This is a genomic window from Nocardia sp. NPDC051570 (assembly GCF_044454005.1).
GTDB lineage: Bacteria > Actinomycetota > Actinomycetes > Mycobacteriales > Mycobacteriaceae > Nocardia.
In genome coordinates this window covers 1-54,011 of record NZ_JBITDI010000014.1, presented here as the reverse complement: position 1 = coordinate 54,011, position 54,011 = coordinate 1, and the positions used below count along the sequence as shown (strand labels likewise).

Here is a 54,011-nt window from a genome sequence, read left to right as displayed (position 1 = left end):
TGCCACCCCGGACTGAGCGCGGGCAGATCGACGGCCTCGCGCAACAGCCCGATATCGCGATCCGGCAGGTAGAGCAGCGCGTCGATCGCGGCAATGGTCAGCCGATGCCTGCCGACGCGGGTCCGGACGATCTCATCACCCGCCTGGACCAGACCTTCGGTGATGACCCGCAGATAGAACCCGGGCCGATGATGCGCGACCAGCAGCGCGGGCATCCGCGGTTCGTTCAGCCGCATGCCGACCCGGAAACACGTGACACGCGGCTGGGTCACCTCGAACTCGGCGTGACCGATCCGATACCGGTCACCGATATGCACCTCGTCGTCGGACAGACCGTCGACGGTGAAGTTCTCACCGAACTGGCCGAATTCGAGATCGTCCCGGCCGAGTTCGTGGCGCCAGAACTCATAGGACTGGCGCTGATAGACGAGCACCGCGCGGATCTCCCCGCCGTGCCCGCCGAGATCGCCCTGTCCATCGCCGTCGATATTGAGCCGACGGACCATCCGGGGACCGTCGACGGGTCGTTTGACGATCCCGGTGTGCACGGTGCGCCCGTGCCAGGCCACATCGGCGGGCAGGCCGACGTTGAGCGACAACAGCCGTGCCATGGCCCTCGTCTCCTTCAGTTCTCGGGGGTCGCGCGGAGGCGCTGATAGTGGCGGCGGGCCTTCATTCTGTTGCCGCACACCGCCATCGAGCACCAGCGGGCGCTGTTGGATTTGGTGTGGTCGATCAGGTACAGGCGGCATTCGGAGTTGGCGCAGGGGCGCAGTCGCCCCGGATGTGATGTGCGCAGCGCGTCCCAGGTGAGTACGGCTCGCGCCGCGGCGGATCGGCCCTCGGGCAATTCGAGAATCCAGGAGACGCCCCCGCTCTCGAACCCGGCCCGATAGCGCACGCCCTCGGTGAACCGCGCGAGCGCGGCCGGACCCGCGCCCGTGCCGACGACATCCTGCAGTGCCGAGCGCGCGGCGAGTACGGCATGCCATTCGTCGTCGGAGACGGGCTGGCCGTGTTCGGCGAGCCACCGCCGACCGGCCGCGGCGTCGGCGAGCTGGTCCAGGGGGGTTCCGTCGACGACCGGGGTCGTATTCAGCAGGTCCAGCAGCAACGTCTCATCGGTCTCGATCACCATCTCACCTAACCTCCGATCTCTACTTGACCGGTTATAGCACGCATGCTTCACTATAACCATCTAAATGGTAATAGGAGGTTAGAAAGATGGTTGCCGTTCATCACCGCTACGCCACCGTGCAGGGCCGTCGGATCTTCTACCGCGAGGCGGGCCCGGCCGATGCCCCCACAATTGTTCTGCTGCACGGCTTTCCGACCAGTTCGTTCATGTTCCGCAACCTGATTCCCGCGCTCGGCGACCGCTATCACGTGATCGCCCCGGACCATCTGGGCTTCGGCTACTCCGACGCGCCCGCGGCCGACGAATTCGACTACACCTTCGGCGCTCTCACCGCCCTGACCGCAGGGCTGCTCGAGCAACTGGGCGTGCCGCGGTACGCGCTCTACGTCCAGGATTACGGCGCCCCGATCGGCTGGCGGCTCGCGCTGGCGGATCCGGCGGCGGTCACCGCGATCATCACCCAGAACGGCAACGGCTACGACGCCGGATTCATCCCCGGCTTCTGGCAGACGGTCTGGGACTACCAGCAAGCGCAGACCCCCGAGACCGAGGCCGCGATCCGTACCGCGCTGACGGCCGACGCCACGAAATGGCAGTACCTGACCGGAGTTTCGGACGAGAGCCTGGTGAGCCCCGACATCTGGCGCCACGATGTCGCGCTGCTGTCGCGGCCGGGTAACGACACCATCCAGCTCGCGCTGTTCCGCGACTACGCCACCAACCCGAAACTGTATCCGGCACTGCACGATTACCTGCGCGATCGACAGCCGCCGGTGCTGGCGGTATGGGGTCAGGCCGATCCCATCTTCGGTCCCGACGGCGCCCGCGCCTTCGCCGACGATGTGCCGGATGCCGAGATCCACCTGCTCGACGGCGGCCACTTCCTGCTGGAAAGCGCCGGTGACCAAGTCGCCGAACTGATCCGCGACTTCCTCGGCCGCGTGCTCGTCAGGCACTGAGGGCGGGCGGGGAGTTTCCGCGTCTGCCTGGGCAAACTCGTCGCGCTCGCGGAGCGATCGAGCAGCGCGGGGTGAGCCTCGGCCCCCGGATGCTCTTACAGTGGATGGGGATGCTTTACGAGGACCGACACCCGTCCACCGTCACGGACTACGACGATGCGCGGCGGCGGACCCGTCTGGCCGAGACCCGGTTCGGCCACGGCTGGCAGACGCTGCGGCGCACTCGTCTGACGCTGCTGCGGCTGGCCATCGTCCCGCTCATCGTGGCGACCCTGTTCGCCCAGTACTGGGCCGGGGATATCGCCCCCGAACAGGCCCGGCTGGCTCGCACCGAACCGGCCGCGCTCCCGGTCGCACCCGCCGCCACCCCGCAATCGCGTAATACCGCGGTCTTCGACATGGTCGGCCTGGGCGGGCTCGACGCCACCGATACCGCCCGCGCCCTGCCGTCGCTGGCCCAGCTCGGCTCCGTATGGGCGATCCGCTACGACAACACCGGTATCGACACCAAGGTGATCAGCGACCTCATCGTCCGGGTCACCGATGCCGCCCACATCGATAACATCGTCCTGGTCGGCCACAGCATGGGCGGGGTGATCGCGCTCGAGATCGGCAAGCATATCCACATCGGCAGCCCGAAGACGCTGCAGGCGGTGATCCTGGACTGCACCCCGGTCAGCCTCGACGCCGTCCGTTCCGAAAGCCGCGATCAGGGTGAGGAACTGCTGCGCTGGATCGGCTGGATGCCCGGCGCCCGGGAGAGCCGCATGCTGCGCCTGATCGCCGAGACCTACACCCGCCGTGACCAATTCGTGGACTTCGGCAGCGTGCCGCCCGGTATTCGCGCGGGCCGGTTGCGGCAGACGCTGACGGATGTGCTGGGGCAGAAGATCTTCAATACCGATGTCGCCAGCAACGGCCTGATCGAGGCGCAGTTCAAGGCGATCGTGGCGGGCGGCGCGGTCGACGATCTGCGAGCGCTGGCCAGGCCCGCCGACGGTAAGCCGCGGCCCGCGATCGCGTTCATCCGCCCGCACAACCCCGATCGCGATCCGATCGTCGACGATGTCTACACCCATCAGGTGCTGATCGATCGGGTCGGCGGCATCGACGGCACGCTGCTGGTGGTGCTGACCCGCACCACCGGACATGCCAATCCGATGCAGCAGCCCCGCGAGTACAACACCGTCATCGCCCAGCAGATCGTGCCGTTCATCCGCCAGCTCACCGCTGCGCAACTGGCCGCGGCGCGTTAGCGCGCCGTATCGTCGCTCTGCGGTCGAATCGCCGAGGGTGGCAGCAGATTCCAGTGTTCGAGCTGCGCGCGGATCTGCTCGGCGGCATCGATGTTGAGCGGCCCGCTGCACCACAGCGCGTACGGCAGGTTCAGGAAGCGCCCCTCGGTGACCGCGCGCAACCGGTTGATGCCCGGTTTGGCGCGCAGTAGCTCCACCTTCTGCTCGAAGGTCTGCTTGGGGTAGTCGACGAAGACGATGGCGTCCGGATCCGCGGCGGCCACGCGCTCCCAGGACACCGCGGTCCAGGTGTCGGCGACGTCGTCGAGGACGTTGCGCGCGCCCGCGGCCTCCAGAATCGCCTGCGGCGCACCGAATTTGCCGCTGGAGAAGACGGTATCGCTCGCGCTGTCGAAGACGAAGACGTTCGGGGTACGCGCGGCACGCGGGGCGTGGCGCACTGCGTCGAGGCGGCGATCCAGATCCGCGGTGAGTGTGGTGGCGCGATCGGTATGACCGGTGATCGCACCCAGATTGGTCAGATCCTCGCGCAGCGCGTCCCACGGCGCCTCGATGCCCCGGGCGTGCTCACCCGCATGCCGGCGGCAGCTCTCGGTCAGGGTGTAGGCGGCGATCCCGTTCTTGCGCAACGAATCCGGCGTGAGATCCGCCGCCTCGTCCCAGCCGTAGCTCCACCCGGCGACCATCACATCCGGCCGCTGCGCCAGCACCGTCTCCCGCGCGGGGTATTCCGGCGCGACCTGTTTCAGCTTGTCGACCGAATCTCCGTAGTGCCGCCGGAGCGTCTCGGCGTCGCGCTGCAGACTCGACACCGCCACGACCGAATCCTGTGCTCCCAATGCCAGCGCCATCGAGATCATGTTCCCGTCATTGACGAACATCCGCCGAGCGGGCGAAGGGAACTTCACCTCCTGCCCACAGTTGCGCACCGTCAGATTCCCCTCGGTCACAGTCGAACTCCCGCACCCCACCGCAACCAACCCCACGGTCAACACCCCGAAAACCGAACAAAGTCGCCGCATCATCGCCCTCATCTCCAATCCCGTTCCACCTGATCCATATCCGCCACTCGGACTCACCCGGCCTCCACTGCCCGCGCCGAACCGAGGAGTAGATGCCGCTCGCCCGTCTCCGGGTGCTGGACGCGGGCGGCGCGGACGCCGAAGGCCTCGGCCAGGATGTCGGGGTGCAGGGCAGTCTCGGGTGGGGCGAGAGCGTCGGCGGTTCCGTTGTGCACCAGCAGGATCCGGTCGCAGTAGCGGTCGGCCAGGGCCAGGTCGTGCAGGGCCATGACGACCGTGCGGTCGAGGGATCGGGCCAGTTCCAGCAGTGCGAGGCGGTGGGTGACGTCGAGATGGTTGGTGGGCTCGTCCAGGAGCAGTAGCGGAGTGTTCTGGATCAGGGCACGGGCCAGCAGTACCCGCTGCCTTTCGCCGCCGGACATCCGATGGACGGGACGGTCGGCGAAGCCGTCGAGATCGACCGCGCGCAGGGCCTTATCGATCGACTGTCGCTCGCGTGGGCTGCCCGGGCCCCACGGCGGCAGATAGGGCGTCAGTCCCAGCGCGACCACCTCACCGGCCCGCAGATCCGCGGGCGGCGCTTCGTCCTGTGCCACCAGCGCCACCAGCCGGGCCCGCGCACGCGCGGAAAGGCCGTGCAGTTCAACGCCGTTCACCAGCACCTGCCCGGCCAGCGGCCGGGACAATCCGGCCAGGGTGCGTAGCAGTGTCGTCTTACCGCTGCCGTTGGGGCCCACGATGCCGATCGTCTCCCCGGCCCGGATCGAGGCGTGCACCTCGCGCAGCACCATCCGCCGCCCGCGGCCGCAGGACAGGCCCGCCACCTCGACAGAGGCTGGGAGGGTGTGCGTCTCGTCGGTCATGCTGTGTCCGTTCGCGCATGCCCGAGGGGCCCTACGTGGTTACGCGGGCTGCCTCCTCCGGACCCTGACTCGGTCATGCGGCCCCGAACCGATAGCTGCGCCGCCCCAGCAGCAGCAGGAATACCGGCGCGCCGATCAGACCCGTGAGCACGCCGACCGGAATTTCGGTGGGCCGCACCAGAATGCGCGCCGCCGCATCGGCCACCACCAGGAACAGCGCCCCGCTCAGCGCGCACACCGGCAGCAGTGTTCGATGCGGCGAACCGACCAGCAGCCGCGCGGCATGCGGCACCACCAGGCCGACGAAACCGATTCCGCCCGACACCGCGACCAGCACTCCGACCAATATCGCCAGCCCCATGAACAATCCGATCCGCACCGCCCGCACCGGAACCCCGACCGAGGCGGCGGTATCGGCCCCGACATGCAGCGCGTCCAGCCATCCGCTCACCGAGAACAGTGCCACCGCGGCGATGCCGACCACCGTCGCGGGCAGCGCGATCCGCGTCCAATCCGCACCCGCCAGGCTCCCCAGTAACCAGAACAGAACCCGTTGCGCCGCAGCCGGATCCGCGCTGCGGAAGATCAGATAGCTGCTCAGCGCCGCGAACGCCGAACCGAGTACCGTGCCGGTCAACACCAGCCGCAACGGGGTGAGCCCGCCTTGGGCCAGCGCGATCACGAATACCGCCGCCGTCGCCGCGAACGCTCCGGCCAGCGCGCCGCCCGACAGTGCCCACACCCCGGCGCCGGCGAGGAATCCGGAGGTGATCACCGCGGCCGCGCCCACCCCCGCACCCGAGGACACGCCCAGCAGATACGGATCGGCCAGCGGATTGCGCACCAGTGTCTGCATGGCCGCTCCGGCCAGCGCCAGACCCGCCCCGACCACCGCGGCCAGGACCGTGCGCGGCACCCGCAGCTGCCATACGATCGTGTCGATACCCGGATCGGCGGCGGCCGCGCCGGTCAGATGGCCGCGCAGCACCTCGAAAACCGTTGCCGTCGGCAGATTTTCGGCGCCGAAGCCGGTGGCCGCCACCATGGCGCCCGCCAGCAGCACCCCGAGCAGGGGCGCCACGATCGATATCCGGGCACGGATCATCGCCGGTACTCCACAGGCATTCGCGACCTTCTCCAGAGTTGCGCCCGGCGAGGGAGGTCTGACTTCCGCGGCCGGGGCCGCGGTCACAGTGGCGCGACCGCTCCGGAATCGCACCGGATTCCCGCACCCGCCGGGCAGGACGCCCGAACTCTACCGCCCGGTTTGTCCGGTCAGCGCACCCGGTCGCCCAGCAGGTGCCGCACGCCGCCCAGGAACAGCTGCAGGCCGAAGTCGAAACGCTCCGTGGCGCTGATGTTCTCGTACAGCGGCGAGGATTCGTCCGGCAGCGCGCCCGCGGAGTCCATCTGCATGCGCGACTGCTCGTCCACGGTCTCGCCCAGCACGTAGTAGAGCAGGGTGTAGGCGCCGAGGTCGGCCTCCTCGCGGGTCATGCCGCCGCGAATCAGCGCGCTGGCCACCCGTTCCCGGCCCTTACTGGTGGTCAGGCGCGAGGCGTAGGTCGCCGAGACCAGCTCGGCTCCATCGCGATAGGCCAGCAGGCAGGAGCGCAGCCGATGCATCAGCTCGTCGATCTGCTCGGCCCAATCCTGCGCCCGGACCGGTTCGTCCATCGGCGCGAGTATGCGGTCGCCGACCGCGCCCAGCAGTGCCTGCTTATTGGGGAAATGCCAGTACAGCGCGCCCGGCTGCACCTTCAGCGAGGTCGCGAGCCGGCGCATGGTCAGATCGGCCAGCCCGTACTGGTCGAGGATGGCGATGGCCCCGTCGACCACGTCCGCGCGATGCAGCTGCACGTAAACCTCGTTCCTCGGTTCCCGCCATGGGGATATCTGGTTCCCGTCACGGGGACATCTGGTTTCGCCATGGGGACATCTTTGACTCACTTCCACCCGCTACCCTAGCCTGAACACCGTTCAAGTTGCACGGCCACCCGGCCGAACGAAGGGATTTGCGCGCATGACTCAGGCACCGGTTCGGACCGAAGTCGACAGCGACATTCTCGCCATCGCCCGCGAGCAGGTGCTCGACCGCGGCGTCGGGCTCACTCAGGAGCAGACCCTCGCGGTGCTGCGCCTCGAGGATGAGCGGCTCGAGGAGCTCTTGGCGCTGGCGCACGACGTCCGCATGAAGTGGTGCGGTCCGGAGGTCGAGGTCGAGGGCATCATCTCGCTGAAGACCGGTGGCTGCCCGGAGGATTGCCACTTCTGCTCGCAGTCGGGCCTGTTCCAGTCGCCGGTGCGCGCGGCCTGGCTCGATATCCCGAGCCTGGTCGAGGCGGCCAAGCAGACCGCCAAGACCGGGGCCACCGAATTCTGCATCGTCGCGGCCGTGCGCGGTCCGGACGCGCGGTTGATGGCTCAGGTCGCCGCAGGCGTGGAGGCCATCCGCAACGAGGTCGACATCCAGGTCGCCTGTTCGCTGGGCATGTTGAACCAGGAGCAGGTCGACCAGCTGGCCGCCATGGGCGTGCACCGCTACAACCACAATCTCGAGACCTCCAAATCGCACTTCCCGAACGTGGTCACCACCCACACCTGGGAGGAGCGCTGGGACACCCTGCGCATGGTTCGCGAGGCCGGGATGGAGGTGTGCTGCGGCGGCATCCTCGGCATGGGCGAATCGCTCGAACAGCGCGCCGAATTCGCCGCGCAGCTGGCCGAATTGGAGCCCGACGAGGTTCCGCTGAACTTCCTCAACCCGCGCCCGGGCACGCCGTTCGGCGATCTGGAGGTGCTGCCCGCGGCCGATGCGCTGCGCGCCGTCGCCGCCTTCCGCCTCGCGCTGCCGCGCACCATCCTGCGTTTCGCGGGCGGGCGCGAGATCACCCTCGGCGATCTCGGCGCCAAACAGGGCATCCTCGGCGGCATCAATGCCGTCATCGTGGGTAATTACCTGACCACGCTGGGCCGCCCGGCCGAACAGGATCTGGATTTGCTGACCGATCTGAAGATGCCGATCAAGGCGTTGAACGAAACCCTGTGAACCGCGGGTGCCCGAGGGGCGAGGCCGGTTCGGGTAGGGTCGGACTTCGGCCGAGGGCATGGTCACGCCGGGGACGAGTACTGCATCGAGGTGGTCGTGGACATTCAACAGCGCTACAACCCGTTCACCGGTAAGCCGGTCGTCGCCGGGCTCGCCGACGCCGTTCCGGCGGCGGCCGCGCTGGGGCTCGAACCCCCGCGGTTCTGTGAACACTGCGGTCGGCGGATGATCGTGCAGGTGAATCCCGACGGATGGTGGGCGAAATGCTCCCGGCACGGGATGATTGATTCCACGAGCCTGGAACATCGCTGATGGCACACACTTTCACCGCCGTACGATCCGGCGTGGGGCGCACCGAGGTGCTCGCCGCGGGCTGGTTCGCGGGCGCCGTGCTGCTGGTGAGCGCGTTCGGCGGTGTGGTGTGGGCGCTACTCGCCCCCACCGAGAAGGTGGCGGTGCTCGAACCCGGGCGCGGTGCGGCGCTGACGGGGGAGAGCGCGCACCGATTCGATTCCCTCGCCATATTCATGTGTACCGGGGCGGTCGTCGGCCTGATCTCGGCGCTGTCGATGTGGCGACTGCGGCGGTTCCGCGGCCCGATCATGCAGGGCGCGTTGCTGTTCGCCTCGCTGGCCGGGGCGTGGCTGATGTCCTGGTGCGGCGAATTCCTGGCGCGGCGAATGCATCCGCGGCCGGCCAAACCGGCCGTGCACACCATCGTCGAATTCGCCCCGAACATCACCGGCTGGACCGCACTGCTGATCCAACCGCTGGTGGCCTCCCTGGTCGTCCTGGTCCTGGCCGCCCTGTCCACCGCCGAGGACCTGGGCACCGCCCCCGCCCCCGGAAACCCCGGTGCCACCAGGCCTTACGCCTCGGACGTCAGCTACGGCCCGTACGGCACCCCGATCGCCGACGCCACCCCGGCCACCCCCGGCCGTACCGTCCCCTTCCAGGACGCCGACTCCCACTGACGGGTCACCCGGTCCCGTTTCCGCGACACCGACTCCCATTGATGGGTCACCCCGCGTCCTGTTCCGGGACACCGGCTCCCGTTGGCAGGGCACCCCGTGGAGTTCCGAACCGGAATAGCGTCACCGTCAAAGAGCAAGTAGCGCTTGAGGGCTGGTGAGAAGCCCTGTCAGTTGCCTGAGCCCCGTCCGGCTGCCGGACGGGGCTCAGTCGTTGTGTGGGTTGGTCGGTGTGCCTGGTGGCGGGCGGTTTTGGCCGTGCTTGACCTCGAGTGTGCTTGAAGTTGAACACTGAGCTCATGACAGAACAGAACCAAGTCCTCATCCTTGGCCGCATGCCTGCGGTGCTGCACAACGTCTTGTCGCGGTTGCGTGAGCGAGGTGTCCGGGCAGTCGGCTCTAGCGAGCCGGACGGCGCGGCGAGCGCCTTCGACGCCCGCGACTATCAGCTGATCGTCTTCGGCTCTGGCGTGGTCGGCCCGGTCAGTCAACGGCTGCGGCGGGAGTTCGGGCTGCGCAATCCCTCGGTGCGGTTCTTGGACGCTTTCGGGCCGATCGCCGCCGGCCAGGTTGCGGCGGCGCTGTCCGACCGTGGCGCTCTTATCGACGATGTGCGGGTGGTGGATGAGGAATCCGGCTGGCGCGTCCGGGCGACGGCGCTCGCCTCGTGCACCGTACGGATCGACTTGTACCACCTCACCGAGTCGGAAGAACTGATCGTGGAGGCGCTTGCTGAGTTGCCGGTCACGACTGGGCCCGTCGAATGGCGGGGTGAGTCCGAGCACGGCGCCAAGGGCCGCATGCTCGTGGTGAGCGCCGGACGGGAGGGCGAGGACCCTGAGTTCCATACCCACCGACTCACTCAGGCAGCCGCCTCCTGACGGTCGCACTGCGGAATACGCAGGAGGTCTCGGGGGCATCCCAAATCAATTGATAACGCCGCCCCCGATCCAAGTGCCCTGAAATCGGCATTGCCGGACGTCCTGCGCCGCAGTCGATCTCGCTGCGCAGACTGCCGCACGGTGCCAGATCGCGCTGGCACCAGGGATCCTATCCAGAAGTGCGATTATGGCGTCCACGTGACCTGCGATCGCGTCTGTCACCAGGCGAACGCATGTTCCGCGGCCGCTCCGGACGTTCTGCGCCGCATTCGGTCTCGCTGAATGAACGCCCGACCAGCGGCAGCTCCTGACGTTCCACCGACTTCAACGGGCCAGCTCGGCGAGTAGGTCGACGGTACGGTTTTGTTCGTCGGTGGTTCCGTAGGGCGCGGCCATGAATTCGGTGACACCGGCATCGCGGAATCGAGTGAGCGCCTGTGCCACGCCGGTTTCGGTGCCGACGATCGCGACGTCCTGCGGTCCGGCCGCTCCTTCCCGGTCGAGGGTCGCGCGGTATTCAGGAACCTGTGCGGCCAGCGCGAACTGTTCGGCGATCCGGGCGCGGACGTCGTCGGCTGTATCGGTGACGCAGACGGGCAGGCCGGCGACGACCCGCGGGGCCTGTCTTCCGGCGTCGGCTGCTGCCTCGGTGATAGCCGGAACGATGTGCTCGCCAAGGGCTTTCGGTCCCGTCATCCAGGTCACGGTCCCATCGGCGAGTTCTCCCGCCAACCGCACCATCCGGGGACCCATCGCGGCGACGAGCACCGACGGCGCCGACACGCCGCCGGGGATCGTCACCGCGCCCACAGCGGTGAGTGTCTCCCCGTGGTGATGGACGCTTTCCCCGCGCAACAGTGGGCCCAGCACCGTCAGATACTCGCGCATGCGCCGCACGGGCCGATCGGTGGGCAATCCGAACATCCCCGACACCATCACGCCAACACCCGCACCCACGCCCAGCGTGAGCCGTCCTGCCACCGCGGCCTGCACGGTTAGCGCCTGTGTGGCCAGCACCATCGGGTGTCGCTGGGGAACGGGAACCACGGCCGTGCCCACAGCGATATCGGGGACGGCGGCACCGGCCCCCGCGATGGTGGTCAATGCATCCCAACCCAGAGCCTGACTCGACCATGCCGTGGCGAATCCGGCATCGGCGGCCGCCCGCACCTGGTCGACGACCGCTTCCAGCGTTGCGGGACCGCGCACGTCACCGACCGCCAAACCGATCTGCATTCTTCGTCTCCCCGTTTCCAGCGCCATCACAGTAAGTGGGGTGTCCACCCCACTTGTAGTTCGATACGATACGGGGGACCTACCCCACTTAGCAAGAAGGTGTCGGACTGATGGGAGAAAAGTCCAGCTCGCCAGGTCAGCGGCGAGCCGATGCGCGACGCAACCGCGACCGGTTGGTAGCCGCGGCGGGTGACGTGATCGCCGAGGCTGGCGCCGAGGCGTCCCTGGAAGAGATCGCCCGCCGCGCCGGGGTCGGATCGGCCACCCTGCATCGACATTTCGCCAGCCGCGCGGAATTGCTGGAAGCCGTGCTCCACGATCGCGTGCAGGCATTGTGCGCGCGGGCAGAAGACCTGCTTACGGTGTCGAGCGCGGGGGCAGCCATGGTGACCTGGCTACGCGATGTGGTAAGGCACGCAGCCACCGCGCGGGGGCTCGGGCCAGCCCTGACAGGGTACAAATCTGATCCAGAGTTCGCGCCCCACAACATGATCCGGGAAGCAGCGCAGCAGCTCCTTGCTCGCGCCCATCGAGAAGGCTCGGTCGCCCCGAGCGTCACCGTCGACGATGTCCTGCAACTCGCCAACGGCATATCTCTGACCACCGAATCCCTCCCCGACCCGGCGCAACGCGCCGACGTACTGCTAGCTCTCGTCGCCCACGGACTCCTGCGCTGCGCCAACAACAACTAACGGGCGTTGCCTGCGCTGGGATCACCGCACACGGAAATCGGCTGGTTACCGTGCACTTGAGTTTGGTAGAGCTAGCCAAGTGGTGTGGCCAAAGGGTCGGCCTCAAGTGGGTGTCGGCGCAGCTCGAATCGGTGCTCCGCACGCAGAGGTTATTCGGCTTCGGAATGTGAGTCGAATGTGAGCAGGGCGTTTGACGTGCAGATATTGCATGTCAAGGTAGTGGCGTTCCGATTCAATGTGTAGTCGGACCTGTTCTTCGGCGGGATTCAGGGTGAGTTGAAGCGGAGCCGTTCGACTGGCTGTCCGGTGATTTCGGCGATGAGCTCAAAGTCCTTATCGGCGTGGAGGACTACGAGTTTTGCCTGCTCTGCGGTCGCTGCGATCAACAGGTCGGGAATCGACGGTGCGCGGTGGTGGCCGTGGTCTGCGAGAGCACGCAGTACCTCGACCGCTCGATCCTCGGCGGCCGGTGTCATGTATTCCACCGGCATCCGGGCCAGTGGTGGGAGATCGAGGAGTTCGGCGAGGTCTGTCGTGGATCTTGCGGAGTAGCCGGCCTCCAGCAAGGTGACCGTGGCTATGCGCACGAGGCCGCGCTCGATTCGCTCGGCCCATTCATGCGCGTCGGAGGATAGGCCGAGCCGAACCAAGGCCGATTTATCGATCAACCAAGGGCGACTGCTCACGACCATGCTTGACCCATGACGTCGGGGTTGTTCAGATCTTGTGCGAGCTCGCCGAGGCGACTGAGATCGCGAGTCGTGACAGCGACCGCCGGCCGGAAGTCGCTACTGAGCCAGCGCCGAAGAAACTCGCTCCGAGACACGCCCAAGTCTCGGGCACGCCGATCGATCTCCTCGATCGCCGCCTCGGGAACATCCCGGATCAGGATATCTGTCATCTCTTCCACCTCCTGATATCAACGATATCATTGGTCTGTGTGGAGGAATAGTGGTTCCTAGTAGCTGACGTATCAGGCCTCGGCCGGGCGTCGGGCCAGGGCATGGACGGTGCCGTCGGTGGTGAGGGCGAACAGCCAGTCGCCGGTCACCGACATCGCCGAGGCCACCGCGCCGCCGAGATCGTACTGGTGCAACAGTTTTCCGGTGCCGCGGTCCAGCGCCACGACCCGGCCGTCCCAGGTGCCCGCGTAGATCATGGTTTCGGTGGTCAGCGCGTGCATCGCGGGTGCGTTCGGTGCGGCCGTGCAGCCCGCCGCCACGCGCGCGGGGTCGTCGAGCGGGCCCGTGCCGGGCAGATAGCCGACGGCGGTCTCCCACAGCGGTTTTGCCGGATCGCTCGCCAGGGTGTCGAAGGCGCGGACCATGCCGTCGATCGAGGCGACGTAGATCAGCTGCCCCCGGACCGCGGGGCTGGTGATCGGGGGCGGCCCGGGTTCGCAGGCGCTGCCGGGGATGTCGGCGTGCCAGAGGGCGTGGCCGTCGCGCGGGTCGTGGCCGGTGACGCCGCCGGCGGTCATGGTGATCAGTTGCCGGGCTCCCTCGGTGAGCGCGGGGGAGGAGTGGCTGTACAGGCCGCCCTTGGTGTCGACGGAGAATCGCTGGGTGCAGGTGGTCAGGTCCATGGCGAGGAGGGTCTGGCTCGATCCGGAATGGAGGTAGGCCGTGGTCGAATTCGCCTCGCGCACCGCGGTTCCATGGAATTCGCCCCAGCCCGCGGGTGCGGTGAAGCCGCCGGGTCGCTGGCTACCGGTCGCGGCGTCGCGGCATACGATTCGGTCGTACTGCTGATAGACCGCGACCGCATGGTCGGACCCCGGGAGATCGAAGACGCTGACCGGTCCGCCCGCCCGGCCGTAGCGGCGCACGGTGGCGCCGGTGCGGTGCTCGTCGTCGATCGTCTCCCACACCACCGCACCGGTATCCGCGGCGAGCGCGTAGACCCGGCCGACACCGGTGGTGAGATACACCCGGCCGTCGTGCACGGTGGGGAAGGATTCGGCGTCGCCGTCCACATAGGTCCGCCACAGCTCCCGGCCGGTATCGCGCTGATAGGCCAGCACCTGGTTGTACGGGGAGGCGTAGGCCTGCGAGGTCACGATCACGGTATCCCCGGCCACGGCCGCGCCGTCGAGGCCGAAATGCTCACCGGTATTGGCCGACCATCGCTGATCCAGCACCGCGCCCGGATCCGACGCCGCGGTGGATCCGCCGGATTCGTCGCCGCCCTGGCGTGGCCACTCCCCGCCGCGCGCCGGGGGTGGCATCCGATCCTGTTGTGCCACACGGAAAGTGCCCTGCGTGACGGGCCAGGTCTCACCGGCCGCGCCGGTCGTCGACGCCTCGATGCGATATGTCCCGGGTCGCAGCCCCGGGATACTGCCGTGTGCGGTGGCCCAGTTGGCCTGCGGCGCGGGGCAGGGTTCGGCGCGTCCGCCGGGTGGGGTGTAGCAGTTCACCCGGTCGGGCCGGGCGGTGGTGACACCGAAGCGCAGCTGTGCGCCCCACACCTCGAGGCCTCGCTCGTCGCGGATCCGGACCCGGGCATCGGCCGGGGTGCGTCCGGCGTCCTCGGCGTAGAGGTCCACCGGAATCGGGATGTCGCCGCGATGGACGCTGTCCGGGGCGGGGCTGACCAGGGCCGCGCGGTCGCGCACGAAGAATTGCCGGTGTGTGCCGGAGACATAACCGGTGTCCTCGTTCGCCGGTGTCATCGGGTTGTCGGTGATCGCGGCGAAGTCCATGAGCTTGTAACCCGGTCGCGCGCCGTCGATTCCGTAGGTCGCGCCCATGTTGTTCACCTCCACCGAGCGCGGGAACGCGCCGCGGCGGAATTCGGTCTGCTGATCGTGGCCCGCGGCGAACATCCGCGTATCGTATTTGGCCAGCTCGTCGACGATCGGTTGAATGGCCTGTCCCGCACCGTATTTGGTGAACAGTGAGCGGTGGGCGAAGACGAATACCTGTCTGCCCTTGGCGTGGCGGCTCAGATCCGTTCGGAGCCAGTCCAATTGGGGAGCCAGCCCGGAGGTGTCGTAGTTGTCCTCGAGCACCACGATATGGCGGCCGTTGCGGTCGAAGCTGTACCACTCCGGGCCCATATTGCGCCGATAGATCTCCATATTCGCGGAATAGCCTCGCGCACTGCCGGTTCCGCCCGCATCGTGATTACCCATGACCGGATAGAACGGACGGCCGAGGCGGCCCTTGGCCAGCCCGGTGCGCAGGATGTCGTAGCTGCCCTGGCGGCGCTCGGGCGCGGTGTAGTCGGTGACGGTGAGGTCGCCGGTCGCGATGGCGACGGTGGCCTGCCGGTCGCGCGCCATCGCCTCGACCTGCCCGGTCCACTGGGCCTGCGTGGCCGCCGCGGAGGTATCGCTGCGGTTGTCGGTTTCGCTGTCGGACAGCATGAGCCACGTCTCGCGCGGATCGGCCGCATGGGAGTCGGGAACCAGGGCGAAGTCGATCCCGTCCTGCCGGGCCATGCCGTCGGCCAGCTTGCGGAAGTACCGCGGCACGAAGTCCTCGCGCAACACCGGGGTGTACCCGTCCGGCGACACGATCTGGATCAGATCGGTCTCACGGCGACTCGGATCGATGCGCAGCCGATACCCGCCGTCCTTTCCCGTTGTCGCCCAGACGGATCCGTCCGTGACGGACACGCCGGCCAACCCCTGCTCGCCGACATCGCGCACGCCGTTGCCGTTGCGATCGGCGAACACCGTGCCCCGCGCCTCGACCGACGCCTCCGCGGCCTGCGCGGGCGCGGCACCCCCGGCCATCAGCAATCCGATAAACAGGCAAATCAGACATCTCCACACGAGACGAAAACTATGGGACTTCCGCCCATCTCGACCCCGCCCACCGCCACAGTTCGCCTGCCGTACCACCGATGTTCGCCGAACCCCCTGCCCCGGCGCCCTCCCGTTTCCGGAGTGGTTGCCATTCCCCATGTTCGACGCCGGGATCTTGTCCGAATGGGTGCCGAAATGTGTTCGCGCGGGTCGTAACCTGAGGTCAGGCGAGGTTCGGGGGTGCGCATGGGCTTCATCGGGGACGGTCCGGTGGTCGAGGAGATCGACGCCGTGTGGTGGCTCGTATGCGAGCCGATCGTCTATCTGGGCAAGCGGCAGTGGTTCGTGATCCCGGCCGGGTTCCGCACGGACTTCGCTTCCGTCCCCAGGGTTCTGGTGTGGTTGATTCCCCGCTACGGCGCCTATACCCGCGCGGCGATCCTGCACGACTATCTGTGCCGCACCGCGGTGGTGAGCCCCAAGGATGCCGACGGGCTGTTCCGGCGCGTGCTGCGCGAATGCGGCGTCTCCCTGCCACAGCGCTGGATGATGTGGACCGGCGTGCGGGCCGCGTCCCGGCTGGCGGGCGCGACGCCGCTGGATGTGGGGCGCTTCCTGCTCGTGGCGGCGCTGTCGGTGCTGTTTCTGGCGGTGCCGGTCGTGGTGGTCCAGCTGTGGCTGCTGCTGTTCTGGCTGGTGGAGTCGGCGTTCTGGCTCGGCGGCCGGATCGCCGGGGGAGTGCGTATCCCGCTGCCCAGGCCGAAGGCCACCATGACCGAGTGAATCGGTTGCGGCGCAGCGCTATTCGGGTTTGTGCGCGGCCTCGTACCGCTGCTCCAGCGTCTGCTCGCGGTGGCGCTCGCGCAGCTTCCACACGATCAGGGCCGCGATCACGAGCACGACCACGACGATCGCCGCCGTACGGCCCACGGTCTTGGCCACCGCCTCATAGGACTGGCCCGCCACGAAGCCGAGCACGACGAAGGTGATGCCCCAGACGATGCCGCCGGTGGCGTTGTAGGCCAGGAACTTCGGATACGGCATCCGCGCGGTGCCCGCCAGCGCGGGCATCACGGCGCGGAAGAAGGCGGTCCAGCGACCCAGGAACACCGCCCAGCCGCCGCGGCGGGCCAGGAAGTCCTGCGCTTTGTCCAGACGGCCGCGATGGCGATCCAGAATCGACGCGCCCAGCAGCCGCGTGCCGAGATGCTTGCCGACCTCGTACCCCACGCTGTCGCCGACGATGGCCGCGGCGACCACCAACAGGATCATCGCCCACAGCACCACATGATGCTGACTCGCCGCCACGCCGCCGAGCACCGCGGCCGTCTCGCCGGGAATGATGAAGCCGATGAAGATCGCGTCCTCGGCGAACACCAGCAGGGTGACGATCACGTACACCCACACCGGGGAGATATCGAGGATTCGATGCATCAGCGAGTCCATGTCGGCCACCGTACCCGGTCCGGCGGAGGTGAAACTCACTGGCAGCGCCGCTCGTCGGCGATTACCGTGGACGATTGACCAGGAGAGGAGGTTCGGCGATGACCGGAACGACGCAGCGGCCCGCCCCCGAGACGACGCAGCCTACCGAACGCGCCGGCCTCACGGCATGGCGCCGCCGCCACGAGCTACGCAGATCCGCTGCGGCCCAACCGGTTGCGAGTAACCGGGCCTACCGCCGGACGGTCAAACATCGCAAACGCGACGGATGCTGAGCGGTTACTCGGCGACCCTGGTCCGATCGCACCACTCGAATACCGGCAGCCGCCCCTGCTCGGTCTCGGCATGCCGCGGCGTGGCCTTGAAATGCTCGTAGCCGCCGCGAAAGGGGACCTTCAGCTCGATACCCGGCGGCGTGATCGCGACGATACGCTCGGGCAGTGCGTCCGGGCCGCCCTCGAGATAAGCCTTCACACCTGTCATGCCCCGAAGTATGCGCGCGGCCCTGACGGCTTCGACGCGGAATCGATTCGGGCGCTGGAGTTCTCGCGGCGTTGTCCGGCTCGGGCGTGTCGTTGATCGGCGGCCCGCTGAGCGAGGGTATACAACGGAGCGATGACACCCGAACTGATCGAGCGGGCCCGTGCCCTGCTCAGCGCTGCCCCGGTTGTGGACGGCCACAACGACCTGCCGTGGTCGATGCGTAAGCTCGCCCGCTACGACCTGGACGCCGTCGATCTGGCCGCCGATCAGACCGGCCGGTTGCACACCGATCTGGATCGGCTGCGGGCCGGTGGGGTCGGCGCGCAGTTCTGGTCGGTGTACGTGCCCAGCAGCCTGGCCGGGGATCGCGCGGTCAGCGCGACGCTCGAGCAGATCGACTTCGTGCGAATGCTGGTCGAGCGCTTCCCCGATCAGCTGCGGGCGGCCTACACGGCCGACGATATGGAGACGGCCCGCGCGGCCGGCCGGATCGCCTCGCTACTGGGCGCCGAGGGCGGGCACAGCATCGACTGTTCGCTCGCGACGCTGCGCGCGCTGTATCGGCTCGGCGTGCGCTATATGACGCTCACCCACAACGACAATGTGCCATGGGCGGATTCGGCGACCGATGAACCGAAGGCCGGTGGGCTCACCGCATTCGGCGACGAGGTGGTGCGGGAGATGAACCGGCTCGGCATGATGGTCGACCTGTCCCACGTCTCGCCCGACACGATGCGTGCGGCGATCGCGATATCCGAAGCGCCCGTGATCTTTTCGCATTCCTCGGCGCGTGCCCTGTGCGACCATCCGCGCAACATCCCCGACGACGTACTGGCCCAGCTGCCCGTCAACGGCGGCGTCGCCATGGTGACCTTCGTCCCGAAATTCGTTCTCCCCGAGGCGATTTCCTGGACCGCCGCGGCGGATGAGAATATGGTCACGCACGGCTTCCATCCGCTGGACACCAGTCCTGCGGGCCTGGCCTGCCAGCGCGCCTTCGAGGCCGCCGATCCGCGTCCCGAACCCACGGTCGCGACCATCGCCGACCATCTCGACCATATGCGCGAGATCGCGGGCATCGACCATATCGGCATCGGCGGCGATTTCGACGGCACCGCCTTCGTCACCTCGGGCCTGGACGACGTCTCGGGTTATCCGAACCTCGTCGCCGAACTGCTGGGCCGCGGCTGGTCGGATTCCGATATCGCACAACTCACCTGGCATAACGCGGTCCGCGTGCTGCGGGCCGTCGAGGACGTCGCCCGCGATCTCCAGGCCACCCGCAGTCCCTCGATCGCCACCATCGATCAGCTCGACGGCAACGGCTGATCAGAGCAGCCGCAGATACGGTCTGTCCGGATCGCGTCGCCCGTCGTCGGCCGGGATCGACCGCGGCCGCTGCCCGCCGTTGGTGGTCGTCCGGGATTCACGCTCGATCTCTTCGTCGTCCTCATGAATCTCGGCGGCCACCGCGCGGACCTCGGTCATCTGCCGGGCCGTGTAGTTCCCCGCCGCCTGCACGGCGTGTTCGTCCATGCCGAAGGTCAGCGCCTCGGCGGCGGCGACCAGCATGTACGTGATGATCTCCTCGCGCTCGGCAGAATTCGCGCCCACGCCCGGTAGCTGCCCATACCAATGACGGACACGGCCGAGCGCCTCCAGCCCCGACTCCTCGTCGAACCGTTCCCCCGTCACCGGCATACCTTCCAGTCGGGCCACTCAGTCGCACAACGGCTTCCAGCGCTTGTTCCTCAATACCAGAGCGCACCGATCCACCGATGCCGTTGTCGCAAAGTGCCCGACCGTATGTCGTAAACGCGGCCCTTACCGCCGAGTCAGACGCCATGCGAGGGAGCCGCGCACTGGTCACCGCGGCGCTCGCGTGAACCGACCAGATCAGCCAGATCGGCAGGACGAACGCGGCGGCACACAGCAGCAACAGGAACGTGCCGAGACTCGGCAGGCAATCTTGATGTGCGCGGACGCATTCGCTGAGGCCTGCTTCGGCAAGGAAGAGGCGCATGACTACTCAGTCGGTTCGCCAGCCGTGGCGGTTCATGCGTTCGAAGTAGGCGTCATCGGCAGCCTGGATTTCTTCCTCGGTCCTGGAGCGATGATGTTCGGGCTCCGGCCCGGTGGATGCCTCTCGTGCCTGTCGAAGTTGTTCGCGGATGCGTGGGTCCGCTGTGTCGATCAGCCGTTCGGCTTTGGCCTTCGCGTCGGCGCGGGCCTTTTGGTGGCAGTCGATGAGGGCCTGGCTGAGTTGGCCGCTGGACCATCGCATCGCGGCGGGTGCGATCTGCAAATCGGTGATATCGCCGCTGGCGTCGATCTCGACGATCACGCCGCGCACCTCGCCGCGGCCGCGGAGGGTGGCTGAGGCCTTGATGAGTCGCTGGTTGTCGCGGCGGATCTCGGTGAGGTCGTGCTGAAGCTGCTGCTCCCATGCCTGCATGTCTGTCATCACTCCGCGACCCCCACGTCCAGCAACATCCGCCAGGTGCTCGATGCAGTCATGACTTCGCGAGAAGCCGCTGGAAGTCGAATACCAGCAGCAAGTCGTATCCGCCGATTGCCTGAAGACGCTCGAAGATGCCCTGAGCGGTTTCCTTCTCGCGCTCCTTGTCTGCATCAAGGTCCCTGACCGTGACAAGCGCCGAGTACTGCTCGAAAGGCATTTCCGGCACGCCTTCGAACTCGTGGGCCATCTCGAGCTCGATCACCGAGTGTCCCAGATCCCCTCGATAAGACGGAGCATCGTTTATCGACGAAATGTGCCTAAGCGTAGCACCGGCGGCAGCGCTGATATCATGAACAAGGGCCTGCTCAGACTTGTCGGTGTTTACAAATATTTCGTGATAAGCGGTCATGACTCACTCCCTAAGGCCACCGGATCTCCCATCCGTCACCGACGATTCGAATGCTTGTCATTCTTCCAGCAGGGTTGGCGCCGAGGAAGCGATTCACGCCTCGTTGCGCCTCGTCCTGGGTCAGGCCACTACCGCGTCCATCGATAATAGCTGTGTCGGCCTGCCCTTTCGCGCTGTTCAAAGCATTTCTAACGTTGGTATTGGTAGCGCCCGGGCTCATTGTCTTGAATTCGGTGGGGTGTCCATCGACTTCAGCATCGGGTGTGCGCTGAGCGTTGGACTCCTTGACGGCTTTGACTTCCTTACCCTCCTCTGCGAGGAGATCAGCGATCTTTCGCTCCTCAGGGCTGAACTGCTTTGCTGATTCGTCTATATTTCCGCGCTTGACCGGCGGCTTCCCCGATGGCCCCTTCTCGCCCTTGTCCGCCCGAGAAAGCTTGGTCCTGGCCTCGGCTACCCATTTCCGGATGCGTTCCCACAGCGGCTTTATCCGCTCGACCAGTGGTTTGATGGCGTCGGTGACGATCTTCGCTGCTTTGGCCGCGAGTTCGGCAATGATGGTCGCGATCCGGCGGGCTTTGGTCGCGATCCGGGCGGCCAAGGCACTGTTGCCGATCCATTCCGACAGGCTCCCGGTGAACGGGATCAGGATCGCGAAAGCGGCTTCCCCGGCGGCGGTTTCGATGGCGAGCTCGCGGAGTTCGTGGAGGATCTGGCTGTGTGCCTCGTCGAGGTGGTGGGCGTAGTTGCCGCATGCGTCGCCGAGAGTTTGGCAGACATCGGCCAGCGCGGTCAGATCGGCTTGCCGGTCGGTGCAGGTTTGGACCGCGACGTCGATCTCGGGGGACTGCTGATTGCGGAGCAGCTCGACCGCTTGCGGGGTTTGCCCGGCGATGGTGCGGTAGTCCCCGGCGGTGGTGTACCAGGCTGCGGCAGCGGCATTGAGCTGGTCCTGGTGCCCGTCCGGCCAGGCCATCCCGACGGCGTCTTTGATGATCGACCACCCGAATGGTTCGGGGATCCCGTTCCCGGCCGCTGACGGTACGGTCTCGGGTGGGCAGGGGTCGGGCAGCAGCTGCGGTGGGGGCGGTGGTGGTGAATCCTTCAGGTGGGCGGTGGTTTCGGCGACCTGATGGTTGTAGGCGCTGACCAGGATGATGTCGCGGACCTGCCCGCACGAGGTGGTCAGTTTCGACGAGGTCGAGACGGCCAGTTGGGCGGCTTCGTTGTACGAGCTCGCCCACTGCGCACCGACGCTGTCGTCACCAGCCATACCCGCATAATTGGTCAGCACGGTTACCAACCCGGAATGCGTCGTCAGCGTATCGGTGGCCATCTGACCGAAAACCTCGCCCGCGGAATGATATTCGTCGCCGCGACAAACGATCAGCGGCACCGTCGGCGCGGTCATCGCGGCCACATGGCGTGGTTCGTGGGCCCGACCGCGTGATACGCCGCACGGGCGCGGTCGAGGGCTTGGCGGAGCTCGCCGAGCGCGGTGTTCATCTCCGCCGCACCAGTAGCCCACTCTGCGGAGGCGCTGGCGTGCGCGTGGGCCGCGTCACCAACCCAAGTGATGTGCAAATCGGCGATCCGCTTGCGGATCTCGCCGAGCCGGTCCTCGATGCGCTTCTCCAGACCGGCGGCCTTGTCGATCAGAGCTTGCATGCCATCCAGGTCGACGCGGTAGTTGCTGGTGTCCACCTACCCGACCCCCAGCCCGGCGCCGCCGATCCCGTCCGCGTTGCCTCGGTCGGTGCTCACAGCCGCGTTCGCAATGTGATGCAGAGCGGCAGCGTCGTGTTCCAGCCCGGCGATGACCTGGCGGGCCCCCTGTTCCCATTCGGTCCACGCCTCGTGGTGAGTACCGGCTGCGCCACCCTGCCAGTCGCCGCCGATGAACGCGTGGACCTCGCGCATCAGCTTGTCCAGCTCGTCGGTGAATTCCCGTGCCGAGGTCTCCAGCCACCCCGCAGTGTCGTGGACCTCGGCCGGATCCATTTCCGCCCGGTCCGCCATCTCGCCCCCTCGACTCTCATGCCCGAGCGATCGCCCCTCGCACTATATGACGCACCCGATGCCGAGGTGGTTCCATCGTGAAGCAGGAGGACACACACCAGTCACTCGAGCCGCCACCTACGGGTGTGATTCAGTGCTGTCGTGAGCCTGACCGTGCACGTCTTTACTCGTCGGGACGGCGAGGCGTCGTTCCTCGATGCGCCTGAGGGGTGGATGGACCTTGCCGGGTTCGAGCGCTGGCGCACCGAAGTATGGGGTAATGCGGCCGTCCGCGAGCTGGGCGCGCGGTTCTTCCCGGTCCTGGCCGAGGATAATCTGTGGGTCGAGCCGGACGAGATACTGGAGTTCGCGGGTGAATGCGCCAGGCTCAGCCACAATCTCAGCGCGATCGCGCCGTTCCCGCACCCGCCGTGGCCCGATGCGACACATCTGACGGTGATCGATGCGGTCGCAGCCAGCCTGGCCACTATTCAGATCGCGGCAGGGCGCGCTCTTGGCGTCGGCGGTGGCGTCGTCATCTGGTGATCAGCACCAACGGCACCCCGCGAGCGTCACAGCAGCGGCGGAAATCATCACGGCGGCAAGTGGTCTCATCTACAGATCTGCCGGGCGGAGGAACCCGTAGGCGCGCTCGACCTTGGCCACGTGGACCGCGAAGGAGGCATACCAGTGCTCGCGCCCATGCGCACGGGTCAGCGCGTGCTCCGCGTGACCCCGCCAGGCCGCGATCGACTCCTCGTCGCTCCAGTACGACACCGTGATCCCCAGACCGTCCGTGCCGCGAGCCGAATCGACGCCGAGGAAACCCGGCTGGTCGGCAGCCAGTTTCAGCATCCGCTCGGCCCTGTCCCCATACCCCTCGTCACCAGCGGTCCGCACGGAAGTGAACACCACCGCGTAATAGGGCGGGGCGGGCAGCGATGCGGGCACAAGATCAGCCACGAGGTCCTCCAACAGGCAACGACGGGAGCGTCGCCTCAAACGATCTCGCACACCCACCTGAACCCACAACCCTATTTCCCGTTACTGACTGACGCGGATCCGCGCGAATTCTGCTCGTCGTCGACGCCTGTGCCGCGTGGGGTGATCGTCTCTCGATAGCCTGCGAACCGTGCCGTTTCCGGATGAATACTCGGACGGGGTGGTGGTGCGGCCATACCAGCCGCAGTGGCCGGTCGAATTCGCGCGGCTGGCTGAGCTTCTCGGAGAGCTACTCGGGTCTACCGCGAGAAGGATTGATCACATCGGGTCGACTGCTGTGCCCGGTTTGGCGGCCAAGAACTGCAACGATGTCCAAGTGCGAGTGGACGACCTCGTCGAGGACCGCCTGATCCCGCGCTTCGAAGCGGCCGGTTTCCGGCACCGCTCCGAATCATGGAATCGCGTCGAAGTGTCCAGTGGCAAACCGATCCCGCCACCGCGGAATTGCTCGCCGCGTTCGCGCGTGATCGCCGCGGCATTCTGCATCGAATCCTGGAACAGGCGCAGGCCCGCGGCGAGTTGGCCGTCGAGACCGACCGGGAACTGGTGATCGACCAGGTCTACGGCGTTCTCTGGTACCGCTTGACCGTCGCCCGCACCCCGTTGGACGCTGAAACCGCTGCGCGCCTGGCGAACTCGTTGCTGAAACACTGACTCCAGCGATGACGCCGGAGGCGATCGGTCAGCCACGAGCCAAAGCGGTGTCGTAACGCAGGAATTCGGCGTGACGGCGTAGATAGCGGACGGCGATGTCGGCGCCGCCCCGGCGTTCGGGGTCCAGGCAGTCGGCTCTGGTGGCGATGTTGTCGGCGGTGGCCTCGGCGTGTCCGGTGAGGATCTACAGGACATGGGCGGCGACCCAGTCCTCGGCGGGAGCGGTCAGTTGCTGCTGGATTTGCTGAATTCTTGGATCAGCACGGGATATTGCTCCGCACCGTGTCCGGCGGCGATCGAGCGGTCGGCCATTGCCTTGATCAACTTCGGGAGTTCGGCGTTGACGCCCAACGCCTCGCTCTGCTCGATCAGGTGTGCCATTGCCCGTGCGTCGGTTTCCAGGGCCGATACCTCGGCTGGGAAGGAGCCGCTGTCGATTTGCTCGGCGTACCCGGGCAGCCATTCGGCTACGCCGGTAGCGATCTGCTGCGCGAACGGCGCGAATGTTGTGGCGTCGACACCGGCCGTTCTGAGCATGGCAGTGCCTTGGAGCCAGGCGTTGAGGATGCTCCACATCATGGCTAGGCCGGCCATGTCGTACAGGGACGCCAGCCCGTGGTCTGCACCGAGGTAGGTGATGGTGCCGAGTGCTTCGAGCGTTGAACTGTGTGCCTCGAAGTCTGATTGCGGCCCGCTGTGCAGAATCACTGCCTCGGCGGTACCGATCGCTGACGGGATGGCCATGATTGCGCCGTCCAGGTAGTGGGCGCCGCGCTGCTCGGCCCATTGGGCGGCTTCGCGGGCCTGGGCCGAGTCGCCCGAGGTCAGGTTGATCAACGTCGTGCTGTTGAGCTCGATATCGCTGGTGCCGAGCAGATCTCGCACGGCCTGGTAGTCGGTGAGGCAGATGATCGTCAGGGAACTTGCCGCGAGCGCGTCGGCAACCGTTGGCGCTAGTTGTGCACCCTCGGCCACCAACTTCTCGGCCTTGGAGGTCGTGCGGTTCCACACGGTTGTGGGGTGCCCGGCTTTCAGGAACGCGCCGGCAAGTGCCTGGCCCATCAGTCCGAGTCCGATGACTGTCACAGGTGTTTCGTGGTTTTCCATGGAAGCATCATCAACGTTGATACCGGTATGAAGGTCAAGGGAGATTTCGATGCTGATCGGGGAATTGAGTCGGCGGGCGGGCGTCAACGCTCATCAGTTGCGCTACTACGAAGCTCAGGGGCTGCTGGAGGCAGACCGCGGTGCGAACGGTTATCGCGAGTACGACGAGAACGCGGTGCTGCGAGTGATGCAGATCCGGCACCTGCTTGGTGCCGGTCTGTCTTCCGAGGACATCGCGTACCTGCTGCCCTGCGCGGTCGGCGAGGACCCGAAGCTGCCCGGATGCCCAGAGTTACTGGCCGCCATGCGATCTCGGCTGCAGCGATTGGACGACCAGATCGACAGGCTCGCTCAATCCCGCGACGCTCTTGCCGTCTATATCGATGCGGCCGAGCGAACGGGCAGCGAGACCTATCCACTCTTTGACAATGCTGACCTGAAGCCGGTCCCCGCCTGAGCAACTGGGTGCTGGCTGGGAACCGAGAAAAGGTCGATGGCTGTAGCGCGTTTGGAGTGAAATGTTGGCACAAGGGAACAGTGCGCCGGATATCAGCCCGGCGGGCGCAGGGCGGCGAATTCGTCGGTGACTCGGATGCCGTCGTCGGTGTAGCGGTAGACGGCGGCGGGACGGCCGCCGGTTTTGCCGGGGGCGGCGGTGGCGCCGGTGGGGGTGATCACCTTGCGGCGGGACAGGACTCGTTGGAGGTTGGTGGCGTCTACGTCGTATCCTAGTGCGGCGCAGTAGATTTCGCGCAGAGTGGAGATGGTGAAGCGGGCGGGGGCCAGGGCGAAGGCGATATTGGTGTAGGAGAGTTTGGCGGCCAGGCGGGCTCGGGCGTGATGGACTACCGTGCCGTGGTCGAAGGACATATGCGGCAGCGTGGAGACCGGATGCCAGCGGGTGTCCGGGGGGAGTTGCGGGTCGGCGGTCAGGGGGACCAGGCCCAGATAGGCCGAGGCGATGCGGCGCGGGGCGGGTACGCGGTGCGGATCGCTGAACACCGACAGCTGTTCGAGGTGCCACAGCTCGCGCACGTCCACCTTCTCGGCGAGCTGACGCCGGGCCGAGGCATCGAGATCCTCATCGTCGCGTAGGCGGCCGCCGGGCAGTGACCAGGTCCCGGTTTGCGGTTCCATTGCCCGCTCCCATGCCAGCACCGCCAGTTCGGTGTGCCAGCCGGGTGCCGGGCGTCCCGAGTTCGGGTCCACCGGCCCGCTGACGCTCTGACCTGCGGTGATGATGTCCGGAAAGCGACGAACCTGGAACACGGCGGTGAGCGATTCGTGAATGGTGCTACTATGGGGCACGTTTTCGATTGTAAGTCGAAAACCGTGTGGATGCGAATCGGCGCGGATGCCGAGCGCATGAGGAAGGAGCCTGCCATGGCGACGATGATGCTTGCCGGGCACGTAGTGGACGGTCCCTCGGGGTTCACGGGTGTCGAGGCGACCCCGGAGTGGGCGCGCGAGATCAAGCGGCTGGCGCGTGAGCGCAATGCGACGATTCTGGCGCACAACTACCAGCTGCCCGAGATCCAGGATGTCGCCGATCACGTCGGCGACTCGCTGGCGCTGTCGCGGATCGCCGCGCAGGCACCCGAGGACACGATCGTGTTCTGCGGTGTGCATTTCATGGCCGAGACGGCGAAGATCCTCAGCCCGGCCAAGACGGTGCTGATTCCGGATCAGCGCGCGGGCTGCTCGCTGGCCGATTCGATCAGCGCCGAGGAATTGCGGGCGTGGAAGGATGAGCATCCCGACGCCCTGGTGGTGTCGTATGTGAACACCACCGCCGCGGTGAAGGCGCTCACCGACATCTGCTGCACCTCGTCGAACGCGGTGGACGTGGTCGCCTCGATCGATCCCGATCGGGAGGTGCTGTTCCTGCCGGATCAGTTCCTGGGCGCGCACGTCAAGCGGGTCACCGGCCGGGAGAACATCCACATCTGGGCCGGTGAATGCCATGTGCACGCGGGCATCAACGGCGAGGAGCTGACCGAGCAGGCGCGCAGCCACCCCGATGCCGAGCTGTTCGTGCATCCCGAATGTGGTTGCGCCACATCGGCTCTGTACCTGGCGGGGGAGGGCGCGTTCCCGGCCGACCGGGTGCATATCCTGTCGACCGGCGGCATGATCGACGCCGCCAAGGCCGCGAAGTCGAATCAGGTGCTGGTCGCGACCGAGATCGGCATGCTGCATCAGCTGCGAAAGGCCGCGCCGGGCATCGACTTCCAGGCCGTCAACGACCGCGCCTCGTGCAAGTACATGAAGATGATCACCCCGGCCGCGCTGCTGCGCTGCCTGGTCGAGGGGCGCGACGAGGTGCACGTGGACCCGGAAACCGCCGCGGCGGGCCGTAAGTCGGTGCAGCGCATGATCGAGATCGGCAATCCCGGCGGCGGAGAATGATCACGCCCACCTGGGAGGCCGAGGCCGATCTGGTGGTGATCGGCGGGGGCGTCGCGGGACTGACCGCGGCGCGCACCGCCTCGCTGCGCGGGCTTCGGGTGCTCACCCTGAGCAAGGGCGGTCCGACCGACACCTCCACCCAGTACGCGCAGGGCGGTATCGCCGTCGTTGCCCCGCAGGGCGATTCGGTGGATTCGCATGTGCACGACACCGTGGTCGCCGGGGCGGGACTGTGCGATCCGGAGGCGGTGCGCTCGATCGTGGCGGGCGGCGGCGCCGCGGTGGCGGCGCTGACCGATCTGGGCGCGGTCTTCGATCTCGGCCGGGACGGCCAGATTTCGCGCACCCGCGAGGGCGGGCACAGCACCCGGCGCATCATCCACGCCGGTGGCGACGCGACCGGGGCCGAGGTGCAGCGGGCGCTGAACGCGGCCGGGCTGCCGGTGCTGTTCGGCGCGGCCGTGGTCGACATCGTGACCGGGCCCGGCGGCGTGCGCGGTGTGATCGCCTTGTCGGACAAGGGCTTCGGCGTGGTGCACGCCCCGGCGGTACTGCTGGCGACCGGTGGGCTGGGGCAGCTGTACGCGTGCAGCACCAATCCCTCCGGCGCTACGGCCGACGGTGTCGCGCTGGCGCTGCGGGCCGGGGCGATCGTCGCGGATCTCGAGTTCGTGCAGTTCCATCCGACGGTGCTGTTCACCCCCGGCGGTCTGGGGCGACGCCCGCTGATCAGCGAGGCCGTGCGCGGCGAGGGTGCGATCCTGGTCGACCACGAGGGACGTTCGGTGACCGCCGGGGTGCATCCGCGCGGCGATCTGGCGCCCCGCGATGTGGTTTCGCGGGCCATCGCCGCACGCATGCAGGCGGCCGGGACCGATCACGTCTATCTCGACGCCCGCGCGATCGACGGCTTCCCCCAACGGTTTCCGACCATCACCGCCTCCTGCCTGGCCGCCGGGATAGATCCGCGCGGCGATCTCATCCCCGTCGCCCCCGCGGCGCATTACCAATGCGGCGGCGTCGTCACCGATACCTCCGGCCGCACCACGGTTCCCGGCCTCTACGCCGCGGGCGAGGTCGCCCGCACGGGCCTGCACGGCGCGAACCGACTGGCCTCCAACAGCCTGCTCGAGGGCCTGGTCGTCGGCGAACGCGCCGGCGCCGCCGCCGCCGAACGCGTCGACGTGCGCGCCCACATCACCGACGTAGGCTCCCTGTCCTTCCCTCGCACGGACCGAAAGGCCCTGCAGGCCTTGATGACCGACCACGCCTCGGTCGTCCGCGACGGCGACGGCCTGCGCGCGGCCGTCCTGCGCCTGCTCCAACTTGTGCGCACCGACCCCGCGAATCCCTCGGTCCCCCAAACCATCCCCGACCTCGAGGACACGGCCCTGACCCTGACGGCCCGCGCCCTCCTGATAGCAGCCGCCGCCCGCACCGAAAGCCGCGGCAGCCACGCCCGTTCCGACCACCCCACCCCCCGCCCCGACTTCCACCGCGCCCTCCCCCTCCGCCTGGGCCCCGACGCCCGCCCCCAATTGGCCCCCGAGGGCACCGAAACCCCCGGCAACTGGTCGACTTTGGCCGTCCCCAGGGCCTCATGACCCCGCCGTGCATCGCGCTGCGCTGCACGGCGGGGACGGCGGGGCAGCGCGCGGCGGGGACGGCGGGGCAGCGCGCGGCAGGGACAGTAGGGCAGTGCGCGGCAGGACTGGAGCGGCAGGACGCGTCCGTTCTGCCTCGGCCCTCGTCGCGGAGGCCTTCCTTGTTCCCCGTGACGTCGGCGGTCCCTTTGTTCCCCGCCGCCCAGCGCGGAGCGATGGGCGGCGGGGATGGGTGGACAGCAGTATCGAATCGAGTAGGAGTGCAATGATGTTGGATGCTGGGCTGGATCGCGATGATGTGGTGCGGCTGATTCGGGTCGCGTTGGATGAGGATTTGCGGTATGGGCCCGATGTCACCACGGTGGCGACGGTGGCCGAGGGGGCCGTGGTCAAGGCGGAGATGGTTTCGCGGCAGGTGGGGACCGTGGCCGGGATCGATATCGGGCTGTTGGTGCTCGATGAGGTGATCGGGGTGGGGAATTACGAAGTGACGGGGCGGGTTTCGGAGGGGGCGCGGGTGGGGCCGGGGGATGCGGTGCTCAGTGTCGTGGCTCCTACTCGGGGGCTGTTGGTCGCCGAGCGGACCATGTTGAATCTGGTGACGCATCTGTCGGGGATCGCGACCACGACCGCGGCGTGGGTGGAGGCGGTCGAGGGGACGCGCTGCCGGATTCGGGACAGTCGGAAGACGCTGCCGGGGCTGCGGGCGTTGCAGAAGTACGCGGTGCGCACCGGTGGTGGCGTCAATCATCGAATGGGTCTCGGCGATGCGGCGCTGATCAAGGACAATCACGTGGTGGCCGCGGGGTCGGTGGTCGCGGCGCTGCGGGCGGTGCGCGAACTGGCCCCGGATATCGCCTGTGAGGTCGAGGTCGACAGCCTCGATCAGCTCGATGCGGTGCTGGCCGAGGGCGTGGAACTGGTGCTGCTGGACAACTTTCCGCTCTGGGCCACCCAGGCCGCGGTGCAGCGCCGCGATGCCCGCGCGCCGCGGACCGAACTCGAATCCTCCGGCGGCCTGTCGCTCGACGTCGCCACCGAATACGCCCGCACCGGCGTGGACTACCTGTCCGTGGGCGCACTCACCCATTCGGTGCGCGCGCTGGATCTGGGCCTGGATCTCTAGGCCCTCAGGCGGTGAGCTCCCGTTCGAGGGGCGTGCGGAACCGGGGAATCGCACGCACCTCGCCGAACCAGTCGCGCACCCGGGCGGCCTCCGCCTCGATGGCCGCCGTCGCCTCGCGGCCCACGTCTTCGGTAGGCCGCCAGACGATCTCGCCGTCCTTGCGCTGACCCCAGCCGCCGACGATCCGGCCGTCCCACCACACCGTCGGGCCGATATTGCCGAAGGTGTCGAACAGCGCCGGCCCGTGCGGCCCGAGGAACCACTCGCGCGACTGCCAGCCCATCGGGGTCGGATCCAGCGCGGGTAACAGCGCCGCCCAGGGTTCGGGGGCGGGCACCGCCTCGAGATCGTCGGCCAGCGCGATGCCGGTGGCGCCGTCGAGATCGACCTCGGCGATATCCAACAGTGCCAAGGCCTTTCGCACCTCACCCAGGGGCCAGCCGGTCCACCACTTGAGATCGGCGATCGGCGCGGGCCCGAAGGTATACAGCCAGCGCCGGGCCAGTTCCGCGCGCGCCTGCGCGATCGGCAGCACGGGAATCCCTGCGGGCAGCCAGGATTCGATCGGCTCCCAGACGTACTGGCTGCTGGTCCACGTGCCGTTCGGCCGCCCGCGCACGATCGCGCCTTCGCAGCCGAGGGTGATCAGCACCCAGGTGGTGATGTTGGTGGGTTTGGAATACGACTTGCCGGGTGCGGTATCGACCCGAGTGCGCAGCCGCGGCACCGCCGCACCCAGCTGCGCCCCGGTGGCCCTGCCGCGCTCGAGCAGCACGCGATGCGTCTCGGCCTCGACATCGGCGAGCCACGCGCCCACCTCACCCTCGACGACCTCGGCCAGGTACCGCGCGTAGGTCCGGCGCTGCTTATCGGCCAGGGCATCGGCCACCGAGACCTGCAGCGCGGGCGCCAGATCCACCGGGACCACGAACATCGTCCGCCGCATCGCCAGCATGCGCAGCAGCGTCCGATCCTCGTACAGCGCCTTTTCCACGTGTGCGGGCTCGAGTCCGGCACCGCGCGCGGACACCGACAGATATACCGTCGCGGGGTCGGTGGCATGCAGGGCGACCATGGCCTCGGCGATCGCGGTCGCGTCCGCGACGCGATGGGCCGGGGCGAGCCGATGCCGCGTCGCCAGGCGTGCCCGCCGCTCGCTCACGTCAATCGAACGCATGGTCGAATGCTACCCCTGGAACATGCCCGGGTCGCCCATGGTTGACCCGATCGAGGCGATCGAGACGGAGATGATCATGAACAGGCCTGTGGACGCGGAGTATCACTGGGGCGGCGATTCCCTCGATCTCGACGCCTATCTGGCTCGGATCGGATTCGACGGCGCACGGGACGCGAGTCCGGCGACCTTGCGGGGGCTGCAGTACGCGCATACCACCACGATTCCGTTCGAGAACCTCGAGGCGATCTTCGGCCGCCCCGTGCCGCTGGATCCGGAGTCGCTGCAGGACAAGATCTTCCGGCATCGCCGCGGTGGCTGGTGCTATGAACAGGTGGGCCTGTTCGCCGCGGCGCTGGAGCGACTCGGCTTCGGCGTCACGGGTTTACACGGCCGGGTCACCATGGGCGCGACCGGTGCGCCGCGCCCGGCCACCCATGCGCTGCTGCGCGTCACCGCGGCCGACGATGAGCGGATCTGGCTGTGCGACGTCGGTTTCGGCGGTCCGGGCCCACTGGCCCCGCTCGAACTGAATCCGGACGTGGGCGAGGTGACCGTGGGCGCCTGGCGCTACCGGCTGGAGCGCGGCCGCGGTGCGCTGGACAGCGAACTGTGGACCCTGCACCACTTCGCCAAGGGCGGCTGGATCGATCGCCACACCTTCACCCTGAATCCGCAGTACCGCATCGATTACGCGGTCGGCAACCATTTCGTGGCCGCCTCGCCGCGCTCGCCGTTCGTCACCCGCCCCTTCGTGCAGCGCTTCGGTCCCGACGCTCATCACATCCTCGACAGCACCGTCTGGATGACCGAATATCCGGACGGCACAGCGCAGTCCAGGGATCTGGAGGCCGCCGAACTGCCCAAGATCCTGGCCGAGGTATTCGATATCGAACTCGACGACGCCGATACCGAGCGGCTCGCCTCCGGATGGTGGCTGCGATGACACCCGACAAAACGCCCGTTTCTGGGCGGTAGCTGTGAAGGCCGGTAGGGTCGGGTTGGTGCGCACGAGTACGAAGCTGTTCGCCCTGTTCGCCACCCCGACCCTCGCGCTCGCCGCCTGTTCGGGAGATAAAGCGACCGACCGGTTGAACAGCACCGTGCACAACTTCGCCGATGCGCTCGGCCGCGAGGATCCGGCGGCCGCGGCCGCGATCACCAGCGATCCGGCGCCGGCCGCGGAGACCCTGGGCAAACTGTTCGACAGCCTCGGCAAGGACGTGCGTGTCGAGGTCGGCGGCATCGAGAAGAACGACGCCGGGGCCACTTTCACGCTGAATACGACGTGGAAGCTCGGCCAGGGCGGTAAGAACCAATGGACCTATTCGACCACCGGTACCGCCGTCCGCGCCGGTGACAACTGGAAGGTCCACTGGAATCCGGCGACCGTCGCGCCCGGGCTGGACGCGGGCCCGCTGAGCTACAGCGTCGTCTATCCGGAGGTGGCCGCGCGCGTACTGGACCGCACGGGCGCGGAACTGTACACCCAGCAGGTCGTCACGCTGGTCAATGTCGCGCCCGGCGCGGATCTGAATGCCGTTGCCGCGCTGCTGAATCCGATCGATCCGAGCATCAACGCGGCGGCGCTGCAGTCCGAATTGTCCGGTGCGTCAGGTAAACCCGTCACCGCGATCGGGCTGCGCCCGGCCGATCTGGACCCGATCTCCGGACAGCTCTCGGCCCTGGCGAATGTGACCCTCGCCCCGCAGACCCGGCTGCTGGTCACCGATAAGGCACTCGCCTCGCCGACGCTGTCGGGTCTGTCGGATCTGTGGCAGCACGATGCCGACGACGCGGCCGGTTGGGCGGTCCGGGCGCAGACCGCCAACGGAACCCAGCGGGTGGGCGGTCAGGACGCCAAGCCGGTCACCGATATCCCGAGCACCCTCGATATGGGCATGATGCGCGCCGGGGAGGCCGCGCTCGCCCCGATCGCCACGCCCGCGGCCCTGGTCGTCATCCAGCCCTCCACCGGAAATCTGCTGGCGCTGGCCCAGAACGCACCCGCCGACGCGCAGGGCCCGATCGCGCTCACCGGCCTGTACCCGCCCGGCTCGACCTTCAAGACCGTCACCGTATCGGCGGCCCTGCAGGCCGGTCAGGTCACCCCGGACAGCGTGGTGGGCTGCCCGGGCACGGAGAACATCGAGGGCCGGCAGATCCCCAACGACAACAACTTCGACCTCGGTCAGGTGCCGCTGCACACCGCGTTCGCCAAATCCTGCAACACCACGATGGGCCGGTTGGCGGTGAACCTCCCGCCGGACGGCCTGGCCAAGGCGGCCGCGCAACTGGGTCTCGGAATCGACTACACCGCACCGGGTATGACGACGGTCACCGGCAAGGTGCCCGTCGCCGATACCCCGGCGCTGCGCGTGGAGGAGGGGATCGGCCAGGGCAAGGTGACCGCGTCCCCGTTCGGCATGGCACTGGTCGCCGCGGCGCTCGCGCACGGTTCGGTGCCCGCGCCGACCATCGTGAACGGCAAACCCGGTGTGCCCGACCACAATCCGGATCCGCTCCCGCCCGCCATCGCCGATCAGGTGAAAACCATGATGCGCGAGACGATTACGAACGGCACCGCCACCGGACTGCGTGACATTCCGGGCATGCTGGGCAAGACCGGTACCGCGGAGTACATCGACGACAAGCATGCGCACGGTTGGTTCGTCGGCATCGATGGCGATCTGGCGCTGGCGGTATTCATCGCCGACGCGGGCAGTTCCACCCCGGCCGTGGACGCGGCGGGCCGGTTCCTCCGCGCGTCGAAGTGACGTTGGTCACGAAACATACCGGGGTGATTACACAGTGATCTCGCCTTCATCGCATAGGTGTCGGACATATTTCACTCAGATCTCACTCCGGCGTCGGAGCGGCCGGTCGGGCCCGCTACACTCGTGCGGGGAACACGCGGGCAACCGCAGCTCGGTAAGTCATGGATCGCGGAGAAACTCGGAGTAGTGCCATCGAAACCGGCCAAGTGATCGCAGGGCATTACCGCCTGGTCGAACGAATTGGTAGCGGCGGCACAGGCGTCGTTTGGCGTGCCGTCGACGAGCGTCTCGAACGATCGGTGGCGATCAAGCAGATTCTCACCCAGCCCAGCCTGCCGCCGGGTGAGAAGGAGATCGTGCGTCAGCGCGCCTCCCGGGAGGCCCGCAACGCCGCCCGCTTCCAGCACCCCAACGCCATCGTGGTCTTCGATATCACCGATCACGAGGGCGATCCGTGCCTGATCATGGAGTATCTGGCATCACAGAGCCTCGCGGTAGTGCTGTCCTCGCAGGGCACGCTGCCGCTGCCGCAGGTCGCGCGCATCGGCGAACAGGTCGCCTCGGCGCTGATCGCCGCGCATCGGGCGGGCATCGTGCATCGCGACGTGAAGCCGGGCAATGTGCTGCTCGGCGAGAACGGCACGGTCAAGATCACCGACTTCGGCATCTCCAAGGCCAAGGGCGATGTGACGCTCACCGCGACCGGTCTCATCTCCGGCACCGCCGCCTATCTCGCGCCCGAGGTGGCGCGCGGTGCGGAGCCGACCCCCGCCGCGGACGTCTTCGCCTTGGGCGCAACGCTTTTCCACTCGCTCGAGGGTGAGCCGCCCTACGGCAGCAACCCGAATCCGCTGGCGCTGCTCTACGCCGCCGCCAACGGCCAGCTCAGCCAGCCTCGCAACGCCGGGCCGCTGACCGATCTGCTGCTGGATCTGCTCAGCTTCGATCCCGAGGATCGGCCGAGCATGCCCGAGGTGCGCGATCACCTGGCCGATTTCGCCGACTACGGCGCGGATTCGGAGCCGACCCATATGCTGGCCACTCGCCGCCCCCCGGTGCGGCGCCAGGCCACCCGGACGATGGATCGCCGTGCGGCACAGGCGGATATCTCCACCGCGGAGATGATGGCCACCGCCGCGCCGATCTCCGAGCCGGAGATGCCCCGGGTCCGCCCGGCCCCGCCCGGCGCGCATCCGACTCGCTCGCATCCAGTGCACGCGGCCGCACCCGCCCCGGCGCGCAGCCGCAAGCCGCTGCTGTTCATCGGCGGATTCGCGGTGGGCCTGGTGATCGTGGCGCTGGCGCTGGCCGCGATGTTCAGCGGATCGGATTCGAATCCGCCCAGCGCGCAGGGCAATTCGCCGTCGGCGAGCGGTGCGCCGCACAGCGGAACCACCACCCCGGCCACGGTCGCACTGGGGCAGACCAAGAGCAACGGCAAGGCCAACGTCAGCGACGCGGCCGATATGATCGACTCGTTCTACAGCGCGCTGGTCAATCAGACCGCCGCCACCGCGTGGGGCATGCTCACGCCGGCCGCGCAGCAGGTGTACGGCACCCAGCAGGCGTTCGTCACCTACTGGACGCAGAATGCGGTGACCAATTACGGCGGCATCGAGGGCGCCCGCGGCAACTCGAGCACCAATTCCGATGGCTCGGTGGATATGTCGGTGTCGAAGGTGACCGCAGGCGGCCAGAGCAAGCCGGTGGCGCTGCGCGTGATCATCGGCAGTAGCGGGCATCCGGTGATCGACAGCGACACCCGAATGACCAGCATGTCCTAACGCGCCGCACAGCGAACCGGTGGGCGCTGCGGTCGGCTCCCGTCGGGACGACAATGGTGGTCTCGGACCGCCGTAGTCCATGAGAGGAAGCGAAATCCCCATGAGTCTGTTCGTCATTGCCGAAACCCGCGCCATCCCCGGACAGGAGGATCGGCTGCGCGCCGCGCTGGAGGGGATGGTCGAGCCGTCGCTGGCCGAGCCCGGTTGCATCTCCTATGTACCCTTCGCCGATCCGAACGATCCCGCGCATATGGTGATCGTGGAGGAGTGGACCGGCGCGCAGGCGGTGGACGAGCATTTCCGTATGCCGCACTTCCTGCAGGTATCCAAGGTATTGGACGAAATCCTGGCCGAGCCGTTGAAGATTCGGCGACTCGTCGCCGAATAGTATTCCCTCCCAACCGGAATCATCTCTTCCGTGACAACCGTTGTCGCGGATAGTCTTTCGCGTGTGAAGACCCGGGAGTTGCTGAGGGCCGAGCGGGCGGAACTGATCGAGCTGCTGCGGAGCCTGTCCGATGAGGAATGGCTCACGCCGTCGCTGTGCGCGGGATGGCGGGTGCGCGATGTCGTAGGGCATCTGCTGTACGACGCCATCCCGGCGCCGACCTATGCCGGTGTGTTCCTGCGATACGGGATGTCGGCCGATCGCGTGAACAATCTGCTGGCCGACAAGTCCCGCGCGCTGTCGACCGCGCAGCTGATGAGCAGGCTGGAGAACTCCGGTCATCACATCACCGGCCTGCTGCCGGGGGTGGGCCTGGCCGATATGCTCGTCCACCAGCAGGACATCCGCCGCCCGCTCGGCCGGGCCCGCGAGATCCCCGCCGAGCGGCTGCTGGCGGTGCTCAACCGCCCCGACCGGTTCGCCAATCCCGGCCGTTACACCCGCGGTCTGCGGTTCGTCGCGACCGATATCGACTGGTCCACCGGCTCGGGACCGGAGGTGCGCGGTACCGGCGAGGCCGTGGCCCTGGCCATGGTCGGCCGCCCGGCGGTACTCGATGATCTCGACGGCGACGGCGTGGAGACCCTGCGGGGACGAATGCCCCGCTGATCCGGTGGCCCCCTTCTCATGGTCCCGGCATGAGGTTTCTTATGGTCCCGGCATGAGGTCCCCTCTTATGGTCCCGGCATGCTGTTCGCCGGGACGGCGGTGAATATGCACTGGCAGCGACCGGATAGTCTGGTAACCGGCCATAAGCCGATCTGATGACCAGTACAGACGAAGGATCCGCACCGCCATGACATCCCGCACCGAGCTCGCCCGCGTCGATCTGCGCGGCCGCACTCCCACCGCCGCCGAGCTGCGTGTCGCGCTGCCGCGCGGGGGAGTCGACGTCGACTCGGTGCTGCATCAGGTGCGTCCGGTGGTCGAGGCGATCCGCGACCGCGGCGTGGCCGCGGCGATCGAATTCAGCGAGAAGTTCGACGGTGTCGCGCCCGTCTCGGTGCGTGTCCCGGCCGCGGCGCTGGATCGGGCTCTGGCCGAGCTGGATCCGGCCGTGCGCACCGCCCTCGAGGTCACCATCGAGCGCACCCGCACGGTGCATGCCGATCAGCGCCGCACCGATACCACCACCGAGGTCGTGCCCGGCGGCACGGTCACCGAGCGCTGGGTCCCGGTCGAACGGGTCGGCCTGTACGTGCCCGGCGGCAATGCGGTGTATCCGTCCAGCGTCGTGATGAATGTCGTACCCGCCCAGACTGCGGGCGTCGAATCGCTGGTGGTGGCCTCGCCGCCGCAGGCGCGGTTCGGCGGCCTGCCGCATCCGACCATCCTGGCCGCGGCGAAACTGCTCGGTGTCGAGGAGGTCTGGGCCGTCGGCGGCGCCCAGGCGGTCGCGCTGCTGTCCTACGGCGGCGTGGACACCGACGGCGTACGGCTCGAGCCGGTGGATCTGATCACCGGTCCGGGCAATATCTACGTCACCGCCGCCAAGCGCCTGTGCCGCGGCCTGGTCGGCATCGATGCCGAGGCCGGGCCCACCGAGATCGCCGTGCTGGCCGACGCCACCGCCGATCCGGCGCATGTCGCGGCCGATCTGATCAGCCAGGCCGAACACGATGTGCTGGCCGCCAGCGTGCTGGTGACCGACAGCGTGGCGCTGGCGGACGCGGTCGACGCCGCGATCACTGTGCAGATGGCCGTGGTGAAGCATCACCACCGGGTCACGGAGGCGTTGTCGGGCAAGCAGTCCGGCATCGTGCTCGTCGACGATATCGATCAGGGTCTGCGTGTGGTGAACGCCTACGCCGCCGAACATCTGGAGATCCAGACCGCCGACGCGTCCGCGGTGGCGGCCCGGGTGCGCAGTGCCGGAGCGATTTTCGTGGGCGCGTGGTCGCCGGTCAGCCTGGGCGACTACTGCGCGGGTTCCAATCATGTCCTGCCGACCGCTGGATGTGCCCGGCACTCCTCGGGTTTGAGCGTGCAGACGTTCCTGCGCGGCATCCACGTCGTGGACTACAGCGAGGCGGCGCTGAAAGACGTTGCCGGACATGTGGTCGCACTCGCCGATGCCGAGGACCTGCCCGCCCACGGCCAGGCCGTGCGGATCCGCTTCGAGGCGCTGTCATGATCGCGCCCGGATCCGGGGTCAGCCTCGACGATCTGCCGCTGCGCGACAATCTGCGCGGTAAGAAGCCCTACGGCGCACCGCAATTGACGGTTCCGGTGCAGCTGAACACCAATGAGAATCCGCATCCGCCGAGCCGGGCGCTGATCGACGATGTGGCCGAGTCGATTCGGGCCGCCGCCGCCGATCTGCACCGCTATCCCGATCGCGACGCGGTCGCGCTGCGTGGTGATCTCGCGGCGTATCTGACCCGCCAGACCGGTGTGGCGCTGGATATGTCGAATGTGTGGGCGGCCAACGGCTCCAACGAGATCCTGCAGCAGCTGCTGCAGGCGTTCGGCGGGCCGGGGCGCAGCGCCATGGGCTTCGTGCCCTCGTATTCGATGCATCCGATCATCTCCGAGGGCATCGACACCGAATGGGTGGCGGCCGAACGCGCGGCCGACTTCTCCCTCGACGTGGATCACGCGCTGGCGTGCGTCGCCGAGCGGCGGCCCGATATCGTGTTCGTGACCAGCCCGAACAATCCGACGGGACATGGCATTGCGCAGGGCGATCTGATCCGGATCCTCGATGCGGCGCCCGGCCTGGTGATCGTCGACGAGGCCTACGGCGAGTTCTCCGATGCGCCCAGCGCCATCGGCCTGATCGATCGGTACCCGGCGAAACTCGTGGTGACGCGGACGATGTCGAAGGCATTCGCCTTCGCGGGTGGGCGGCTGGGCTATCTGGCCGCCGCGCCCGCGGTGATCGATGCGCTGCTGCTGGTGCGGCTGCCGTATCACCTGTCGGTGGTCACCCAGGCCGCCGCGCGGGCCGCGCTGCGGCATGCCGACGAAACGCTGGCCAGTGTGGCCGAATTGGCGGCGCAGCGGGATCGGGTCGCGAAGGCCCTGGCGGAGTCGGGTTTCGAGGTCGCGCCGAGTGAGGCGAACTTCCTGCTGTTCGGCCGGTTCGCCGACGCGCCCGCCGCCTGGCAGAGCTATCTCGACGAGGGCGTGCTGATCCGCGATGTCGGCATCCCCGGATATCTGCGCGTCACGATCGGCCTGGCCGCGGAGAACGACGAATTCCTGCGTGTGAGCGAGAAACTGGCGAGCACGGAGGTAATGAGGTGACGGAAGCGAGTATGAACCGAACCGCGCGGGTGGAGCGCACCACCAAGGAATCCAGCATCGTCGTCGAGCTGAACCTCGACGGCACCGGCAAGACCGACATCTCCACCGGAGTGCCGTTCTACGACCACATGCTGACCGCCCTCGGCGCCCACGCCAGCTTCGACCTGTCGGTGCGCGCCGAGGGCGATATCGAGATCGAGGCCCACCACACCGTCGAGGACACGGCTATCGTCCTCGGCCAGGCCCTCGGCCGGGCGCTGGGCGATAAACAGGGCATCCGCCGCTTCGGCGACTCCTACATTCCGATGGACGAGACCCTCGCCCACGCCGCGGTCGATGTCTCCGGCCGCCCGTACTGCGTGCACACCGGCGAACCGGAACACCTGCTGCACACCGTGATTCCCACCAATGGTCCGGGCGCGCCGTATTCGACGGTGCTGAACCGGCACGTCTTCGAGTCGATCGCGCTCAACGCCCGGATCGCCCTGCATGTGCGGGTGCTCTACGGCCGCGATCAGCATCACGTCACCGAGGCCGAATTCAAGGCCGTGGCACGGGCTTTGCGCGCGGCGGTGGAATTCGATCCGCGGGTGAGCGGCGTGCCGTCGACGAAGGGGACGCTGTGACGAAGACGGTCGCCCTGCTGGATTACGGCTCGGGCAATCTGCATTCGGCCCAGCGCGCGCTGATCCGCGCCGGCGCCGAGGTCACGGTCACCGCCGATCCCGAGATCGCCCTGGCCGCAGACGGTTTGGTGGTTCCCGGCGTCGGCGCGTACGCCGCCTGCATGGCCGGGCTGCGCGCGGTGCGTGGCGAACGCATCATCGGCAAGCGCCTGGCCGGGGCCCGTCCGGTGCTGGGCATCTGCGTCGGCATGCAGATCCTGTTCGCGCGCGGCGTCGAATTCGGCGTCGAGACCGAGGGCTGTGCCGAATGGCCCGGCACCGTCGAGCGCCTACCGGCCCCGATCCTGCCGCATATGGGCTGGAATACGGTCTCCGCGCCCGCCGGCAGCACCCTGTTCGCGGGCATGGATTCCGAGACTCGCTTCTACTTCGTGCACTCCTACGCGGCCCGCACCTGGGAGCTCACCGACTCCGGCCCGCTGGCCCCGGCCGAACTCACCTGGGCCGACCACGGCGGCCCATTCCTGGCCGCGGTCGAGAACGGCCCGCTCAGCGCGACCCAATTCCATCCGGAGAAGTCCGGTGACGCCGGCGCGCAGCTGCTGCGCAACTGGGTGAACTCGCTCTAACGCGGCGCCACCGGATCCACGCGCCCGGCCAGCCAGCGGCCATCGATGTTGTCGAGATTCACGCGAATGACCGTGCGGGCCTGGCGCGGAATGCCGAAAGTGGCGTCGCTGCGGGTGGATTGGTCGACGGTGACGACCGTTTGGGCATGGTCGGGGTCGACGGTGTCGGTGCGGCATTCGACCGCGAGGGCCTCCGCGCGGGTGTGGGCGGCCTGGGCCTGGGCGCGGTGGCCGGCGGCGGCGCTCTGGAACTGACCGCGGAATTCGCCGGTCGAGCGGTCCAGGACGCGGCGGGTGTAATCGTCGTAGTCGGTGTAGTCGTAGGTGTTGAGCTGCCAGCCGAAATCGCAGGCGGCCTGGGTCAGTGGATCCGATGGTGCGGCGGCCGCCGGTGGGGCCACCATCAGCGCGGCCGTGCCGGCAACCGCCGAAGGTAGCGCGAACACCAAGTGCCGCAGCGTGATTCGGGACATGGCTCACCCCTCGTTGGTCGACATGGACAGTGAAGAACCGTGCCGTGACCCCGATGACACGTCCTATGTCTCTGTAACCCGCCCGGCGCCCGGCCAAACACCGCCGTGGTCGGCGGCACGCGTGACGGCCGTCCTACTCGAGACCTCCCGGTTCGGATGGCGTAAAGATTGCCCAGTAGGCTGCCCTCGTGAGTCTTGTGTTGCTACCCGCGGTCGATGTCGCCAATGGTGAGGCCGTGCGCCTGGTGCAGGGAGAGGCCGGCAGCGAAACCAGCTACGGCGCGCCCCGCGACGCCGCGCTCGCCTGGCAGCAGGCCGGGGCCGAATGGGTGCATCTGGTCGATCTGGACGCCGCCTTCGGGCGCGGCTCCAACCGGGAGCTGCTGGCCGAGGTGGTCGGCGAACTGGACGTCAAGGTCGAGCTGTCCGGCGGTATCCGCGACGACGACTCCCTGAAGACCGCCCTGGCCACCGGCTGCGCCCGGGTCAACCTCGGTACCGCGGCCCTCGAGGATCCCCAGTGGTGTGCCCGCGCGATCGCCGAATACGGCGACAAGATCGCGGTCGGCCTGGATGTGCGCCTCATCGACGGCGAGTACCGGCTGCGGGGCCGCGGCTGGGTCAGCGACGGCGGCGATCTGTGGGAGGTGCTCGAGCGCCTCGAACGCGACGGCTGCACCCGCTACGTGGTCACCGACGTCACCAAGGACGGCACCCTCACCGGCCCCAATCTGGATCTGCTGACCGAGGTCACCAACGCCACCGCCGCCCCGGTGATCGCCTCCGGCGGCGTATCCACCCTCGACGATCTGCGCGCCATCGCCGGACTCGTCGGCGAGGGCGTGGAGGGCGCGATCGTCGGAAAGGCCCTGTACGCCGGGCGATTCACGTTGCCCGAGGCGTTGGCCGCGGTGCGCTGAGGCGATGACCGTCCGGGACCGCGCCGCGCTGCTCGCCGTGGCGAGCGAGTTATTGGATTCCGTCGCACCGCGTTTCGCCGAGGGCATCGGCGCGCCGAGTGCGGTGCAGAAGGGTCGCGGCGACTTCGCCACCGCCCTGGATCTCGAGCTCGAGCGCACCCTGTCGGCGCAGCTGCGCGAGCGCACCGGAATCCCGGTGCACGGCGAGGAATTCGGCGGTCCCGAACTGAGTTCCGGCACGGCCTGGGTGCTGGATCCGATCGACGGTACGTTCAACTACTCCGCGGCGCATCCGCTGTCGGGAATGTTGTTGTCGCTCATCGACGATGGCGAACCGGTGCTGGGCCTGACCTGGCTGCCGCTGCTGGGCCACCGCTATGCCGCCGCGCTCGGGGGTCCGGTGTTCCTGGACGGAAAACCGTTGCCGCCCTTGGCGCCCGGCAAACTCTCCGATGTCATGATCGGCTTCGGCGCGTTCAACATCGATAGCCACGGCCGCATCCCGGGTCGGTTCCGCTTCGATCTGCTCGGCGCGCTGAGCCGGCTGTCGGGGCGGGTGCGCATGCACGGCTCGACGGGAATCGACTTGGCGTTCACCGCCTCCGGCGTGCTGGGTGGCGCCGTGATCTTCGGCCATCATCCGTGGGACAACGCGGCCGGGGTCGCGCTGGTGCGCGCGGCCGGGGGAGTGGTGACCGATCTGCGCGGTGAGCCGTGGACACTCGAATCCGGTTCGGTGCTCGCGGCCGCACCGGGCGTGCACGAGGAACTGCTGGACTTGATCGATATCGCGGTGGACCGGGAGACCGCGCGCCGCACGACGGGAGACCGAAACCGATGACCCTGGCCGTACGCGTGATTCCGTGCCTGGACGTCGACGCGGGCCGCGTCGTGAAGGGCGTGAACTTCGAAAACCTGCGCGACGCGGGCGATCCGGTGGAACTGGCCGCGGCCTACGACGCCCAGGGCGCCGACGAGCTGACCTTCCTCGATGTCACCGCCTCCACCGGCGACCGCGGCACCATGATCGACGTGGTCACCCGCACCGCCGAGCAGATCTTCATCCCGCTGACCGTCGGCGGTGGCGTGCGCACGGTCGAGGATGTGGATCGGCTGCTGCGCGCGGGCGCGGACAAGGTCTCGGTCAACACCGCCGCGATCGCGAATCCGGAGATCCTGCGCGAGATGTCGCAGCGGTTCGGCTCGCAGTGCATCGTGCTGTCGGTGGACGCTCGTCGGGTACCCGAAGGCCATGACCCGACACCGTCGGGCTGGGAGGTCACCACCCACGGCGGTAAGCGCAGCACCGGCATCGACGCCGTCGAATGGGCCGTGCGCGGAGCCGAATTGGGCGTGGGCGAGATCCTGTTGAATTCGATGGACGCCGACGGCACCAAGGCCGGATTCGATCTGCCGATGATCGATGCGGTCCGCAAGGCGGTCAGCGTGCCGATCATCGCCAGCGGCGGCGCGGGCGCGGTGGAACACTTCGGCCCGGCCGTGCGGACCGGGGCCGACGCGGTGCTGGCCGCCAGCGTCTTCCACTTCGGCGAGCTGACCATCCCGCAGGTCAAGGACGCCATGCGCGCCGAAGGTATCGTCGTACGGTGAGCACCAGTCTGGATCCGGGGATCGCGGCCCGCCTCAAGCGCAACGAGGCCGGGTTGGTCGCGGCCATCGCACAGGAGCGCGCCACCGGCGATGTGCTGATGATGGCATGGATGGACGACGAGGCCCTGGCCCGCACCCTCGCGACCCGCAAGGCCACCTACTACTCGCGCTCGCGTCAGCAGTATTGGGTCAAGGGCGAGACCTCCGGCCACACCCAGTACGTCCACGAGATCCGCCTGGACTGCGACGGCGACGCCCTGCTGCTGATCGTCGATCAGGAGGGCGCGGCCTGCCACACCGGCACCCACACCTGCTGGGACGGCGACGTCCTGCTGTCCGATTAGTCGGTCATCGAATCCGCGGGCGGCGTCGGCCGTCCGCTGGATCGCCCGATCCCGCGTTCCATGCCGCTGTCCAGCTGCTGCATCAGCGCCTGGCCGAGCTCGAGCAGCTGGCGGGTCTGATTGGCGTCCAGGCCGTCGAAGACCAGTCCGCGCACGGCATCGAGATAGCCGGGCGTCGCCTCCTCGACCTTGCGGTAGCCGGCATCGGTGAGCACCGCATGCGCGCCACGCCGCCCGGGCAGTAGCTCGCGATGGACCCAGCCGAGCCGTTCCAGCTTGGTCACGACATGCGACAGCCGAGATAGCGATGCATTTGCCTTATAAGCGAGTTCGCTCAACTGCAGCCGATGTCCGGGTTCCTCCGACAGCAACGCCATCACAAAGTATTCGAAATGCGTTACGCCGGATTCGCGCTGCAACTGGGTATCCATTGCCGCTGGTAGCCGAGTCGTCAGTCCGACAAGGATCCGCCAAGCTCGCTGTTCGATGGGATTCAGCCACTTCGTCACTTCGCGCCCTCTCTTGCGGCCAAGTGACGTGACATCGTTAGCAATGGTAGGGATTATTGAAACTTCAATTCACAGTCACCTGCGGCTTCAAGTTTGCCACGATTTCGCTCGCAGGTCATCAGTGTTCGGAATGACGTGACATCTATCACGAACTGGTCAGGCGTCTGGCGAGGTCGGGGGTGTCGGCGCGGCGGCGGGTGCGGGCTGCTGCCGCCCGGCGGCCGCTCGGCGTTTGCGGAAATGCCGGCGCACGATGCCGACCACGACGAGCAGGAACAGCACGCCCGCGATGATCGCCCCGATCAGGGAGGCGCCCCGAAATCCGGGTGCGTCGACGTCGAGCACCCGCTCCCCGGCGTGTGCGGCATTGTTGTCACCCGCGACGATGGCCAGCGTCATCAGATTCGGCACGGCCGCGGCCACCGCGAGCACCGCCGCGGCACCGGCGATGAATCGCCCGCCGCGCTTGCGCCAGACCCGCGCGCCGAGCAGTAACAGCAGCAGCGGCACCAGCGTGCACAGGAATCCCAGCGCCAGCCCGGACCAGATGCCCTTGGCGAAACTGCCGTGCCCGGACATCGCCGCGATGCGCTGGGCCCACCAGCGCGGGATGAACGCGGCCAGCAGGAGATAGGCGATGACCAGCGCCGCGATCACGAGCAGCAGTCCCACGATCCGGTTGCGCCACAGGGCGAACGAAGACCCGCTGCCGGACGTTTGCTCAACGCTCTGCGAAGTCATACCCCTCAGGGTATGCGCCCGGCCTCAGGCCGTGCGGTTGTCGCGAATAGCGTTTCGGATCAGCCTTTTCGCTGGCGAAGGAAGTCCAGTGCGGTATCGGCGTGGTGATTCGCCCTCAGTTCACTGGAAATCACCTTCAGGACCGTGCGATCGGTGTCGAGGACGAAGGTCTGCCGCTTGACCGGGGCCAGTTTGCCGAGCAACCCGCGCTTGACCCCGAACCGCTCGGCGACCGCGCCGTCGCGATCGGACAGCACCGGATAGGCCAGGCCCTGTTTGTCGGCGAAGCCCGCCTGGGTGTCGACCGAATCGGTGCTGATACCGGCGCAGGACGCGCCGACGGCCGCGAATTCGGCGGTCAGATCCCGGAAGTGGCACGCCTCGGCCGTGCAGACCGGCGTATTGGCGGCGGGGAAGAAGAACAACACCAGCGGTCCGCCCGCCAGCAGTGCGTCGAGGGACCGGACGGTGCCCGACTGATCGGGAAGCTCGAACTGGGGAGCGCGCTGGCCTTGCTTCATAAGACGGACAGTACCGGGCGCACGCGGCGCCCGGCACCGGCGAACGATCCGGATCTATGCGCCTATCAACGCGGCCACTTCCGGATTCTTGATGTCCATGACGTCGAGGATGCCGTGCGCCTTCAGGAACGGCCTGAGTTCCTTGATGCGGTCGGCGTGGTAGGCGTACTCCTGCGGAAAGCTGCTGCGGTCCAGGCTTTCCAGCGCCTTGACGTAGGTGACGAACGAGGCGAGCGCATTGTGCTTGCTCGTACCGCCCATGGGCTGGTTCATGTTCATCATCCGCGGCGGCTGGGTGGGTATGCCGCCCATCGGCTGCGGAGCCGCGTGCCGGGGACCCTCCGGTGACACCGGTTGCGAGGGGTACATCAGTAACGAACTCCTCTCTCTCATGGGGGCAACGGCCACCATCGTTCGGTCGGATCTAGCTCTACTTCTTCGCCCTACTTATTCGAGGCAGATCGGGTCTCGGCTCGGGCCTTATCCCCGGACAAGTGCGGGAGTCGGGCAGCCGACGGTCGCGATGATGTCTGCAAGGCTAACGCCGCGAGTGCGTCCGTATAGGTGTTTTCGCCGGTCGCGGGGTGCGGGAAACCCATTTGCCGGTGCCTGGAATGATGAAGAAATGCGCGGCCCCTCATCCGATCGTCCCGGACAACCCACCACCACGACGCGTGAGCAGTTCCGGGAGCTGGCGGCCGAGCACCGCGTGGTGCCGGTGACCCGAAAGGTGTTGGCGGACTCGGAGACTCCACTGTCGGCCTATCGCAAGCTGGCCGCCGATCGGGCGGGCACCTTCCTGCTCGAATCCGCGGAGAACGGGCGATCGTGGTCGCGCTGGTCGTTCATCGGCGCCGGGAGTCCGGCCGCGCTGACCGTGGTCGACGGCGAGGCGGCCTGGCTCGGCGCCACGCCCGCCGGCGCGCCGTCGGGCGGTGATCCGCTGGTGGCCCTGCGCGACGCGCTGCAGGTGCTGCGCACCGAACGCCTGCCGGGCCTGCCGCCGTTGACCGGCGGCCTGGTCGGCTACCTCGCCTACGACATCGTGCGGCGGCTCGAGCGGCTGCCCGAATTCGCCGTCGACGATCTGCGGGTGCCCGATATGGTCATGCTGCTGGCCACGGATCTGGCCGCCTTCGACCATCACGAGGGCGCGATCACGTTGATCGCCAACGCCGTCAACTGGAACGGCACCGACGAGCGCGTCGACGAGGCCTACGACGATGCGCTGGCCCGTCTCGACCGCATGACCGCGGCCCTGGCCGCACCCGCGGAATCCACCGTCTCGATCTTCGATAGTCCCGAACCCGACTTCCGCCGCAGGCGCACCGCCGAGGAACACGGCGCCGGAGTACGCCGGCTGGTCCGGGAGATCGAGGCGGGCGAGGCCTTCCAGGTCGTGTTGTCGCAGCGATTCGAGATGGACTACGACGGCAGCCCGCTGGATCTGTATCGCATGCTGCGCGCATCGAATCCGAGCCCGTATATGTATCTGCTGCACATTCCGGACAGCTCCGGCGAGACGGCCTTCTCGGTCGTCGGCTCCAGCCCCGAGGCGCTGGTGACGGTGAAGGAGGGCGTGGCGACCACCCATCCCATCGCCGGAACGCGCTGGCGCGGCACGACCGACGAGGACGATCAGCTGCTGGAGAAGGATCTGCTGGCCGACGAGAAGGAGAACGCCGAACATCTCATGCTCGTCGATCTCGGCCGCAACGATCTGGGCAGGGTGTGTCAGCCGGGCACGGTCCGCGTCACCGACTATCGCCATGTCGAGCGCTACAGCCATGTGATGCATCTGGTTTCGACGGTGTCGGGCCGGCTCACACCCGACCACAACGCCCTCGACGCGGTGCAGGCCTGCTTCCCGGCGGGCACGCTGTCGGGCGCGCCGAAGGTGCGGGCGATGGAGCTGATCGAGGAGCTCGAGCCGACCCGCCGCGGCGTCTACGCGGGCGTGGTCGGCTATCTCGACTTCGCCGGCGACGCCGACACCGCCATCGCCATCCGCACCGCGCTGCTCAAGGACGGCATCGCCTATGTGCAGGCGGGCGGGGGTATCGTCGCCGACTCCAAGGCCGACTACGAGGAGACCGAATCCCGGAACAAGGCCATGGCCGTCCTCAAGGCCGTCGCCGCGGCCCGGACCATGCGCACCTTCGCCCCCGACCCCGACGGCAAGGATCGATGAGCTCCCCGGAAACCCCAGCGCCCCAGCCCGATTCGCACCACGACGACGCGGAGGCCGCCGACGCGGAACAGACCGCACCCACGCGCAAGTCTCCGATCGGCCCGGTCCTGCTGCTGGCGCTGGCCGCGGCGGCGCTGTGGGGCTCGTCGCGGATGACGTGGGTGACGCTGAAATCCTCGGACGGGCTGACCGAACCGCGCACCCATCACCTCGACGGCGGCGTGTGGTTCGGCGCGCTGACGCCGCTGGCGCTGGTGCTGCTGGCCTCGATCGCGGCCGTACTGGCCGCCCGCGGCTGGTTGCGGCGGCTGCTCGGCGTGGTGATCGCGATCGTGGCCGCGGTGGCCGCGGTGCCGGGCTTCGCCATGCTGACCCATCATGGCAATACGTCCGAGCGCGCCGTCCGACTCGCCGAGCTGCCGGCCCGCGCTCAGGTGGACCAGCTCACCACCGCGGGGTTGCCCGCATTACTGAGCGTGCTGGGCGCGCTGGCGGCCTTCGTGGCGGGCGTGCTGCTGGCCCGCATGCCCGAGACCACCGCGCGGCTGTCCGGCAAGTACGACAATCCGGTGTTCCGCCGCGCCTCGGCCGCCGAGCAGGTGGCCGCGCGGCAGGCGAAAGCCGCGCCGCGGCAATCGGATACACCGGATCAGCCGGACGAATCCGTCGCGACCGGCCCGTTGTCCGAGCGCGTGCTGTGGGACGCGCTCGACGCCGGCGCCGATCCGACCGATGACGATCCGGGACGGCGATGAGCACGGCCCCGCGTCGATGCGACGCAGAACACCCCGCCGTCGGTGCGGCAAACATAGCCAATTACTCTTTATCAGCATCGGTGAGACAGCGCCTGGGGGGATTCTCAGGCAGCAAGTCCGTCTCCCCAGAAAGGATTCGAGCCAGATGACGGTACTCGACTCGATTCTCGACGGGGTCCGCGTGGACGTGGCCGCGCGGGAAGCCCTCCTGGATTTCCAGGCCGTCAAGAAGGCTGCCGCCGCGGCGCCGTCGCCGCGGAACGGACTCGCCGCGTTGCATCAGGACGGCGTCGGAGTCATCGCCGAGGTCAAGCGGGCCAGCCCTTCGCGGGGTTCGCTGGCCGATATTCCGAACCCGGCCGAGTTGGCCAAGGCCTATGAGGACGGCGGCGCGCGCATCATCAGCGTGCTGACCGAACAGCGCCGCTTCCACGGCTCGCTCGACGATCTGGATGCCGTGCGCGCCGTGGTCGACGTGCCGATCCTGCGCAAGGATTTCGTCGTCGGGCCCTATCAGATCCACGAGGCCCGTGCCCACGGCGCCGACGTGATCCTGCTGATCGTGGCCGCGCTGGAACAGGATGTGCTGTCCTCGCTGATCGACCGCACCGAATCGCTGGGCATGACCGCCCTGGTCGAGGTGCATACCGAAGAGGAAGCCGACCGTGCCCTGGAGGCCGGCGCCTCGGTGATGGGCGTGAACGCCCGCAACCTCAAGACCCTCGAGGTCGATCGCGACGTCTTCGCGCGCATCGCCCCCGGCCTGCCGACCGAGATCATCCGGGTCGCCGAATCCGGTATCAACGGCACCGCCGACCTGCTGGCCTACGCCGGTGCGGGCGCCGATGCCGTGCTGGTCGGCGAGAGCCTGGTGACCAGTGGCGATCCGCGCGCGGCGGTCTCGGAGCTGGTGACCGCCGGAACTCATCCGTCCTGCCCGCGCCCGCTGCGCCGGGGAGCCGCGCGATGACCGAGCTGCACGAGTTCGCGCTTCCACAGGCGAGCGAGGGCGTCGCCCAGCGCAGCCATGAGCCGGATGCCAAGGGGCACTTCGGCGTATACGGCGGCCGGCATGTGCCCGAGGCTCTGATGGCGGTGATCGAGGAGGTCACCGCCCAGTACGACAAGTGCCGGGTCGACCCGAGCTTCCTCAACGAGCTGGACCGGCTGCAGCGCGAGTACGCGGGCCGCCCGTCGCCGGTGTACGAGGCGACCAAACTGAGCGAGCACGCCGGCGGGGCGCGGATCTTCCTCAAGCGCGAGGATCTCAACCACACCGGCTCACACAAGATCAACAATGTGCTCGGGCAGGCGCTGCTGGCCAAGCGGATGGGCAAGTCCCGGATCATCGCCGAGACCGGGGCGGGCCAGCACGGCGTCGCCACCGCGACGGCGTGTGCGCTGATGGGGCTCGAGTGCGTGATCTACATGGGTGCGGTCGACACCGCGCGACAGGCCTTGAACGTGGCCCGGATGCGGCTGCTGGGCGCCGAGGTCATCGCGGTGAAGTCCGGTTCGCAGACCCTGAAGGACGCCATCAACGCGGCGTTCCGGGACTGGGTCACCAACGCCGATAACACCTACTACTGCTTCGGTACCGCGGCGGGCCCGCATCCATTCCCGTTGCTGGTGCGCGACTTTCAGCGCGTGATCGGCCTCGAGGCCCGTGCGCAGATCCAAGCCCAGGCCGGTCGCCTCCCCGATGCGGTCACCGCCTGTGTCGGTGGTGGTTCGAACGCCATCGGCATCTTCCACGCCTTCGTCGACGATCCCGGCGTGCGCTTGGTCGGATTCGAGGCCGCCGGTGACGGCGTCGAAACCGGAAGGCACGCAGCGACATTCACCGGTGGTTCGCCGGGTGCGTTCCAGGGCGCGTACTCCTATCTGCTGCAGGACGAGGACGGGCAGACCATCGAATCCCACTCGATCTCAGCGGGATTGGACTATCCCGGGGTCGGGCCGGAGCACGCCTATCTGAAAGACCTTGGCCGCACCGAATATCGGCCGATCACCGACAGCGAGGCGATGGACGCCCTGCTGCTGCTGTCGCGGGCCGAGGGCATCATCCCGGCGATCGAATCGGCACACGCGGTGGCGGGTGCGTTGCAGTTGGGGCGCGAACTCGGGCCGGGCGCAATCATCCTGGTCAACGTGTCCGGGCGCGGCGACAAGGATATGGACACCGCGGCCCGCTGGTTCGGGCTCTACGACGAGGAGCGACAGTCGTGAGCGAGCTCGCGAGCGAACCATCAACACAGCGTCCACGACTTATGACGGAGCCGAGCGCCAGCGAGGCGCGGTCATGAGTCGGCTCGCCGCAACGTTTGCCGCCTGTCGCTCCGAGCAGCGGGCGGCCCTGGTCGGATATCTGCCCGTGGGCTACCCGGATCTGCCCGGTTCCCTGGATGTGCTGCGGACGATGGTCGAATCCGGTTGCGACATCGTCGAAATCGGCGTGCCGTATTCGGATCCGACCATGGACGGCCCGACCATCGAGGACGCCGCGGTGCGGGCGCTGCGGCAGGGTACTCGGGTGCGGGACGTGTTCCGTGCGGTGGAGACCGTCGCGGCGGCCGGTGCCGCGCCCGTGGTGATGACCTACTGGAATCCCGTGCTGCGCTACGGCGTCGACGCCTTCGCCCGCGACCTCGCCGCGGCGGGCGGGCTCGGGCTGATCACCCCGGACCTCATCCCGGACGAGGCGGACGCCTGGTTCGCCGCATCCGATGCCCACGATCTGGACCGCGTCTTCCTGGTGGCCCCGTCCTCGACCGAGGAGCGGCTGGTCATGACCATCGAGGCGTCGAGCGGATTCGTCTACGCCGCCTCGACCATGGGCGTGACCGGCGCGCGTGACACGGTGTCCTCGATGGCCCCGGAGCTGTGCGCCCGGATCCGTACCCACTCCGATATCCCGATCGGTGTGGGCCTGGGCGTGCGCAGTGGTGCGCAGGCCGCGGAGATCGCCGCCTACGCCGACGGTGTGATCGTGGGTTCGGCCCTTGTGTCGGCCGCGGCCGAAGGTCTGGACGCGGTGCGCGCGCTCACGACCGAACTCGCGCAGGGCGTGCGTTCGGCCGCCGTTCCGTCCTGAACCGTGCGCCGCTCGGCGTCGTATTCTCCGATAGCGGCCCGCGTGCCGGGTCGCACCGAATGGAATACGCCACCGCCGGTGGAGCCGTATTCGCCACTGCCACAAGCGTTGTGACGGAGCGATCCGCGCTGTGCCGGGGTGGGCGCGGGACCGGCCGGGCCGGATTGTCGATGCCGGTGCGCCGCCCGAGAGCCACGGTGCGCGGTCGAGGGGTCCGGCAGTGACCGTACCGGGGCTTGCCCGGACCCGCGGGCGCGTTGTCGCCGTATTCCGTTACGGTGGGCCCGTGACTTTTCCAGTCCTGGCAGACAGTGTCGTTGCGCACGCCGGTCCATCGGCGGCCGTGCTCGCCTACATACCCAGCCCGCCGCGTGGCGTCTGGTATGTCGGTCCGCTGCCGCTGCGGGCATACGCGTTGTGCATCATCGTCGGCATCATCATCGCCATCTGGTGGGGTGAGAAGCGTTGGCAGGAACGTGGCGGGCAGTCCGGCGCGGTGCTGGACGTCGCCATGTTCGCCGTGCCGTTCGGCCTGGTCGGCGGGCGGCTGTATCACGTGGCCACCGACTGGCAGAAGTACTTCGGCGCGGACGGGCATCCGATGAACGCGCTGAAGGTGTGGGAGGGCGGCCTCGGCATCTGGGGTGCGGTGCTGCTCGGCGGCATCGGCGCCTGGATCGGCTGCCGGGTGTATCGAATTCCGTTGCCCGCCTTCGGCGATGCGATCGCGCCCGGAATCCTGCTGGCGCAGGCCATCGGCCGGTTGGGCAACTACTTCAATCAGGAGCTGTACGGGCGCAAGACCGATGTGCCGTGGGGCCTCGAGATCTACGAGCGGTTCGGCTCCGACGGTCAGCTGGACATGATGAACGGCGTCTCCACCGGCGTGGTCGAGAAGATCGTGCAGCCGACATTCCTCTACGAACTGCTGTGGAACGCGCTCGGCGTCGCGGTGCTGATATGGCTGGACCGGCGCTACCGCATCGGCCACGGCCGGCTGTTCGCGCTGTACGTGGCCATCTACACCTTCGGCCGGTTCTGGGTGGAGCTGCTGCGCGACGACGAGGCCACGCATGTGTTCGGCATCCGCATCAACACCTACACCTCGGTGCTCGTCTTCGCCTGTGCCATCGCGTATTTCGTGCTCGCCACCAAGGGCCGCGAGGTGGCCGGGCAGCTGCGCCCCGGCGCCGATCGGCCGTGGCCGTGGCAGCTGGCGGCGCTGCGGGCCCACGGCGTGGCGGCGGAATCCGAGGCGGCGCAGGCGGATTCGACGGTCGAGAGCGAGGCCGTGACCGCCGCGAAGACCGAGGCCGCCGCGGCGGACGAACCGGAACCGACCGAATCGGACCATGAAGTATCCGATTCCGGGAACGAATCCGAACCCTCGGACGATAACTCCGCGACCGATTCGGCCGAGACGACGGCGGCGAAAACCGCCGACTCCGGCAAGAATTGAGCGTCGGGGGGGGGCCCCCCCCCGGGGGGCGCCCCCCCCCCCCCCCCCCCCCCCGGGCCCCCCCCCCCCCCCCCCCCCCCCCCGCCCCCCCCCCCCGCCCCCCCCCCCCCCCCGGGGGGGGGCCCCCCCCCCCGGGGGCCCGGGCCCCCCCCCCCCCCCCCCCAGCGGGGGGGGGTGGGGGGGGGGGGT

General features: G+C 68.1%; 61 protein-coding genes, 1 pseudogene and 1 riboswitch (1 of these 63 running past the window's edge). Of the genes and pseudogenes, 35 read left to right on the top strand and 27 right to left on the bottom strand.

Annotated elements, in window-relative coordinates; all coding sequences use genetic code 11:
• On the bottom strand, positions 1–611 hold the 5' portion of the coding sequence (locus ACIA76_RS30540) for an MOSC domain-containing protein (RefSeq protein ID WP_397156721.1). 1,105 nt of this gene lie to the left of the window's left edge; only the first 611 of its 1,716 coding nucleotides appear in the window; the start codon lies at positions 609–611; its stop codon lies beyond the left edge, outside the window.
• A 14-nt stretch (positions 612–625) separates the two neighbouring features.
• Positions 626–1,138: a CGNR zinc finger domain-containing protein gene (locus ACIA76_RS30535; RefSeq protein WP_397156720.1), complete on the bottom strand. Its 513-nt coding sequence runs from the start codon at positions 1,136–1,138 to the stop codon at positions 626–628.
• Positions 1,139–1,224: 86 nt separating this feature from the next.
• Here ACIA76_RS30535 and ACIA76_RS30530 point away from each other — a divergent pair, with 86 nt between their 5' ends.
• Positions 1,225–2,097, top strand: a complete 873-nt coding sequence (locus tag ACIA76_RS30530) for an alpha/beta fold hydrolase (protein ID WP_397156718.1) — start codon at positions 1,225–1,227, stop codon at positions 2,095–2,097.
• A 110-nt stretch (positions 2,098–2,207) separates the two neighbouring features.
• Positions 2,208–3,353, top strand: coding sequence for an alpha/beta fold hydrolase (locus ACIA76_RS30525; RefSeq protein ID WP_397156716.1), 1,146 nt, complete (start codon positions 2,208–2,210; stop codon positions 3,351–3,353).
• Here ACIA76_RS30525 and ACIA76_RS30520 read toward each other — a convergent pair.
• The 4 genes from ACIA76_RS30520 to ACIA76_RS30505 form a co-directional block, all read right to left on the bottom strand.
• The gene (locus tag ACIA76_RS30520; RefSeq protein ID WP_397157000.1) at positions 3,350–4,375 is read right to left on the bottom strand and encodes an ABC transporter substrate-binding protein; all 1,026 of its coding nucleotides are present in this window, start codon (positions 4,373–4,375) and stop codon (positions 3,350–3,352) included. The genes ACIA76_RS30525 and ACIA76_RS30520 overlap by 4 nt on opposite strands.
• A 53-nt stretch (positions 4,376–4,428) precedes the next feature.
• Positions 4,429–5,238: an ABC transporter ATP-binding protein gene (locus tag ACIA76_RS30515; protein ID WP_397156714.1), complete on the bottom strand. Its 810-nt coding sequence runs from the start codon at positions 5,236–5,238 to the stop codon at positions 4,429–4,431.
• 73 nt (positions 5,239–5,311) lie between these two features.
• Positions 5,312–6,343 (bottom strand): FecCD family ABC transporter permease, encoded by a 1,032-nt coding sequence (locus ACIA76_RS30510; protein ID WP_397156712.1) that lies wholly within the window; start codon positions 6,341–6,343, stop codon positions 5,312–5,314.
• 55 nt (positions 6,344–6,398) lie between these two features.
• Positions 6,399–6,466, bottom strand: a riboswitch (cobalamin riboswitch).
• A gap of 47 nt (positions 6,467–6,513) precedes the next feature.
• Positions 6,514–7,098, bottom strand: a complete 585-nt coding sequence (locus ACIA76_RS30505; RefSeq protein WP_397156710.1) for a TetR/AcrR family transcriptional regulator C-terminal domain-containing protein — start codon at positions 7,096–7,098, stop codon at positions 6,514–6,516.
• A gap of 163 nt (positions 7,099–7,261) precedes the next feature.
• Between ACIA76_RS30505 and bioB the strand changes: the two genes are divergently transcribed.
• The 4 genes from bioB (at position 7,262) to ACIA76_RS30485 (ending at position 10,139) form a co-directional block, all read left to right on the top strand.
• On the top strand, positions 7,262–8,287 hold the full coding sequence (bioB, locus tag ACIA76_RS30500) for a biotin synthase BioB (RefSeq protein ID WP_397156708.1): 1,026 nt from the start codon (positions 7,262–7,264) through the stop codon (positions 8,285–8,287).
• A gap of 102 nt (positions 8,288–8,389) precedes the next feature.
• A complete protein-coding gene (locus ACIA76_RS30495; RefSeq protein ID WP_397156998.1) occupies positions 8,390–8,599 on the top strand; it encodes a hypothetical protein in 210 nt (69 codons plus the stop codon).
• Positions 8,599–9,261, top strand: a complete 663-nt coding sequence (locus tag ACIA76_RS30490; RefSeq protein ID WP_397156706.1) for a DUF2567 domain-containing protein — start codon at positions 8,599–8,601, stop codon at positions 9,259–9,261. The genes ACIA76_RS30495 and ACIA76_RS30490 overlap by 1 nt, the downstream gene beginning before the upstream one ends.
• Positions 9,262–9,593: 332 nt before the next feature.
• Positions 9,594–10,139 carry a hypothetical protein gene (locus tag ACIA76_RS30485; RefSeq protein ID WP_397156704.1) on the top strand — a complete coding sequence of 182 codons (546 nt, stop codon included), beginning with the start codon at positions 9,594–9,596 and terminating at the stop codon, positions 10,137–10,139.
• 324 nt (positions 10,140–10,463) lie between these two features.
• On the opposite strand, the gene ACIA76_RS30480 is transcribed toward ACIA76_RS30485, so the two are convergent.
• Positions 10,464–11,375 carry a TIGR03564 family F420-dependent LLM class oxidoreductase gene (locus tag ACIA76_RS30480; RefSeq protein ID WP_397156703.1) on the bottom strand — a complete coding sequence of 304 codons (912 nt, stop codon included), beginning with the start codon at positions 11,373–11,375 and terminating at the stop codon, positions 10,464–10,466.
• Between the two features lie 110 nt (positions 11,376–11,485).
• Here ACIA76_RS30480 and ACIA76_RS30475 point away from each other — a divergent pair, with 110 nt between their 5' ends.
• Positions 11,486–12,067, top strand: coding sequence for a TetR/AcrR family transcriptional regulator (locus tag ACIA76_RS30475; RefSeq protein ID WP_397156701.1), 582 nt, complete (start codon positions 11,486–11,488; stop codon positions 12,065–12,067).
• A gap of 266 nt (positions 12,068–12,333) precedes the next feature.
• On the opposite strand, the gene ACIA76_RS30470 is transcribed toward ACIA76_RS30475, so the two are convergent.
• From ACIA76_RS30470 to ACIA76_RS30460, 3 genes are all read right to left on the bottom strand, one after another.
• Positions 12,334–12,759, bottom strand: a complete 426-nt coding sequence (locus ACIA76_RS30470) for a PIN domain nuclease (RefSeq protein WP_397156699.1) — start codon at positions 12,757–12,759, stop codon at positions 12,334–12,336.
• Positions 12,750–12,968, bottom strand: coding sequence for a ribbon-helix-helix protein, CopG family (locus ACIA76_RS30465; protein ID WP_397156697.1), 219 nt, complete (start codon positions 12,966–12,968; stop codon positions 12,750–12,752). Before ACIA76_RS30465 ends, ACIA76_RS30470 begins: the two co-directional genes overlap by 10 nt.
• A 72-nt stretch (positions 12,969–13,040) precedes the next feature.
• Positions 13,041–15,809 (bottom strand): PQQ-binding-like beta-propeller repeat protein, encoded by a 2,769-nt coding sequence (locus tag ACIA76_RS30460; protein ID WP_397156695.1) that lies wholly within the window; start codon positions 15,807–15,809, stop codon positions 13,041–13,043.
• 258 nt (positions 15,810–16,067) lie between these two features.
• Between ACIA76_RS30460 and ACIA76_RS30455 the strand changes: the two genes are divergently transcribed.
• Positions 16,068–16,604 carry a DUF1353 domain-containing protein gene (locus tag ACIA76_RS30455; RefSeq protein ID WP_397156693.1) on the top strand — a complete coding sequence of 179 codons (537 nt, stop codon included), beginning with the start codon at positions 16,068–16,070 and terminating at the stop codon, positions 16,602–16,604.
• Positions 16,605–16,622: 18 nt separating this feature from the next.
• Here ACIA76_RS30455 and ACIA76_RS30450 read toward each other — a convergent pair whose 3' ends face one another.
• Entirely contained in the window at positions 16,623–17,267 is a 645-nt protein-coding gene (locus ACIA76_RS30450; protein WP_397156691.1) for a DedA family protein, read from the bottom strand.
• A gap of 276 nt (positions 17,268–17,543) precedes the next feature.
• Positions 17,544–17,747, bottom strand: coding sequence for a DUF5988 family protein (locus ACIA76_RS30445; protein ID WP_397156689.1), 204 nt, complete (start codon positions 17,745–17,747; stop codon positions 17,544–17,546).
• Between the two features lie 132 nt (positions 17,748–17,879).
• On the opposite strand from ACIA76_RS30445, the gene ACIA76_RS30440 reads away from it, so the two are divergent.
• A complete protein-coding gene (locus ACIA76_RS30440; RefSeq protein WP_397156687.1) occupies positions 17,880–19,076 on the top strand; it encodes a dipeptidase in 1,197 nt (398 codons plus the stop codon).
• Here the strand turns inward: ACIA76_RS30440 and ACIA76_RS30435 are convergent, their stop codons facing one another.
• From ACIA76_RS30435 to ACIA76_RS30410, 6 genes are all read right to left on the bottom strand, one after another.
• Positions 19,077–19,442, bottom strand: coding sequence for a hypothetical protein (locus ACIA76_RS30435; protein WP_397156685.1), 366 nt, complete (start codon positions 19,440–19,442; stop codon positions 19,077–19,079). It abuts the gene before it with no gap.
• Positions 19,443–19,776: 334 nt separating this feature from the next.
• Positions 19,777–20,211, bottom strand: a complete 435-nt coding sequence (locus ACIA76_RS30430) for a hypothetical protein (protein WP_397156683.1) — start codon at positions 20,209–20,211, stop codon at positions 19,777–19,779.
• Between the two features lie 49 nt (positions 20,212–20,260).
• On the bottom strand, positions 20,261–20,617 hold the full coding sequence (locus tag ACIA76_RS30425; RefSeq protein WP_397156681.1) for a hypothetical protein: 357 nt from the start codon (positions 20,615–20,617) through the stop codon (positions 20,261–20,263).
• A gap of 10 nt (positions 20,618–20,627) precedes the next feature.
• Positions 20,628–22,028, bottom strand: coding sequence for a hypothetical protein (locus tag ACIA76_RS30420; RefSeq protein WP_397156679.1), 1,401 nt, complete (start codon positions 22,026–22,028; stop codon positions 20,628–20,630).
• Complete coding sequence (locus ACIA76_RS30415; protein ID WP_397156677.1) at positions 22,025–22,321, bottom strand: WXG100 family type VII secretion target; 297 nt, start codon at positions 22,319–22,321, stop codon at positions 22,025–22,027. Before ACIA76_RS30415 ends, ACIA76_RS30420 begins: the two co-directional genes overlap by 4 nt.
• Positions 22,322–22,636 (bottom strand): WXG100 family type VII secretion target, encoded by a 315-nt coding sequence (locus tag ACIA76_RS30410; RefSeq protein ID WP_397156675.1) that lies wholly within the window; start codon positions 22,634–22,636, stop codon positions 22,322–22,324.
• A 141-nt stretch (positions 22,637–22,777) separates the two neighbouring features.
• On the opposite strand from ACIA76_RS30410, the gene ACIA76_RS30405 reads away from it, so the two are divergent.
• Positions 22,778–23,161, top strand: coding sequence for a hypothetical protein (locus ACIA76_RS30405; RefSeq protein ID WP_397156673.1), 384 nt, complete (start codon positions 22,778–22,780; stop codon positions 23,159–23,161).
• Positions 23,162–23,230: 69 nt separating this feature from the next.
• Here the strand turns inward: ACIA76_RS30405 and ACIA76_RS30400 are convergent, their stop codons facing one another.
• Complete coding sequence (locus ACIA76_RS30400; RefSeq protein WP_397156671.1) at positions 23,231–23,578, bottom strand: antibiotic biosynthesis monooxygenase family protein; 348 nt, start codon at positions 23,576–23,578, stop codon at positions 23,231–23,233.
• Between the two features lie 169 nt (positions 23,579–23,747).
• Here ACIA76_RS30400 and ACIA76_RS30395 point away from each other — a divergent pair.
• A pseudogene (locus ACIA76_RS30395) lies at positions 23,748–23,960 on the top strand (GrpB family protein); the annotation flags it as partial.
• A gap of 50 nt (positions 23,961–24,010) precedes the next feature.
• Positions 24,011–24,271 carry a TetR-like C-terminal domain-containing protein gene (locus tag ACIA76_RS30390; RefSeq protein WP_397156669.1) on the top strand — a complete coding sequence of 87 codons (261 nt, stop codon included), beginning with the start codon at positions 24,011–24,013 and terminating at the stop codon, positions 24,269–24,271.
• 225 nt (positions 24,272–24,496) lie between these two features.
• Here ACIA76_RS30390 and ACIA76_RS30385 read toward each other — a convergent pair whose 3' ends face one another.
• Entirely contained in the window at positions 24,497–25,378 is an 882-nt protein-coding gene (locus ACIA76_RS30385; RefSeq protein ID WP_397156667.1) for an NAD(P)-dependent oxidoreductase, read from the bottom strand.
• A 49-nt stretch (positions 25,379–25,427) separates the two neighbouring features.
• On the opposite strand from ACIA76_RS30385, the gene ACIA76_RS30380 reads away from it, so the two are divergent.
• The gene (locus ACIA76_RS30380) at positions 25,428–25,835 is read left to right on the top strand and encodes a MerR family transcriptional regulator (RefSeq protein ID WP_397156665.1); all 408 of its coding nucleotides are present in this window, start codon (positions 25,428–25,430) and stop codon (positions 25,833–25,835) included.
• Between the two features lie 92 nt (positions 25,836–25,927).
• Here ACIA76_RS30380 and ACIA76_RS30375 read toward each other — a convergent pair whose 3' ends face one another.
• Positions 25,928–26,686, bottom strand: a complete 759-nt coding sequence (locus ACIA76_RS30375) for an NrtR DNA-binding winged helix domain-containing protein (RefSeq protein ID WP_397156663.1) — start codon at positions 26,684–26,686, stop codon at positions 25,928–25,930.
• A gap of 75 nt (positions 26,687–26,761) precedes the next feature.
• Between ACIA76_RS30375 and nadA the strand changes: the two genes are divergently transcribed.
• From nadA to nadC, 3 genes are all read left to right on the top strand, one after another.
• The gene (nadA, locus tag ACIA76_RS30370; RefSeq protein ID WP_397156662.1) at positions 26,762–27,787 is read left to right on the top strand and encodes a quinolinate synthase NadA; all 1,026 of its coding nucleotides are present in this window, start codon (positions 26,762–26,764) and stop codon (positions 27,785–27,787) included.
• A complete protein-coding gene (locus ACIA76_RS30365; protein WP_397156659.1) occupies positions 27,784–29,391 on the top strand; it encodes an L-aspartate oxidase in 1,608 nt (535 codons plus the stop codon). Before nadA ends, ACIA76_RS30365 begins: the two co-directional genes overlap by 4 nt.
• Positions 29,392–29,656: 265 nt before the next feature.
• Entirely contained in the window at positions 29,657–30,517 is an 861-nt protein-coding gene (nadC, locus tag ACIA76_RS30360; RefSeq protein WP_397156657.1) for a carboxylating nicotinate-nucleotide diphosphorylase, read from the top strand.
• Between the two features lie 4 nt (positions 30,518–30,521).
• Here nadC and ACIA76_RS30355 read toward each other — a convergent pair whose 3' ends face one another.
• Positions 30,522–31,694, bottom strand: coding sequence for a winged helix DNA-binding domain-containing protein (locus ACIA76_RS30355; RefSeq protein WP_397156655.1), 1,173 nt, complete (start codon positions 31,692–31,694; stop codon positions 30,522–30,524).
• 76 nt (positions 31,695–31,770) lie between these two features.
• On the opposite strand from ACIA76_RS30355, the gene ACIA76_RS30350 reads away from it, so the two are divergent.
• The 9 genes from ACIA76_RS30350 (at position 31,771) to hisH (ending at position 41,204) form a co-directional block, all read left to right on the top strand.
• Complete coding sequence (locus ACIA76_RS30350) at positions 31,771–32,637, top strand: arylamine N-acetyltransferase (RefSeq protein WP_397156653.1); 867 nt, start codon at positions 31,771–31,773, stop codon at positions 32,635–32,637.
• A 58-nt stretch (positions 32,638–32,695) separates the two neighbouring features.
• Complete coding sequence (locus ACIA76_RS30345; RefSeq protein ID WP_397156651.1) at positions 32,696–34,468, top strand: penicillin-binding transpeptidase domain-containing protein; 1,773 nt, start codon at positions 32,696–32,698, stop codon at positions 34,466–34,468.
• Positions 34,469–34,674: 206 nt separating this feature from the next.
• Entirely contained in the window at positions 34,675–36,252 is a 1,578-nt protein-coding gene (locus ACIA76_RS30340) for a serine/threonine-protein kinase (protein WP_397156649.1), read from the top strand.
• 100 nt (positions 36,253–36,352) lie between these two features.
• Complete coding sequence (locus ACIA76_RS30335; RefSeq protein WP_397156647.1) at positions 36,353–36,640, top strand: putative quinol monooxygenase; 288 nt, start codon at positions 36,353–36,355, stop codon at positions 36,638–36,640.
• A gap of 63 nt (positions 36,641–36,703) precedes the next feature.
• Positions 36,704–37,309, top strand: a complete 606-nt coding sequence (locus tag ACIA76_RS30330) for a maleylpyruvate isomerase family mycothiol-dependent enzyme (RefSeq protein WP_397156645.1) — start codon at positions 36,704–36,706, stop codon at positions 37,307–37,309.
• 187 nt (positions 37,310–37,496) lie between these two features.
• Positions 37,497–38,834, top strand: coding sequence for a histidinol dehydrogenase (gene hisD / locus ACIA76_RS30325; RefSeq protein WP_397156643.1), 1,338 nt, complete (start codon positions 37,497–37,499; stop codon positions 38,832–38,834).
• Positions 38,831–39,949: a histidinol-phosphate transaminase gene (locus tag ACIA76_RS30320; RefSeq protein WP_397156641.1), complete on the top strand. Its 1,119-nt coding sequence runs from the start codon at positions 38,831–38,833 to the stop codon at positions 39,947–39,949. Before hisD ends, ACIA76_RS30320 begins: the two co-directional genes overlap by 4 nt.
• Positions 39,950–39,960: 11 nt before the next feature.
• Positions 39,961–40,575 carry an imidazoleglycerol-phosphate dehydratase HisB gene (gene hisB, locus ACIA76_RS30315; protein WP_397156640.1) on the top strand — a complete coding sequence of 205 codons (615 nt, stop codon included), beginning with the start codon at positions 39,961–39,963 and terminating at the stop codon, positions 40,573–40,575.
• On the top strand, positions 40,572–41,204 hold the full coding sequence (gene hisH / locus ACIA76_RS30310) for an imidazole glycerol phosphate synthase subunit HisH (protein WP_397156639.1): 633 nt from the start codon (positions 40,572–40,574) through the stop codon (positions 41,202–41,204). Before hisB ends, hisH begins: the two co-directional genes overlap by 4 nt.
• Here the strand turns inward: hisH and ACIA76_RS30305 are convergent.
• Positions 41,201–41,677: a hypothetical protein gene (locus ACIA76_RS30305; protein WP_397156637.1), complete on the bottom strand. Its 477-nt coding sequence runs from the start codon at positions 41,675–41,677 to the stop codon at positions 41,201–41,203. The genes hisH and ACIA76_RS30305 overlap by 4 nt on opposite strands.
• A 188-nt stretch (positions 41,678–41,865) precedes the next feature.
• On the opposite strand from ACIA76_RS30305, the gene priA reads away from it, so the two are divergent.
• Genes priA through hisI form a run of 4 tightly spaced genes read left to right on the top strand, consistent with a single transcriptional unit; the run spans position 41,866 to position 44,552 of the window.
• Positions 41,866–42,597: a bifunctional 1-(5-phosphoribosyl)-5-((5-phosphoribosylamino)methylideneamino)imidazole-4-carboxamide isomerase/phosphoribosylanthranilate isomerase PriA gene (gene priA / locus ACIA76_RS30300; RefSeq protein ID WP_397156635.1), complete on the top strand. Its 732-nt coding sequence runs from the start codon at positions 41,866–41,868 to the stop codon at positions 42,595–42,597.
• 4 nt (positions 42,598–42,601) lie between these two features.
• Positions 42,602–43,438 carry an inositol monophosphatase family protein gene (locus ACIA76_RS30295; RefSeq protein ID WP_397156633.1) on the top strand — a complete coding sequence of 279 codons (837 nt, stop codon included), beginning with the start codon at positions 42,602–42,604 and terminating at the stop codon, positions 43,436–43,438.
• The gene (hisF, locus tag ACIA76_RS30290; RefSeq protein WP_397156631.1) at positions 43,435–44,208 is read left to right on the top strand and encodes an imidazole glycerol phosphate synthase subunit HisF; all 774 of its coding nucleotides are present in this window, start codon (positions 43,435–43,437) and stop codon (positions 44,206–44,208) included. Before ACIA76_RS30295 ends, hisF begins: the two co-directional genes overlap by 4 nt.
• On the top strand, positions 44,205–44,552 hold the full coding sequence (gene hisI / locus ACIA76_RS30285) for a phosphoribosyl-AMP cyclohydrolase (RefSeq protein WP_397156629.1): 348 nt from the start codon (positions 44,205–44,207) through the stop codon (positions 44,550–44,552). The genes hisF and hisI overlap by 4 nt, the downstream gene beginning before the upstream one ends.
• Here the strand turns inward: hisI and ACIA76_RS30280 are convergent.
• The 4 genes from ACIA76_RS30280 to ACIA76_RS30265 form a co-directional block, all read right to left on the bottom strand.
• Positions 44,549–45,061 (bottom strand): MarR family winged helix-turn-helix transcriptional regulator, encoded by a 513-nt coding sequence (locus ACIA76_RS30280; RefSeq protein WP_397156627.1) that lies wholly within the window; start codon positions 45,059–45,061, stop codon positions 44,549–44,551. The genes hisI and ACIA76_RS30280 overlap by 4 nt on opposite strands.
• A gap of 156 nt (positions 45,062–45,217) precedes the next feature.
• Positions 45,218–45,802: a permease gene (locus tag ACIA76_RS30275; protein ID WP_397156625.1), complete on the bottom strand. Its 585-nt coding sequence runs from the start codon at positions 45,800–45,802 to the stop codon at positions 45,218–45,220.
• A 59-nt stretch (positions 45,803–45,861) separates the two neighbouring features.
• Entirely contained in the window at positions 45,862–46,323 is a 462-nt protein-coding gene (locus ACIA76_RS30270) for a peroxiredoxin (protein ID WP_397156623.1), read from the bottom strand.
• Positions 46,324–46,377: 54 nt separating this feature from the next.
• Complete coding sequence (locus ACIA76_RS30265) at positions 46,378–46,692, bottom strand: hypothetical protein (protein ID WP_397156621.1); 315 nt, start codon at positions 46,690–46,692, stop codon at positions 46,378–46,380.
• Between the two features lie 256 nt (positions 46,693–46,948).
• Between ACIA76_RS30265 and ACIA76_RS30260 the strand changes: the two genes are divergently transcribed.
• The 6 genes from ACIA76_RS30260 (at position 46,949) to lgt (ending at position 53,822) form a co-directional block, all read left to right on the top strand.
• Positions 46,949–48,514, top strand: a complete 1,566-nt coding sequence (locus ACIA76_RS30260; protein ID WP_397156619.1) for an anthranilate synthase component I — start codon at positions 46,949–46,951, stop codon at positions 48,512–48,514.
• A complete protein-coding gene (locus tag ACIA76_RS30255; protein WP_397156617.1) occupies positions 48,511–49,269 on the top strand; it encodes a TIGR02234 family membrane protein in 759 nt (252 codons plus the stop codon). Before ACIA76_RS30260 ends, ACIA76_RS30255 begins: the two co-directional genes overlap by 4 nt.
• Before the next feature lie 145 nt (positions 49,270–49,414).
• Complete coding sequence (gene trpC / locus ACIA76_RS30250) at positions 49,415–50,239, top strand: indole-3-glycerol phosphate synthase TrpC (protein ID WP_397156616.1); 825 nt, start codon at positions 49,415–49,417, stop codon at positions 50,237–50,239.
• Positions 50,236–51,498, top strand: a complete 1,263-nt coding sequence (gene trpB, locus ACIA76_RS30245) for a tryptophan synthase subunit beta (RefSeq protein WP_397156614.1) — start codon at positions 50,236–50,238, stop codon at positions 51,496–51,498. Before trpC ends, trpB begins: the two co-directional genes overlap by 4 nt.
• A gap of 73 nt (positions 51,499–51,571) precedes the next feature.
• Entirely contained in the window at positions 51,572–52,363 is a 792-nt protein-coding gene (trpA, locus tag ACIA76_RS30240; protein WP_397156612.1) for a tryptophan synthase subunit alpha, read from the top strand.
• A 286-nt stretch (positions 52,364–52,649) separates the two neighbouring features.
• On the top strand, positions 52,650–53,822 hold the full coding sequence (lgt, locus tag ACIA76_RS30235) for a prolipoprotein diacylglyceryl transferase (protein WP_397156611.1): 1,173 nt from the start codon (positions 52,650–52,652) through the stop codon (positions 53,820–53,822).
• Positions 53,823–54,011 lie beyond the last annotated feature (189 nt).

Coding starts and splice junctions, on each gene's coding strand:
- ACIA76_RS30335 (WP_397156647.1), top strand. CDS start 36,353: ATGAGTCTGTTCGTCATTGCCGAAACCCGCGCCATCCCCGGACAGGAG.
- ACIA76_RS30355 (WP_397156655.1), bottom strand. CDS start 31,694: ATGCGTTCGATTGACGTGAGCGAGCGGCGGGCACGCCTGGCGACGCGG.
- ACIA76_RS30510 (WP_397156712.1), bottom strand. CDS start 6,343: ATGATCCGTGCCCGGATATCGATCGTGGCGCCCCTGCTCGGGGTGCTG.
- ACIA76_RS30460 (WP_397156695.1), bottom strand. CDS start 15,809: ATGGCCGGGGGTGCCGCGCCCGCGCAGGCCGCGGAGGCGTCGGTCGAG.
- nadA (WP_397156662.1), top strand. CDS start 26,762: ATGGCGACGATGATGCTTGCCGGGCACGTAGTGGACGGTCCCTCGGGG.
- ACIA76_RS30420 (WP_397156679.1), bottom strand. CDS start 22,028: ATGACCGCGCCGACGGTGCCGCTGATCGTTTGTCGCGGCGACGAATAT.
- ACIA76_RS30480 (WP_397156703.1), bottom strand. CDS start 11,375: ATGCAGATCGGTTTGGCGGTCGGTGACGTGCGCGGTCCCGCAACGCTG.
- ACIA76_RS30530 (WP_397156718.1), top strand. CDS start 1,225: ATGGTTGCCGTTCATCACCGCTACGCCACCGTGCAGGGCCGTCGGATC.
- hisF (WP_397156631.1), top strand. CDS start 43,435: ATGACCCTGGCCGTACGCGTGATTCCGTGCCTGGACGTCGACGCGGGC.
- ACIA76_RS30425 (WP_397156681.1), bottom strand. CDS start 20,617: ATGACCGCTTATCACGAAATATTTGTAAACACCGACAAGTCTGAGCAG.
- ACIA76_RS30475 (WP_397156701.1), top strand. CDS start 11,486: ATGGGAGAAAAGTCCAGCTCGCCAGGTCAGCGGCGAGCCGATGCGCGA.
- ACIA76_RS30535 (WP_397156720.1), bottom strand. CDS start 1,138: ATGGTGATCGAGACCGATGAGACGTTGCTGCTGGACCTGCTGAATACG.
- ACIA76_RS30350 (WP_397156653.1), top strand. CDS start 31,771: ATGAACAGGCCTGTGGACGCGGAGTATCACTGGGGCGGCGATTCCCTC.
- hisB (WP_397156640.1), top strand. CDS start 39,961: ATGAACCGAACCGCGCGGGTGGAGCGCACCACCAAGGAATCCAGCATC.
- ACIA76_RS30430 (WP_397156683.1), bottom strand. CDS start 20,211: ATGACAGACATGCAGGCATGGGAGCAGCAGCTTCAGCACGACCTCACC.
- ACIA76_RS30260 (WP_397156619.1), top strand. CDS start 46,949: ATGCGCGGCCCCTCATCCGATCGTCCCGGACAACCCACCACCACGACG.
- ACIA76_RS30470 (WP_397156699.1), bottom strand. CDS start 12,759: ATGGTCGTGAGCAGTCGCCCTTGGTTGATCGATAAATCGGCCTTGGTT.
- ACIA76_RS30455 (WP_397156693.1), top strand. CDS start 16,068: ATGGGCTTCATCGGGGACGGTCCGGTGGTCGAGGAGATCGACGCCGTG.
- bioB (WP_397156708.1), top strand. CDS start 7,262: ATGACTCAGGCACCGGTTCGGACCGAAGTCGACAGCGACATTCTCGCC.
- ACIA76_RS30270 (WP_397156623.1), bottom strand. CDS start 46,323: ATGAAGCAAGGCCAGCGCGCTCCCCAGTTCGAGCTTCCCGATCAGTCG.
- ACIA76_RS30295 (WP_397156633.1), top strand. CDS start 42,602: ATGACCGTCCGGGACCGCGCCGCGCTGCTCGCCGTGGCGAGCGAGTTA.
- ACIA76_RS30465 (WP_397156697.1), bottom strand. CDS start 12,968: ATGACAGATATCCTGATCCGGGATGTTCCCGAGGCGGCGATCGAGGAG.
- trpC (WP_397156616.1), top strand. CDS start 49,415: ATGACGGTACTCGACTCGATTCTCGACGGGGTCCGCGTGGACGTGGCC.
- ACIA76_RS30450 (WP_397156691.1), bottom strand. CDS start 17,267: ATGGACTCGCTGATGCATCGAATCCTCGATATCTCCCCGGTGTGGGTG.
- ACIA76_RS30490 (WP_397156706.1), top strand. CDS start 8,599: ATGGCACACACTTTCACCGCCGTACGATCCGGCGTGGGGCGCACCGAG.
- ACIA76_RS30525 (WP_397156716.1), top strand. CDS start 2,208: ATGCTTTACGAGGACCGACACCCGTCCACCGTCACGGACTACGACGAT.
- ACIA76_RS30390 (WP_397156669.1), top strand. CDS start 24,011: ATGGAATCGCGTCGAAGTGTCCAGTGGCAAACCGATCCCGCCACCGCG.
- ACIA76_RS30320 (WP_397156641.1), top strand. CDS start 38,831: ATGATCGCGCCCGGATCCGGGGTCAGCCTCGACGATCTGCCGCTGCGC.
- ACIA76_RS30275 (WP_397156625.1), bottom strand. CDS start 45,802: ATGACTTCGCAGAGCGTTGAGCAAACGTCCGGCAGCGGGTCTTCGTTC.
- ACIA76_RS30515 (WP_397156714.1), bottom strand. CDS start 5,238: ATGACCGACGAGACGCACACCCTCCCAGCCTCTGTCGAGGTGGCGGGC.
- trpB (WP_397156614.1), top strand. CDS start 50,236: ATGACCGAGCTGCACGAGTTCGCGCTTCCACAGGCGAGCGAGGGCGTC.
- ACIA76_RS30380 (WP_397156665.1), top strand. CDS start 25,428: ATGCTGATCGGGGAATTGAGTCGGCGGGCGGGCGTCAACGCTCATCAG.
- trpA (WP_397156612.1), top strand. CDS start 51,572: ATGAGTCGGCTCGCCGCAACGTTTGCCGCCTGTCGCTCCGAGCAGCGG.
- ACIA76_RS30445 (WP_397156689.1), bottom strand. CDS start 17,747: ATGACAGGTGTGAAGGCTTATCTCGAGGGCGGCCCGGACGCACTGCCC.
- nadC (WP_397156657.1), top strand. CDS start 29,657: ATGATGTTGGATGCTGGGCTGGATCGCGATGATGTGGTGCGGCTGATT.
- ACIA76_RS30365 (WP_397156659.1), top strand. CDS start 27,784: ATGATCACGCCCACCTGGGAGGCCGAGGCCGATCTGGTGGTGATCGGC.
- ACIA76_RS30520 (WP_397157000.1), bottom strand. CDS start 4,375: ATGCGGCGACTTTGTTCGGTTTTCGGGGTGTTGACCGTGGGGTTGGTT.
- hisD (WP_397156643.1), top strand. CDS start 37,497: ATGACATCCCGCACCGAGCTCGCCCGCGTCGATCTGCGCGGCCGCACT.
- ACIA76_RS30485 (WP_397156704.1), top strand. CDS start 9,594: ATGCCTGCGGTGCTGCACAACGTCTTGTCGCGGTTGCGTGAGCGAGGT.
- ACIA76_RS30265 (WP_397156621.1), bottom strand. CDS start 46,692: ATGTACCCCTCGCAACCGGTGTCACCGGAGGGTCCCCGGCACGCGGCT.
- ACIA76_RS30305 (WP_397156637.1), bottom strand. CDS start 41,677: ATGTCCCGAATCACGCTGCGGCACTTGGTGTTCGCGCTACCTTCGGCG.
- ACIA76_RS30410 (WP_397156675.1), bottom strand. CDS start 22,636: ATGGCGGACCGGGCGGAAATGGATCCGGCCGAGGTCCACGACACTGCG.
- ACIA76_RS30255 (WP_397156617.1), top strand. CDS start 48,511: ATGAGCTCCCCGGAAACCCCAGCGCCCCAGCCCGATTCGCACCACGAC.
- ACIA76_RS30385 (WP_397156667.1), bottom strand. CDS start 25,378: ATGGAAAACCACGAAACACCTGTGACAGTCATCGGACTCGGACTGATG.
- ACIA76_RS30440 (WP_397156687.1), top strand. CDS start 17,880: ATGACACCCGAACTGATCGAGCGGGCCCGTGCCCTGCTCAGCGCTGCC.